Below are 52,009 nucleotides of genomic sequence, written 5' to 3'. Positions count from 1 at the left end.
TGCCGGGCGGTGTTCCATGCGTAAGCTCCCGGTCCCCGCCTTGGCGGATGGCCAGCGCCCGCCCGCCCCCGCCGCGTGGACCCACCCGCCGGCGCGGCTGGCGCGGCTGGAACGATCTGTTGCGCCGCCTCCCGCCGCGAGGGATGGCTCTTGCATACCCAGCAACCCCCGCTCAGGCAGGGATCGCGCAAGCGCCGCCGATGGCCAAGAGACGCCCCCCCGCACCCGATCCGCTCGACCGCTTCCACCCCGCTACCCAGGCGTGGTTTCGCGCGGCTTTCGCCGCGCCCACCCCCGCCCAGGTGCAGGGCTTCCCGCCCATCCTCGACGGCGCCTCCACCCTGCTGCTCGCGCCGACCGGCTCGGGCAAGACGCTCGCGGCCTTCCTTGCGGCCATCGACCGGCTCATGGCGTCGCCCGAGCCCGAGGCCGCCGAGCGCTGCCGCGTCGTCTACGTATCGCCCCTCAAGGCGCTCGCGATCGACGTCGAGCGCAACCTGCGCGCGCCGCTCGCCGGCATCGCCGCCGCCGCCGAGCGCCTCGGCCTGCCCTACCGCGTCCCCCAGGTCGGCGTGCGCTCCGGCGATACCGCGCCCGAGGACCGCGTCCGGCTCGCCAAGAGGCCGCCGGACATCCTCATCACCACCCCGGAGTCGCTCTACCTCCTGCTCACCGCGGCCGCGCGCGATCGGCTGCGCGCCGTCGAGACCGTCATCATCGACGAGATCCACGCGCTCGTCGCGACGAAGCGCGGGGCGCACCTGGCCCTGTCCCTCGAGCGGCTCGAGGCGCTGCGATCCGCGCCGCGACCGATGCAGCGCATCGGCCTTTCCGCCACGCAGCGACCGCTCGACGAGGTCGCGCGGCTGCTCGGCGGCGGCGAGACCGACGGCGCCGGCGGGCGCTTCGCGCCGCGGCCGGTGACCCTCGTCGACGCGAGCGCCCCGAAGGCCCTGGAGCTCCGCATCGAGGTGCCCGTCGAGGACATGACCAAGCTCGGCGAGGCCGCCCGCGCTGGCGAGGGCCCGAGAGGGGCGCCCGCCGAGCCGGCGCAGCGCTCGATCTGGCCGAGCATCCACCCGCGCCTCGTCGAGCTCGTCCGCGCCCACCGCACCACGATGATCTTCGTGAACAGCCGGCGCCTCGCCGAGCGCCTCGCCGCGGCGCTCAACGACACCGCCGGCGCCGAGATCGCGCTCGCGCACCACGGATCGATCGCCCGCGAGCAGCGGCAGCAGATCGAGGAGCGGCTCAAGGCGGGCCTCCTGCCGTGCATCGTCGCGACCTCGTCGCTCGAGCTCGGCCTCGACCTCGGCTCCGTCGACCTCGTGATCCAGCTCGAGGCGCCGCCCTCGGTCGCCGCCGGGCTCCAGCGCGTCGGGCGCGCGGGGCACGAGGTCTCCGGCACGTCGCGCGGCGTCGTCTTCCCGAAGCACCGCGGCGATCTGCTCGCCTGCGCCGCCGCCGCGTCCCGCATGCGCGAAGGCAAGGTCGAGGCGACCCTTTACCCGAGGAACCCGCTCGACGTCCTCGCCCAGCAGATCGTCGCCATCGCCTCGATGGACACCCTCCACGTCGACGCGCTCTTCTCGCTCGTTCGCCGGGCGGCGCCCTTCGCCGAGCTGCCCCGCGCGAGCTTCGAGGGCGTGCTCGACATGCTCTCCGGCCGCTACCCCTCCGACGAGTTCGCCGAGCTCCGGCCCCGCATCGTCTGGGACCGGGTGGGCGGCGCCGTGCGCGCCAGGAAGGGCGCGAAGCGCCTCGCCGTCGTCAACGCCGGCACCATCCCCGACCGCGGCCTCTACGGCGTCTTCCTGGACACCGGCGGCGACGCCGCGCGCCCCGGCCGGCGCGTCGGGGAGCTCGACGAGGAGATGGTCTTCGAGGCCCGCGAGGGCGAGGTCTTCCTCCTCGGCGCCTCCTCGTGGCGCATCACCGACATCACCCATGACCGCGTCCTCGTCGTCCCCGCCCCGGGCGAGCCGGGCAAGATGCCGTTCTGGCGCGGCGACCAGGCCGGGCGCAACGCCGAGCTGGGCGCCTCCATCGGCGCCCTCGCGCGGCGCCTCGCCGCGCTGCCCGACGGCGAGGCTGAGCGCACGCTCGCGGACGAGCATGGCCTCGACGAGCGCGCGGCCTCGAACCTCGTCCGGTACGTGCGCGACCAGGCCGCGGCCACGGGCGACGTCCCGAGCGACCGCACCCTCGTGATCGAGCGGTTCATCGACGAGGTCGGCGACCACCGCATCTGCCTCCTCTCGCCGTTCGGCGGCCGCGTCCACGCGCCGCTCGCGACCTGCATCTCCGAGCGGTGCCGCCTCGAGCTCGGCCTCGCTGTCGACACCGTGTGGACCGACGACGGCATCGTCCTGCGGCTGCCCGAGTCGGAGTCGCCCCCCGACGCGAAGCAGCTCCTGCCGCAGGCCGACCAGGTGGAGGAGCTGCTCGTCCGCGGCCTCGGCGACACCGCCCTCTTCGCCTCGCGCTTCCGCGAGTGCGCGGGCCGGGCGCTGCTCCTGCCGCGCAAGTTCCCCGGCAAGCGCTCGCCGCTCTGGGCCCAGCGCAAGCGCGCCGCCGACCTGCTCGCCGTCGCGTCGCGATACGGCTCGTTCCCCATCCTGCTCGAGACCTACCGCGAGTGCCTGCGCGACGTCTTCGACCTCACGGCGCTCGAGGATCTCCTCAGGCAGATCGCCGCCCGAAAGGTCCGCGTGGTCACGGTCGACGTCCGCGCGCCGTCTCCGTTCGCGGCCACGCTGCTCTTCACCTACGCCGGCAATTTCATCTACGAGGGCGATCTGCCGCTCGCCGAGCGAAGGGCGCAGGTGCTCACGATCGATCACAGCCGCCTGCGCGAGCTGCTCGGCGAGGCCGAGCTGCGCGAGCTGTTCGACGCGGACGCCGTGCTGGCCCTCGAGGCGTCGCTCCAGCGCCTCGACGGCCGCGCGCCGCTCAAGCACGAGGACCAGGCGCACGATCTCCTGCTCTCGCTCGGCGATCTCACGCGCGACGAGATCGCCCGGCGCGCGGCCGCTCACGACGCCCCGCCCGAAGCGGCCCCCGAGCGCGCCGGCGCGTGGATCGACGAGCTCCTCCGGGACCGGCGCGCCATCGAGGTCCAGATCGGCGGCGAGCGCCGCGTCGCCGCCGCCGAGGACGCGGGCCGCCTGCGCGACGCCCTCGGCGTGGTGCCGCCGCTCGGCCTCCCGATCGCGTTCCTCGAGCCCGTCGCGGACCCGCTCGGCGAGCTGGTTGCCCGCTACGCGCGCACGCACGGGCCCTTCCGCGCCGACGACGTGGCCCGGCGCTTCGGCCTCGGCCCTGCGCCGGTGCTGGCCGCGCTCGCGCGCCTCGCCGAGCGAGGCCGCGTGGTCGAGGGCGAGTTCCTCCCCGGCGGCCGCGGCCAGGAGTTCTGCGACGCCGAGGTGCTGCGCTCGCTGAAGCGCCGCTCGCTGGCCCGGCTGCGCGCCGAGGTCGAGCCGGTCCCGCCGGAGGCCTACGCCCGCTTCCTCGCCGACTGGCACGGCCTGCACCGTCGCCGGCGCGGCCTCGACGGCTTGCTCGCGGCGCTCGAGCAGCTCCAGGGCGCGCCCCTCTCGGCCTCCGCCCTGGAGGCCGAGATCCTGCCCGCCCGCGTCGAGGGCTACCGGCCCGGTGATCTCGACGCGCTCTGCGCGGCCGGCGAGGTCCTCTGGCGCGGCGTCGAGCCGGTCGGCGACGGCGATGGCCGCGTCGCGCTCTACCTGGCCGAGGCCTTTCCGTACCTCGCCCCGCCGCCTGGCCGCGCCGAGGGGGCGCTCGCCGAGGGCATCCGCGCCGCGCTCGCGCGCCGCGGCGCGCTCTTCTTCTCCGACCTGTCGCGCGAGACGGGCGCCTTCGGCGCCGACCTGCTCGCCGCGCTCTGGGATCTCGTGTGGGCCGGCGAGGTCACGAACGATACGCTCGCCCCGCTGCGCGCCCTCGGCCGCGCGTCCGGATCGAGCGGCCGGCGGCGCGACCGCGATCGCGCTGCGTCCAGCCGCGGCCTCGTGGCGCTGCGGGCGCGCCGGATCGGCCCGCCGGGGAGCGAAGGGCGCTGGTCGCTGCTGTCGTCTCCCGGCGCGTCCGGCGCTGCCGGCGGCGCGCCCTCCGGCGCGCCTGGCGAGACCGAGCGACGCGCGGCGCTCGCCCGCGCGCTGCTCGAGCGCCACGGGGTGCTCACGCGCGAGGCGGCGGCGGTCGAGGGGCTCGCCGGCGGCTTCTCCGCCGTGTACGACGTGCTCCGCGCCATGGAGGAGGCCGGTCAGGCGCGGCGCGGCTATTTCGTCGCCGGGCTGGGCGCTGCGCAGTTCGCGGTGCCCGGCGCCGACGATCGCCTCCGGGCCTGCCGCGAGCCGTCCGACGATCCCCGGACGCTCGTCCTCGCTGCCACGGATCCGGCGAGCCCCTGGGGCGCCGCCGTCCGCTGGCCCGAGCTCCCCGCGCCTGTCGACGGCGGCACCGAAGGCGCCGTCCGCGGCCCGGTCCGGCCGCAACGGGCCGCGGGCGCCCTGGTGATCCTGCACGACGGCCGGCTGCTCGCCTGGATGGGCCGCACCGAGCGGAGCCTCACCACGTTCCTGCCGGAGGCCGAGCCGGAGCGCGGCGACGCGATCCGGGCCATCGCCTCGGCGCTCGGGGCGCTCGTCGACGAGGGGCGGCGGCGCGCCGTGCTCGTGGCCACGATCGACGGCGAGCCTGCGCACAGCTCCCCCCTCGCGCGCGCGCTTTCGGACGTGGGCTTCACCTCCGGAGCGCACGGCTACCTCAAGCGGGCCATCACGCCCGAGGGGGGCGGGTGGCGGCCGCGGCACGCGCCGCCCGCGAACGCGCCCGACTGGGCTCGCCGCGCGGCGGCGGCGGGCCTCGATGCGCCGGAGGACGAGGTCGACGGCTTCAGGCCGCCGCCCGGGCTCCGCTCGTGGCCATCCGGCCCTCCGACCGGTGGATGGAGGATGTCGCCCGCCAGCGCGACCGCGGGCGGCGCGCAGGCGGCGGACGGCGGCGCGCCGGACGAGAGCGACCTCGACGACGACGACCCGGCGATGTTCGAGGACGGCGCGGGGATCGACGACGGCTCGGAGTAGCCGTCGTCAGGGGCTGGAGTGGCCCTCTCCGAACCAGTGATTCCGGGTACTGGCGTCTGGGTTAAAGCCATCACCCACCGTCGACCGGGGGGCGGGCGCGGCGGAGGGAGCGCTGCGGCGTCGCGCGTCTCGACAGCGCCAAGAAGGACCGCCGAGCAACCGTGAAAGGGGGAATACCTTTCGTGGTTCCTCGGCGGCTCTTCGTGGTCCTCGCGCCCTCGGGCGATCCCGAGCGGCGCGCCGGGACGGTCTAGTTCTGTTGGGGTTGTTCGTCCGCCTTCACCTGTTGCTCATGGCTTCCGCCGCGGCCCTTCCGGCTCCGGCCCTCGCTGTTCGTCGCCAGACTCCGCGCCTCGGCGCCCTTGCGCCCGATCTCGGCCATGTGTTCGCGGTTCTGACTGACAGCCTCGCCCCCCTTGCGGCCCGCTGCGCGCGCCTCCTCGGACGTGAACTCGTGCGCCGTGCCCTTCTCATGAGCTGCCTTGCCGCCCTGACTCGCGATCTGGCGCTGCTGATCCGCGTTCATCGCTGCGAAGCCTCGCTTGCTCTCGCTGGTCTGTCCCATGAATCACTCCTCGGATGGATTGCCTCGTGAACGCCACTCGACGACCGTGGCTACCTGCTGCTGCTTGGCCACATCAGGCCGGCGGTGCCGGCGACGCCGGGGCCATGCTGCAACGCGGGTGCCAGGCCGGGGAGCTCGGACGAATCTGCCGATGCGTCGAGGCCGGACAATTGATGACCATCGGGTCGCCAGGGTGTCGTCTCGAGGGCTCGCTGTGGCAAATTGCCTCACTGTGCGCTCCGCCGTGTCTGGTCGCCCCAGTCTGCGGGCTCCGTCGTGACAGGCTCACTGGAAGCGGCCGGTCGTCCGGATCGTCTTCTGTGGCTATCCTCTGATCGAACGAACCAGCGAGACCACTGCTACCATCGCGCAACACAAGAGCTCACGGTGGCCCTTTCAGGGTTCACCTGCGCGGCCGCCGCTGCTCACGATCGAGCGTCCGGCATCTCCGATGGCTCCTTTGCGCTCTGTCCACTCAGGCGGGCCTGTTGATTCTCGTGTGGTTGTTATTCTGCTGTGACATGGTTGAGTCGGGATGATCCAGGGGCCACCTTGACGGTCTTGTGACGGCAGCCTCCAGGCGGGGCGTCGAAGGGCTGCGGCGCTGGCGCATCGCGTCTTGACAACACGATGCCGCTGCCGCTCTCGTTGCACTGCATCATCACCTTCAGCGCCCGGCCCGACGACGAGGCTTCCGGGCGGCCGGGGTGACGACATTGCAGGAGATTCACATGGCGCTTGCGATCCAGGGGGCTCGTCTCGATGGGGGCCAGCTCTGCTCACCGAACATGACATCATGGCCGCGCCGCGCGCGCGGCCGGGCTCCGGGCTACGCGCGTGGCGCGGGCCTGGTCGCGCTCTCGCTGGCGCTCCTCGCCGGCTGCGGCGGCACCGGCGGCGCGGCGCCCGCGGAGAGCCCTGAGCCGGGCCCCGCGCCCGCGCCCGCGGCGAAGGAGCCTTTCAACATCGAGGAGGCGCTCGCCCGCGAGACAGGCGAGCTGCCCGCCCGGGAGCTCCGCGCCGCGGACTGGTCGGCGCGCGCGTTCGGGGCAGGGGAGGCGAAGATCGAGCCGAAGGAGAAGCTCGTCGCGATCTCCATCCCCCTCGGCACGGACACCCATGTCGAGTGCTTCGTCTACAATACGATGCTCGACTCGGGCGAGGTGATAAGGAACTTCATCGAGCTGCTCGACCCTGCGAAGGTGGAGGTCGCTCGCGTCGTTCCCTGGGAGGTGAGCGTGCACCGGGAGAGCCCCGCGGTGTTCGTGCAGGCCCTCTACCTCGTCCCGACCGCCGGCGGGAAGGCGGCCGGCCTGCTCAAGATCGCGCTGCACGCGGACAGGGCGCGCCCCATCGCCTGCCTGCATGACGAGGTCGGGTATGTCCGCACGTTCGAGCGGCTCGCCAAGGGGCTCTTCGACTCGTTCGAGTCGAAGAGCGCCGCGCCGAAGCCCGAGTACACGGACACCGTCATCCTGCGCCTCGACAAGGTCCCTGTCGGCTTCGAGACGAGCGATCTGCTCAAGGATGAGGGCGGCCAGCGGCGATGGTTCTCCCGCTCGGCCACCTTCCTGCCGCGTGACCCCAAATCTCTGCACATCGAGGATGAGGCGTCGAACGTGCTCATCGATCCTCAGGGGCAGATCAAGGAAGGCGTCTGGATCGAGACGTCGGGAGGCAAGGCGAACCACCGTATCGAGCTGTCCCAGAAGAAGAACTTCGAATACGAGTACTCGGGAGAGGTCGAGGGCAAGAAGGTCCAAGGGACGTTCACGCCGGCGGCCAAGGCGTGGCTCGCCTCGCCCGTCGCCACCGCCTCGGCGCTCGCCCGGCTCCTCAAGAAGAAAGGCTCCTTCGACCTGAAGCAGCAGGAGTACATGCCCAGCGTCGATCCGACGAAGCCTGTCGACGTCCAGTACCTCCGCGACGCCTCGGGCGCCGTCACCGTCTCTCTGAAGACGATGCGCCTCGTGGGCAGCCTCGCTCCGGACGGCCGTCCGGAAGCGTTCGAGATCTCCGCCGGTCCTCCCAAGCTGACGATCCAGCGAGCCTACGTCAGGGGCAAGCTGTAAAACCGCCCGCGGATGCGCTCCCGGGCCTGTCCGGGAGCGCCAAGGCGCTCGCCGACGGCCATGCGCGGCGGGCCTTGCCGGTCGGACACCATCGAGCGCAATCGCCAGCCGGCGCCGTCGGGGGGATTTCTATGGAATTGGAAAATTTCCGTACCGACAAAATGCTGTCGGTTGCGCTGGATGGCTGCAGCGCTTGAGTATCGTCGTCATTTTTATTGATTCATGACGATTTGGTGATCCTGCCTCGCTCGGATCAGGTTATATAACCTCCCGGCCGGCCGAACGACTCTTCGCTGGAACAAAGAATCATTTTTCGAGCGGAAGGAGCTCTCAATGCGCTCTGTGAGATCGCGTAGATCGCGTGTCTGCGGCTCGGCCAGCTTCAAGCTTGGCGTAATGACCGCGGGTGTATTCGCGCTTACGGCCTGCGTGTCGGATCTCGAGGACGAGCCGGTCGAGGACGTCGGCAGTAGCCAGGAAAGCTTCGAGGCGTTCGAGAGGGCCGCGTTCCGCGAGCCTGGCTCTGGTGTCTACATTGTCGATGGGGACACGCCCGTCGCCGACATCAAGCATCTCCAGGAGTTCTGGGAGACGTACGTACGAGATGGCGCTCTCAGCGTGCAACGCAGCGGCGGCAGCGATGTCGTCTGGTCGGCGGTCCAGAAGAAGAGCATCACCTACTGCGTGAGCACGACCTTCGGCGCGCGCCATGCCGCCGTCGTGGCGGCCATGGCTGTCGCCACGGCATCCTGGGAGAGCGCCGCGGATGTCGATTACATCTACCAGAGCGCTCAGGACGCGACCTGCACTGCTGGCAACAGCAACGTCGTCTTCGACGTGAGGCCGACGAACTCCGGCGGCCAGTACATCGCGCGGGCGTTCTTCCCCAACGATACGCGATCGGTGCGGAACGTGCTGATCGACTTCAACGAGCTCCAGGTCTCTGGCGTCGCGCTCGAGGCAGCCCTGCGGCACGAGCTTGGCCACACGCTCGGCTTTCGGCACGAGCACACGCGCCCCGAGGCGGGGGTCTGCTTCGAGGACAACGCGTGGCGCGCGCTGACCACCTATGATTCGGATTCCGTCATGCACTATCCCCAGTGCAACGGCACCGGCGACTGGAACTTTGTGCTGACCGCAAGAGACATCCAGGGGGCCCAGACGCTCTACGGCCCGCCTGGCGGCGCCGGCGGTAGCGGCGGTAGCGGCGGCGCTGGTGGGGGCAGTGGCGGTAGCGGCGGCGCTGGTGGCGGTAGCGGCGGCGCTGGTGGCGGTAGCGGCGGCGCTGGTGGCGGCAGCGGCGGCAGCGGCGGCAGCACGACGGTGACCGAGAACTTCAGCAGCAGCGTCAACGCAGGTGCGTTCGCGGACATCGGACCGAGCGCCGGTTTCGCTGTCACGCCGGGGACTGGCCTCACTGTGGTGATGACCGGCACCGGCGATCCCGACCTCTATGTGAGGTTCGGATCGGCGCCGACGACGGCCTCGTACAGCTGCCGCCCGTACCTCTCCGGGGCATCCGAGACGTGCACGTTGACCGTGCCGACAGGGCAAACCAAGGCGTACGTCAAGGTCAGAGGGTACAGCGCGGCCACCTGCAACGTGGCGGTGACCTATACCCGATCGAGCGGCCCCAGCAGCGGCGGCGGCACGGCCACGTCGGCCACCTTCAACGGCCGCCTCGCGGCGGGCGCCTCGGCGTCGCACGGGCCCCTCTCGGTGGTTCCTGGCACGAACCTCCGGCTTGTGATGACCGGCACCGGAGACCCTGATCTCTACGTGAGGTTCGGCGCCGCGCCGACCCTGACCTCGTACGACTGCCGTCCGTATCTGGATGGCGCCGCGGAGACCTGCAATTTGACGGTCCCGGCGGGGCAGACGCAGGCCTTCCTCTCGGTGAACGGCTTCGCGGCCAGCACATATCAGCTGAGCGCGACCTACACGGCCCCTTAGTCAGGGCGGGGCCCCGCTGACGCGTCGAGCCATTCGAGGGAATGGATTGGCCGAAGGGTCGCCCAACCGGGTGTGTCCGCACCCATCGAGGGCGTCATTTCGGCGTGACGCGACGCGCCTCTGCTGGCGGCGACCTGGACACCACCGCTGACGAGCCATCGATACGGGGAGGTGGGTATCAGGCGCAGGATGAGCAGAGTACGGAGAGCCCATCGTCCAATCTGCGAGCGACATCTCGCACAAAAATCGTCGCCGAAAACTGGGCACCTCAAGGGAACCCTTCCTAGGGTGCTCTCATGGACAAGAAAATTTTAGCCGCAACTCTCCTGCAGGCTCTGGCCATGGCGCAACGCGAAGGACGCTCCGAGACACTCGACTCGCTGGTCGAGAAGCTGCGCGTTCGCCGCCGGGATATCCGCGGCACGCTGACCCTGCTCCACCGCCAGGGCATGCTGGACGTGCTCCACATGCGACTCACGCTCTCCGGGTTCGCCATCGGCTCGGCGCTCATCGGAAAGACGCTGCCGGCGCTCCGGGCAGCTCCGCGGGCTTCCACCGCGGCGGCGTGAGCCAGCGCCGCGCTGCACGCCGCGCGCGGTGACGGCGGCGCGCGAGCTCCCGGCGCTCGCCGGGCGCTCCCGCGCGACGGCGCCGCCTAGGCCTCGACGAGGCCGGCTCGCACGGCGAGGCGGGTCAGGTCGGCCACGCTGTGCGTCGCCACCTTCGCGCAGAGGCGCGCCCGGTGCGTCTCGACCGTCTTCACGCTGATCGAGAGCTGGGCGGCGACCTCCTTGGCCGAGAGACCCATCGCGAGCAGCCGCAGCACCTGCCGCTCCCGGTCGCTCAGCGCGGCCACCATGTCGCCCCTGGCGGCGGCGTCGCGCCGCTGGAGCGCGCGCACCATCGCGGCGCTCACGTCCGGCGATACGGCCGTGCGCCCCCGGACGACGGTGCGCAGCGCCTCCACGAGATCGGCGAGCCGGCTCTGCTTCGAGAGATATCCATCGGCGCCGGCCCGCATCGCCTCGGCTACCCGGAACTCGTCGCGGTGCATCGAGAGCACGATGACGCGGAGCTCTGCGACGCCCTTGAGCTCCCGGATGAGGTCGACGCCGCTGCGGTCAGCGAGGCCGAGCTCGATCACCGCCACCTGACAGCGGTGGATCTCCTGCGCTCGGAGCGCCTCCTGCCCGCTTCCAGCCTGAACGACCTCGCTCACCCCCGGCTGCGACGTCAGCGCGTACGCCAGCGCTTCCCGGACGACGTTCTGGTCATCGACGAGCAGGATATTCATGTCGAAGGCCCCCCTTATCAAAGGGCCTTGTAACAGACTACTTTGAGCTCCATGAACCTGTTTTATCGGTAAGGATTCGCCTGGCGACGGCGATTCGGTTCCTGTGATGCTGGACTGGGCTCCTCGCAGAGCGCCTTGGACGAGCGCAGGAGAGAAATCGGCGTCGGGCCGATGGCCCTGGAACGTCGTTTCATCCGAGCGGGGCGTTGTGCCTCGGTGGGGGCGCATGCGCTCCAGCAGCTCGCAGCCCGCAGCCCGCGCGTCTCGTGACGAGCCCTCGGCAGGCTCGCGAAGGCGGCGCGGGGCCCGCGCCCGATGCCTCTCCCTCGGCCGTTATGTTTGCGGTAGATAGGCTGCCGCATGCCTCGCCCGCGCGGAGCGCTCTTCTCCGGTCTACGCCATGACTCGGCCTTCTGGCGCCGCGCCCTCGCCGCGGGCGTCAGGCGCGGGCCGGAGCCCTTGGTGCGCCATAGCCCTCCGGTCTTCGGCGTGCTCTTCGCGGCCGCGCTCCCCGAGCTGCGCCGGCGCGTCGAGCAGAACCTCCGCCGCGTCCGCGGGCCGCGGTCGCGCCTCGTCGACCTGCTCGACAGCAGCGCGGTGTTCGCCGCCTACGGATGCTGCATCGCCGAGGCGCTGCTGCTCGCGAGCGATCGCGGGTACACGGTGGCGCGGCGCTCCCGGGGCGTCGAGCACTACCACGCGTGCGCTGCAGCGGGCCGGGGGGTCATCATCGTCACCGCGCACACCGGGGGCTGGGACATCGCCGGCCAGATCCTCGGCGCGGTGCATCCGGCGGGCGTCATGCTGGCGATGCAGCGGGAACGGGACGCCGAGGCGCGCGCGATCCAGGATGCGGCCCGGCAGCGCGCTGGTGTCCAGGTGGTGCACATCGGCGATGGACCGCTGGACGCCCTGCCGCTCCTCAAGCACCTGCAGCGAGGCGGCGTGGTCGCGATGCAGATCGATCGCGCGCCGCCCGGGATGCGCAGCCGGGAGGTCACCTTCCTCGGCGGCCGCTGGCGGGCGCCCGAGGGGCCGATCGCGCTCGCCGCGATGAGCGGCGCGCCGATCTTGCCCGTGTTCACGCACCGCCTGGGCTTCCTCGACTACGAGGCGGTCGTGGCGCCGCCGATCCGGCTCGCCCGCCGGGCGACCGAGGAGGAGCGGGACGCGGCCGCGGCCGAGATGATGGGCGCCCTGGAGCGCTTCGTCCGGGCTCACCCGACACAGTGGTTCCACTTCACCGGCGACGGCCCGGTCGCGCCGGCGGAGGACGGGACGGGTTGAGCTGAACAGCGGAGAAGACCGCAAGTTGGCCGATCAGCGCAAAGGCGGAGAGGCGGAGGCGAGCCGAAAGAACGCCAGAGACATCGAGAGAAGAGATTTCTCTCCGTGTCCTCTTGGCGTCTTTGTTTCTTGTCCCAGCGCGCCTTGCGCGGCGCGGCGCCGCTCTACAGCGGCCCTTCGGTCAGCCCGTGGACGAATTGCCTCACGCGCGGGTCGTCGCTCGCCTTCGCTTCTGCGGTGGTGCCGTCGAAGATGAGCCGCCCGCGGTAGAGCATCCCCACCCGGTCGGTGACGGTGAGCAGCCGGTCGAGATCGCTCGAGACCATCACCACGGTCGCGTTCATCGCCCTCTGCTCGGCGCGGAGCAGGTCGAAGATGCGCTGCGACGTGACCGGGTCGAGGCCGGCAGCGGGCTCGTCGTAGAGGACGATCTCGCCGCGCGCGATCGTGGCGCGGGCGACGCCGACGCGCTTCTTCTGGCCGCCGGACAGCCCCGCCGGCGTCCGTCCCTCGAAGCCCGCGAGAGACACCGCGCGGAGCCGCTCCGCGACCCGCTCCTCGATCTCGTCCTCGCTGAGATCGTAGAGCCGGCGCAGAGGGAACGCGATGTTCTCCCCGACGGTCATGTAGTCGAACAGCGCGTTGTTCTGGAACAGCATCCCGAACTTGAGACGGAACGTCTGGAGCTCGAGGTCGCTGAGCGCGTGGACGTCCTTCCCGTCGACGAGCACGCGCCCGCGATCCGGCCGCAGGAGCCCGGTGATCATCTTGAGCAGCACGCTCTTGCCCGAGGCGCCCGGCCCGATGAGCCCGTAGAGGCAGCCGGCAGGCACGTCGAGGTCGACGCCCCGGAGTACCGGCATGCCCCCGAAGCTCTTCGTCAGCTGCTCGATCTGGATCATCGGTCGCGTGGACACGGTCGCCGGGGAGGGGCGCGCCGGCCTCGATGCTCGGCGGGGAGGGGCGCGCCGGCCTCCTTTACTTGAACGTCGTCCGGGCGACGTCGAGCCGCGGGTGGGACGGGAACGACATCCCGCGGATTTGCCCGGAGATGCACGAGGCGACGCTCGGGTTCGACGGGCTCGTCGTGACGGTGACCCCCACGGCGCGGCCGTTCTGCACCGCGGCGCAGACGTTCACCTCCATGCTCGAGGGCACGTTGCACGCATTCAGGTACGTGCCGCGGTTCAGCACGTTGCCGTAGGCGCCCGCCGTGAGGTCGGCCGGGCCGTTGTTGCCCATCTTGTACTCCTCGACATAGCGCGCCTGCGCCGCCTCACAGCTCAGGCCAGTGCCGAGCGTCGGGTAGCTGCCGCCGCCGCTCGGCCGCGCCCCGCCCCCGGCGCGCCCGGTCTTGCCGCTGCCGAGGCCGGCGTCGACCTCGATCGCGACGCGGTCGGTGGCGCCCTGCACCGCGAGCTCCTGCTCCTTGTGGCTGCGTTCGCGGTACCACCAGCCCGCGCCCGCGGCGAGGATGACGCCCATCAGGGCGAGACCGAGCAGCGCCTTGTACTGCGTGCCCTGCTTCTCGGCCGACACGACGGCGTCGAGCGCGCGCTTCTCCTGCACGATGTCCCGGTTCAGCTTCGCCTGCTCGGCGAACGGGGCGAACTCCTCCCAGTCCTGGATCGCGCGCTCCTCCGCGGAGAACGTGTCGCGCAGCACCTGATCGCCTGTGAAGGAGCCGGACGCGATCTGCTGGAGCAGCTCCACGGACGAGAACGGCCCATGGTCCATGCCGTCCTTGATGACGACGTACCGCGGCCGAGGATCGGACTCGAGCGCGGCCTTGAGATCCGCGAGCTTGCGGGTCGGATCGTTGCCGTGCAGGCGCTGCGGCTGGTTGATCGGGATGGCGACCGCGAACGGTCCGTCCCCGGAGACCGCCTGGATCCTCGGCACGGACGGCGCCGACGGGACGCGCGCTTCCTCCTGGTGCCCGGTCGGCGGCATCATCGAGAGGTTGACGTCGACCTCGAACTCGCCGTCGGCATCGAGGTGCGACGTGTCGGCGCTCGGGGGCATCGACGAGGCGCTCGGGACGATCTGGTAGAGCGCCTGCGCGAGGGCGGCGAGATCCGCCGGGCGGTGCTTCGGATCGGCCACGAGCGACTTGCCGAGCACCGTTTCCAGCGCGGGCGGCAGGTCCGGGATCACGTCCGCCGGGCGCCGCATCCCGGGACCGACGCTGCTGTTCGTGAGCATCTCGTAGAGGATGGCCCCCACCGCGAAGACGCTCGCGCGCGCGTCGCCTTCGTTGCCCTTGCGCTCCTCGGGCGCCAGGCAGGCGCGGTCGCGCGGTAGCAGAGGAGGGGTGTGGGCGAGCTCCTCGATCAGCTGGATGGTGCCGTTCGCGCCGTGACCGAGGCACGAGGGGTGCACGAACATGGTCCGCCCCTGCGCGTGCAGCTCGTGCAGCTGGGTGCAGAGCGGCACGGCGAGGCCGATGGCCTCACGGATGTCGAAGCGGCGACCGGTCGCGCGGCGCGACTCCATCTCGGCGCGGAGCGTGCCGGCGGGGATGGACATGCCGGCCGGCAAGGGGGTGAGCAGGGGCTGGACCTGAGCGGACATCGGGGACGAACACTACGACAACACGCCGGGTCCGCTCAACGCCGCACCGCAACGTTGCAGTGTCGACGTGCGGCGAAGCCAGGTGCATACGTGGGACGAGCAGTGCGGGCGTGCGCTTGCGGCGTCAGCGTTCGTCAGCGCTCGTCAGCGCGTGTTTGCGTTGGCTTGCGTCCGCTGGTGTCGATCAGCGTCCGTGCGCGTCGGTCAGCGCGCGTTTGCGTTGGTCTACGTCCGGGTGCGTCGGCCGGCGTCGGTCAGCGCGTGTTGGTGCCGGTCTGCGTCCGGGGGCGCTGAGCGGCCTCGGCCGCGGCGGCGTCCGCGCCGAGCGCAAGGACGTGCCCTGCGAAGAAGCGGAGCAGGTCGGTCTCGCGCGACTTCGGCCAGCGGGCGTGGTTGATGGCGCCCTTCTTGGCGGAGCAGCGGTTCCGGAGCGCGCAGTGGGGCTCGTCCCTGCCGGCCTCGTCGAGGCGCAGGAACGAGGTGTGCGCGGAGAGCGCGTCGCGCGCGCGCAGCCATCGCTCGACCGACTCACATGGGAACGTGTCATCGCACGCGCGGTAGACCGCCATCGCGGGCGGGGGAGGGCCGGGGCACGCCCACTCGGCGGGCGGCGCGTTGCTGCCGAACGTGGCGAACGCCGCGACGCGGTCCGCGCGCATCATGGCGTACGTCGCCGCCATGTGGCCGCCGTAGGAGCCTCCGAGCGCGTAGACGCGCCGCCGGTCGACGAGCTTCTTCTCGAGCAGCTGGTCGACGAAGGCGTCGACGGTCGCGACGTCGACGTTGCCCTCGCCGGTGAACTCGACGTCGAACGGCGCGGTCGGCGTGTACATCTTCGTGCCGCGCTCGCGCTCGGCCTGGCTCGGCGTCTTGAAGGCGCGGCCCTGGGGCGCGAGGACGATGAAGCCCGCGTGGGCCGGGTCGCCGGTCAGGTTCCACGTGGCGCCGAGCTTGCGCAGGCCCGTCTCCTTGTCGACGCTCGTCGGGTTGTCGCCGTCGGCGTGGAAGAAGACGATGAGCGGCAGCGGCGCGCGCGTCTCCACGCCGCTCGGCGCGATCACGCAGGCGTAGCGGGGCGACCCCTCGGCGTCGCGCGTCTCCAGCACCTGGGCGCCGCGGCACGGCGGCCTGCCGAGCGTCTTGCGGAGCTCTCGCCCGGGGCGCCCCTGCTCGGCGACGCAGCTCCCTTCGCTGGGAAGCCTGGCCTCGGGCGGCTTCGTCGGCGGCGCGGCCGCGCTGGCCGGACCGGCCGCGCGGGCGCCTGCGTCCTGCCGGGCCGCCGAGGGCCGCGGCTGCCCGCCGTCGGCCACGGCTGCGCCGGCGTCCTGCTCGAAGACGCCGAGCAGGTCGCCGCCGTCGACCCCCGACGACGGCGTGGAGCACGCCGCCGCGATCCACGCCGCGGCGCCGGCGAGCGCGGCGGCGAGCAGGGCGCGGCCGCGCCGGAGGCCGGGAAGGTCCAGCGTCGAGGTTCGGTGCGGGCGGCGCCGGGGCTGGGGTTGAGGCACGCGCGCACTGTAGTACGTGCAGCTGTCGCGCTGAACCAGCCCGGCATGGCTCGACGGGTCGAACCGGGGCGCGAGCCGAGGTACACCGGACACCTCACGGCGCATCCCGCGGCTCAGCTGGGTTCGGTAGAGCCGCTTCCATCCCGAAGACCGGTGTCGCGGGCATCGAGCGCCTCATCGCGCTGGCCTCGCCACATCACCCGTGAAGCAGACGAGATCGATCGGTATCCCATCCTTCGCGAGATCATCGAGGTTCCTGGCCTGTTGTCTGGATACGGTCAGAAGGAGCAGGCCGCGGGCCGCAGCGGAGGCAGGAAGTGCCACTGAAGGCGATCGGAGCGAGTTGGAATACGGCGCGGTGACCCCGGGCGGCCATCGAAGTAAGATGTCTTACCTGTCGAGCGCTGCCGGGAGGTGATCGGAGCGAGCTGGAGCGGCGAGTCGCCCCAGCCCTCCGGTGCGTCGGCTCCGTGCCCGCCGGGGACGAAAACGCGACGGCGGACGCCGCTGCCTTGCGGGGAGGCCCTTCATGGCTAGGCTGTCCGCGGCCCACCCATGACACTCTTCGATATCCTCGTCGGCGCCGCGCTCGCGGCGGTCCTTGCTTTCCAGGTCTACGTCACCGTGCGCGTCTTCCGGAGCCGCGTCTACGAGCCCAAGCAGAAGGTCTGGCAGGCGCAGCTCGTCTGGCTCCTGCCGATCATCGGCGCCGGGCTCGTGTTCACGATCCTCCAAGAGGAGGACCGGGCCCACCGCGACGCCTCCTCGCACCTCCGGAGCTGAGCCGGCGCCTCCCGGCCGCGCGGCCGCCTTGCGGCCACGTGCGGTCACGCTGAACCGTCGACCTCGCTCCCTTCTCCGTCCTCTACGCCCATCTGGTCACCCCGGCCCCTCCCCAACGCGGGGGGACCGGCAGACCTGGGACGATCGAACAGGAAAATTAGGTTTCACCCTTCGGTCCAGCGGCCCCGTGCGCTATGGCTCAGGGAGCATGGCGGACGACGTCTTCGGCATCGTCGGGACCACGCAGGCGGGTAATTTCCACGTCGAGCAGGTGGTCGCGGAGGGAGGATTCGGCGTGGTGTACCGCGCGCTCCACGCCGGCTTTCGCGCGCCTGTCGCCTTGAAATGCCTGAAGGTGTCCGAGGCGAAGACGCCGCGCGAGCGGCAGCTCTTCCTCGAGAAGTTCCGCGAGGAGGCCCAGCTGCTCTTCCGGCTCTCGGCCTCGATCCCGGAGGTCGTCCGCCCGCTCCACGTCGACGTGCTGCACCTGAAGCGAGGGGAGTTCGTCCCCTTCCTGGCCCTCGAGTGGCTGGAGGGCGAGTCGCTCGACAAGGTCATCGATCGACGGAGGCTCAAGGGAGAGCCGCCCATCCCGCTCCACAGGCTGATGAAGATGATGCGCCCCATCGCGCAGGCGATCGCGCGCGCGCACCGCTTCCCGAGCCCGAACGGCACGGTGTCGATCATCCACCGCGACCTCAAGCCCGAGAACATCTTCATCACGACGCAGGAGGGGACGGAGCGGCTGAAGATCCTCGACTACGGCATCGCGCAGGCGAAGACGCTGGCCGAGCAGGCGGTCGGACGGGTGACGAACGGCGACCCGCTGAACGCGTTCTCCCCGGCGTACGGCGCCCCCGAGCAGTGGGCGCCGAAGCGGTTCGGGCAGGCGGGAACTTGGACCGACGTCTGGGGTCTGGCGCTCACCATGGTCGAGGCGCTCGTAGGGCGGCAGGTGATCGACGGCGAGGCGCAGGCGATGATGGGGACGGCGCTCGACGTGAAGCGCCGGCCCACGCCCCGGGCCGAGGGCGCCAACATCCCGCCCGAGGTCGACGCGGTGTTCGAGCGCGCGCTCGCGGTGAGCCCGCGCGACCGCACGCGCGACATCGAGGCCTTCTGGACGGAGCTGGAGGCGGCGATGGGGCTCCCGGCCACCTTCGGGCGGACCTCCGCGCAGGACGACGCGTACTCCGTTCCGCCGCCTCCGTCGTCGTCGATGCGCGCGGCCCCGCAGGTCAAGCGCGCCGCGCACGTGTGGCTCGACACGCCCAGCGACGCCGGGTCGCTCGAGCTCGACCTCGACGTGGCCCCGGCCTCGATGCGCTCGCCGAGGGGAGGGCGCCGCGAAGGTCCCGCGAGCAGCGTGCGCCCGCCGCCGCCCTCGGATTCGGCCGGGCTCGAGATGGACCTCCCCGAGGCGCCGCAGAGCGCGCGGGGCAGAGGCATGGGCGTGATCGTCCCGGAGAGCATGCCGACGAGCGCGCGAGGCCGCGCCGGCTTCGCGGAGTCGACGCCCGTGGGCGCGCTCCCGCGCGGCGGCGGCATGGAGAGCGCCCCGCCGAGCATGCTCGCGCGCGGGGGCGGGATGATCGAGAGCACGCCGCCGCTCGAGATGGCGCTCAGCGTCGCGCCGCGCACGACGTCGGTCGCGCCGGCCGCGGTGCGCGCGCTGTCGGACATGCCGTCGAGCAGGTACCGGCCGACCGCGCGTCCGCCGGCGGACGTGCGGCCGCGCCCGCCGGACCCGAAGCCGCTCGGCGGGCCGACGCTCCTCCAGCAGCTCGGGCTGCCCGTGGCCTGCATCGTGTTCGCGTGCGTGGTCACGGTGGCCGACCTCATCATGAAGCAATCGGGCGAGGCGCTGAGCTTCGGCCCGGTGCGCTCGTTCTGGGTCGCCGGCGTGCTGCTCCTGTTCGGCGTCGGGCTGTTCTTCTGGCGCATGCTCGGAGATGCTGGAGATGCCTGATCTGACGCACGGGAGCGCCGCCGCGGGCGAGCGCGCCGATCAGAGCGTGTCGGCCCGCTTCACGCGGCTGATGAACGCGTCGACCTCGCGGTGGGGCGTGCTCACCGATCCCCCGCTCGTGGCGCTCGCCTCCGGCGTGTTCCTGCTCGTCTTCCTCGGGGCGCTCGGCCGCGACGCGGGCCCCGCGGTCGCGCGCGCGCTCGGGGTCCTCGTGTTCGCGCCGATCTCGGTCGCGCTCGCCGTCAGCGTGGCGCTGCGCGGCGCGCGTCGCGCCGTCGTCGCGTGGCTCGCGCGCCAGCCGTTCCCGGTGGAGAACCTGAACGCCGTGCTGAACGGCCTGGGCGAGGCGCTGGAGGTCACCTTCGTCGGCGCGGCGCCGGAGGCGGCGGAGCTCAACGTCGAGCTCGACAAGGTGCACCCGGACGCGTTCGTGACGGGGGGCGTCGAGGACGCGCGCACGCTGGACATCCGCATCGGCGTCGTCGACTCGAAGCGCAATCCGGCCGCGACGAACCACGAGCGCTACGCGCGCGTCCGCGAGCTCGTCGAGCGCGTGCTCGTGCCGCTCGCGGAGCGCTATCCGATCCAGGTCGTCCGGGTGAAGTGAGCGCGCGCCGGACGCGCGCATCCAGATGGCGGGGCGCCCTGCGGTCGTCGCGCGCCTCGCGCGGGCGCTTGCCATGTCGCCCCGTTCCCCTGCTATCGTCGCGGCCCATGACCGCCTCGACCTCCGAGAAGCTCCTCTCCGATCTGGAAGCGCGGGGCATCACCCGCGCCAAGATCGGCGGCTTTGACATCGACGGCATCCTGCGCGGGAAGTACGTCTCCATCGAGAAGCTGAAGAGCGCGCTCAAGAGCGGCTTCGGCTTCTGCGACGTCATCTTCGGCTGGGACATCGCCGACGTCCTCTACGACAACGCCAAGGTGACCGGCTGGCACACCGGCTACCCGGACGCGCACGCCGTCCTGGATCCGAGCACGCTGCGCGACATCCCGTGGGAGCCGGGGACCGTCGCGATGCTCGCCGACTTCCGCGACGAGCGCGGCGGCCCGCACCCCGCGTGCCCGCGCTCGCTCCTCCGGAGCGTCATCGCGAAGGGCGAGCGGATGGGGTTCTCGGCGAAGTTCTCGTGCGAGTTCGAGTTCTTCCTCTTCGAGGAGACGCCGCGCTCGCTGCACGAGAAGCGGTTCGCCGGCCTGACGCCGCTCAGCCCCGGCATGTTCGGCTACTCGTGGGTCCGCGAGGGGCAGAACAAGAAGCTCATGGCCGCCATCCTCGATCAGATGCAGGCCTTCGACGTCGAGATCGAGGGCCTGCACACCGAGACCGGCCCGGGCGTGTACGAGGCGGCGATCCGCTACGACGACGTGCTCCGCGCCGCGGACAAGGCCGCGCTCTTCAAGGTCGCCATGAAGCAGATCGCCCACGAGCACGGCCTGTCGGTCACGTTCATGGCGAAGTGGAACGCCGATCTCCCCGGATCGAGCGGCCACCTGCACCAGAGCCTCTGGAAGGACGGCCGCAACGTCTTCGAGGACGCGTCGTCGCCCGATCGGATCCCGGCGGCGCTGCGCCACTACGTCGGCGGCCAGATCGCCATGATGCCCGAGCTCACGGCGATCTACTCGCCGACGATCAACGCCTACAAGCGGTACGTGCCCGGCGTCTGGGCACCGCTCACCGCCAGCTGGGGCGTCGAGAACCGCACGGCCGCGATCCGCCTCATCGGCCTTGGCACGCCCGGCGCGCGCGTCGAGTACCGGCAGACGGCCGCGGACATCAACCCGTACACCGCCATGGCCGCGTGCCTCGGCGCGGGGCTCCACGGCATCGAGAACGGCGTCGAGCCGCCGGCGCAGGCCGCCGGGGACGCGTCGTCCGCCGAGTCCTCGCGCCTGTCGCTGCCCCGTACGCTCGCCGACGCGACCCGGATGCTCGCGGGCAGCAAGATGGCCCGCGAGATCCTCGGGGAGAGGTTCGTCGAACACTATGTCCTGACGCGCGACTGGGAGGTGCGGCAGTACGAGCGCGCGGTCACGGATTGGGAGCTGAAGCGTTACTTCGAGGCGGTGTGATCATGAGCCAGTTCACGGTTTGGAGCTTTCCCACACGCATCCTCTTCGGCGCCGGCGTCGTCGAGCAGACAGGCGCCGAGGCGCGCCGGCTCGGCGCGGCGAGGGCGCTCGTCGTCACGGACAAGGGCGTCGTCCGCTCGGGGCTGCTCGAGCCCGTCGCCGCGTCGCTGCGGAAGGAGGGCCTCGAGGTGGCCGTCTTCGACGACGTGCTCGGCAACCCCATCGAGAAGAACGTGCACGACGGCGTCGCCGCGTTCCGCGCGGCCCGCGCCGATCTCGTCGTCGCCCTCGGGGGCGGCTCGCCGCTCGACGTCGGCAAGCTCGTGCGGCTCGGCGTGAACCATGATCGGCCGCTCGTTGACTACGACGACGCCACGGGCGGCGACCGCTTCATCACGCCCAACGTCCCGCCGATGCTCGCGATCCCCACGACGGCCGGGACCGGCAGCGAGGTCGGCCGCTCGGGCGTCGTGACGCTCGACGTGAACCACCGGAAGACGGTGATCTTCTCGCCGCACCTGCTCGCGAACGCCGCGCTGCTCGATCCGGTGATGACGCGGTCGATGCCGGCCTTCCTCACGGCGGCGACGGGCTTCGACGCGCTCACCCACTGTATCGAGGCGTACGTCGCGAAGGGCGATCACCCGATGGCCGACGGCATCGCGCTCGAGGGGATCCGCCTCGCCGCCGCGCACCTCGCGCGGGCGGTCACGCACGGCGACGATCTCGAGGCGCGGGGCGGCATGATGAAGGCGGCGATGATGGGCGCGGTCGCGTTCCAGAAGGGGCTCGGCGCGTGCCACTCGCTCGCGCACCCGCTCTCGAGCGAGTGCGGCCTGCACCACGGCCTCGCGAACGCCCTCTGCCTCCCGCCGGTCGTCGAGTTCAACGTCGCCGCGGCCGCGCCGCGCCTCGCGCGCGTCGCGGCCCTGCTCGGCGCGCCCGAGGACGCCGCCGCTTGCGCCGACGCGATCCGCGCCCTGCGCGCCCGGATCGGGCTCGCGGCCGGCCTCGAGAAGGCAGGCGTTCCGCGCGACAAGCTCGACGCGCTGGCCGACCTCGCCGCCCAGGACGCGTGCCACACGAGCAACCCGCGCCCCTGCTCGCGCGACGATCTCCGCCATCTCTACGAGGCGTCCTTCGCGAGCTGATCGCGCGCCTGCCTCGGGCCGGGCGCGGCTCGCGGCGGACGCCGGGTTGACGCGCACGCGTCGCCGCCGCGGAAAGATCGCGCCGGCGAGCGCCTGCCGTGACGGGATCATGGTCATTTCCCGGTGTCCAGCGGGCCGTTGGGCGCCGGCCTACCGCTGGCCGACAATGGATAAATGCGGTACCAGGGGTGCACGATGACCGTCACCTCCACCGAGCGCACCGCGCGTCCAGCGACATGCCAAATGTTCGAGACGCCGCTCATCGAGCGGTTTTCGCGGATCCATCCGATCACACCGTTCGTCTTCTGGCTGCCGGTCTACGGCTATCTGGGCGTGCGCGCCGCCCGGCATGGTGTCGGCCTCCTGACCGGGCTCGGGCTCGTGCTGGTCGGCCTGTTTCTATGGACGTTCGCCGAGTATGTCCTGCACCGATACGTGTTTCACTACGTCGGGCCGCGCCTATGGCAGCGCCGGATGCATTTCGTTCTCCACGGGGTGCACCATGATTTCCCGCAAGATGCGGACCGGCTGGTGATGCCGCTCGGCGCGAGCATCCCCCTCGGCATCGTGTTCTACACGCTGTTTCGCGTCGTCTGTGGCCCTGTTCCGGCGGATCCGCTGTTCATCGGCTTCGGCCTCGGATACCTGGCATACGACGGTACGCACTATGCCATTCATCACTTCCGGATGAGCTCGCGCTGGGGGAAGTGGATCAAGCGTCATCACATGGTCCATCACCACACGGGAGAAAATGCCCGGTGGGGCGTGTCGTCGCCGCTCTGGGACTGGGTCTTCGGCACAATGGGCACGTCGCAGGCGGGAAAAGGCAGCTGAGCGGGACAGCGGCGCGCTCCGGAGCGCGCCGGCGCTGATCGTCGACAGGGTGGGAATGGGCCCGGAGCGCGGCGGGTTGAGGGGCCATGAAGCGGTCGCGCCCGGACGCTGGTGCTTGCGCGGGAGATGCTGCGCAGCAGCGCCGCGCGGGGCCGCGCGGCCGCGATCGCACGGCGCCTGCCCAGGCTCAGGCGCGCGGCGGATGGATCTGCTCGACGCGCGGACCGAGGAGGTCGCGGCGCGTCGCGGGCCTCACGGCGAGGAGGCGGTGCCGGGAGGAACGAGCCCTGCCGCAGGCGAGGCGCTCGCCGCAGGCAGCCGCCTCATGGCGCCCGCATCGAAGGTGCGGAGCGTGTTGCGCCCGCAGTAGGGGCACAACCACGCCACGTCGAACCGGTCGAGGTGAGCGTTGATGCTGTGCGCCGGCGCGAGCTCCTTGTCGGCTTCACCGGCGGCCGACCGGCCGCGGGGACTCCGGGTGGCCCACCCGGCGGTGACGTGCCGGTGCTCGTCCAGGGTGGCTGACAGGCTTGCCTGGCACTCGCAAGGAGTGGAGATGAGAAACCGACTCATGCGTGACCGTCCTTCGTAGATGTTTCCGTAGACCTTGCTGGCATGCCGCATCGCGGCGTGCTTGCGGGCGCCGCGGCTGCGAACCGCGAACGAGACGCGGCGAACGAGAACCGAGACGAACGAGAACCGAGACGAACGAGAACCGAGACGAACGAGAACCGAGAACCGGCGACGAGGAAAGAAGCGCGCCCTCATATAAAGGTTGATCAGTTTGAGCTCAAGGGGTGTTAGTCTGGGGCACGGTTGCCCTGATGTAGCTGAGGAAGGGGAGTCCATGACCGTTCGACGTGCACCTCGTGAGCGCGAGACGCCGCCCTCGGGCAGGTTGCAGGTCGTCGAGGCCCGCCGGCCTGGGCCGCGCTCGGTGCGCGGCTTCAGGATCCTGCTTGCGCACGACGCCCGCGCCGCGACCTGCGACGCGCTCGCCCGCGCGATCGAGGGTGCGCTGACGAACGTCGAGATCGTGGACGCTTCGTCGATCGACGACGCCCTGCTCGCGTCGGCGACCGAACGGTTCGACGCATGCCTCGTCTGCCTGGATCTTCCGCCGGCCCCGCTCGGCGGCGCGCGCCTCGCGAGCGAGCTCGTGGACAGCAACCACCCGGTCGTGCTCGTCACGCGGAGCCTGCGCTGGCTGCCGCCGGACAGGCCCGTCCTGCACCAGCTGCCCTGGATCCCGCCGGACGCGGGCACGATCGAGATCTCCAGCGCGATCGCGGCGGCGACCAGCGACTGCGACAGCGCCATCCGCGTGCGCTCGCCGCTGCCGGGCGAGACGCTCGGCGCGCCGGCGCTCCGCGCGCGCGCGCGCCGGTAGCTGCGCGGCTGGGCCGGGCGCGGCGTGGAGAGGGCGCCGAGCCCCGCCTCCGGTCGAACCGGGCGAAGACGTTGAAAACGCGAAGACGTGAAGACGTCGGGATCGAAAACGAAATGAAGGGGTTGCGAAGCGGCCCCGGATTCGGTAGAAGCTTCCTCCACCTCGCGCGGGACTAGCTCAGTTGGTAGAGCATCAGCTTCCCAAGCTGAGGGTCGCGGGTTCGAATCCCGTGTCCCGCTCCGAGGATCGCCGACCCCCTTTTGCGCTGGCGATCCTCCTGCACCTCGGGTGCTTCGAGGTTGAAGGACGTCTCGCGTTGGAGCGCCGTTTCAAACGGCACTTCGTGAGCGAACGGCCTATCGGACGGCGCTTCGTGCCGAGCTCGGGCGACGGCGCTCGCTGAGCGAGCGCCTACGCTCGCGCCGCCGGGCAGCGCTCGCTGCGCGAGACGGACGCGCTCTGGGGGCGCACGACGCTCGAATCGGGGCCGGTCCCGCTGCGCGGACAGCGGCGCCCGACAGCATGGGGACACCGGGAGGTGTTCATGAAGGATGGCCGGCGCATCGCGCTGAACGCGGCGCTGATGCTCCTGAAGCAGGCGATCATGGCCGTCCTTGGCGTCGTGTTCGTCGGCTATCTCGCGCGGAAGGTGGGGGTCGCCGCCTGGGGGGAGTTCCAGGCGTCGCTCGCGATCGCGGGGATCGTGACGATCGCCGCCGGCGTCGGGGTGAGGGGATACCTGGCCCGGGAGGTCGCCGTGAAGCCCGAGCTCGGGCCGCGTCACCTCGGCGCAGCGCTCGCCATCCGGGGCGTGACCGGGACGGTGGTGCTCGGCGCGACCGTGGCCGTCGTGCTGGCGACGCGCTCGGGGCTCGGCGCGCAGCTCATCGTGCTCGCCGCGGCTTCCCAGCTGGCGACGCTGCTCTACTCGACCATGTGGCTCTCGTTCGAGGCCCACGAGCGGTTCCAGTACATCCTGTACGCGGAGCTCGGCGCGCGGCTGTTCGTCATCGCGCTCTCGGCGGCCTTGCTCGCGCTCGGCTTCGGCGTCGTCGCAGCGGCCGTGGCGTTCCTGCTCGGCAACGTGCTGGAGCTCGCCATCACCTCGCATTATCTCCGCGCCCGCCTCTACCGGCCCGAGCTCACGACGCCGCCCGCCGAGCTCTGGCAGATCGCGAAGCGCAGCCTGCCGATCGGCGCGCTCGGGGCGCTCTCGAGCGCGCTGCTCCAGATCGACCGCGTCATGCTCCGCGCCCTCTGCGACGAGCAAGCCGTCGGGGTCTACAGCGCCGCCTTGGTGCTGAGCGAGAACTTCAGGATGCTCCCCGACGTCCTGCTCGGCGCCGCCTTCGCGGCGGGCATGCGCCTCTACGCCCAGGATCGCGACGCGTTCGGGCGCCTCTACGGCGGTTGCATGCTCGTCGCCGCGCTCTTCGGGCTGCCCGTCGCCGCCGGCATCTTCCTGCTCGCGCCAGACGTCATCCAGCTCGTCTACGGAGGGGCGGGCGACTACGCCCCGGCGGCCGACGTCCTCCGGATCCTCGCGTGCGGCGTCCCCGTGACGTTCGCGTTCCAGGTCGTGACGCTGCCGCTGCTCGCGGCGAAGCGCGAGGTCGCGATGGTGAAGCTGCTCGCGCTGGCGCTCGTCGCCGACGTCGCGCTGAACCTGCTCCTCCTGCCGCGCTACCGCGCCATGGGCGCCGCGTGCGCGACGCTGGCCGTGAGCGCCGGCGCGCTGATCGCGTCGTGGGGGATCTCCGCGCGCTGGGCCCACGTCGTGGAGCTCGGCCGCATCCTCGCGGTCCTCGCCGCGACGGCGGTCATGGTCACCGCGGCCTACGTCGCGCGCGTCCTCGCCGGCATGTGGGCGTCGATCGCGGTGGGCGTCGCTGTCTACGCCGTCCTCCTCCTCGCGTTGCGCGTCGTCTCCTTCCGCGAGCTGCGCGCGCTGCTCGCGCGCCGCGTCCGCGCCTCACCCGCCACCGCGGCTTGACCTGCGTTCCATCGCGGGCGGGCCCGACGCTGCGCGCTCTTCTGCGCCGCTGTGTGGAACGCGGGGCCATCGAGTTTTCCGCATTTTCCGCCGGGAGCAGCGCTCGCCGTGGCTCTCCAAGGCTGCCGACATGCGCTCTCATCCGGCGGGATCGACGCAGAACCGCGCGATGCCCATGGCTCGGAGGTGACGCTGCCGCGGCACTTTCCGTGGCATGCAGCGTGAATAGCGAAGGCGCGATGTGGCGGCGCGGGCAAGTCCGGGGGCTGGCCGGGGTGGGGCGACTCCGGCAGTGGATGGCGCGGCGGCCGTCCTCGCTTCGTGCGTTCGGGATGCCGGCGCGAAGCGAGGGGGGCGCGGCAGGGCTGCCGTGGAGATATCGAGAGATGGACCTGCCCATGGGCGACGGCGGCTATGCGTTGCTCGCGCGCCTGTCGGCAGGCGGCATGGCGGAGCTGTTCCTCGCGTGCCGGCGCGGGTCGGCAGGTATCGCCCACCCCGTCGTCGTGAAGCGTCTTCGCCCCGAGGCGAGGCGAGATCCGTCGATCGTGCGGATGTTCCTCTGGGAGGCCTGGATCAGCGCCCGGCTCCAGCACCCCAACGTGATCCGGTTCCACGACTTCGTCGTTCACGAAGGACGCCATCACCTCGTGATCGAGTACGTCCCGGGCTGCGATCTGGCCGCCGCCGCGCGCTCTCTCTTCGCGGAGGGGCGGCCGTTCCCGCTCGAGGCGGCCATCGAGATCGGCCTGGGCGTGCTGCGGGCGCTCGGGCACGCGCACGGGCTCCGCGACGACGGCGGGAAGCTCGTCGGCCTCGTGCACCGCGACGTGAGCCCGCAGAACGTGCTCCTCTCGCTCGAGGGTGAGATCAAGCTCATCGACTTCGGCGTCGCGCAGATGACGGCGATGAGCGGCATGGAGGAGGCCGGCCCATTCGGCTCCCCGTGCTCGTCCGACGACGCGGCCCCGTCGAGCGGCGGCGGCACGGTGAAGGGAAAGCTCGGCTATGTGGCGCCCGAGCAGCTGCGCGGGCAGAGGGTCGACGCGCGGGCCGATCTCTTCGCGGTCGGCGTGATCCTCTTCGAGCTGCTGACGGCGCGTCGCCTCTTCCACCGCAAGGACGACGGCGCGACGATGGGCGCGGTGCTCTCCGGCGAGGTGCCGGCGATCGCGCCGCTGCGCCCCGCGTGCCCGGCGCTGCTCGAGGAGGCGATCCGGCGCGCGCTCGCGCGCGATCCCGAGGGCCGCTTCGAGACCGCGGCGCAGATGGAAGAGGCGCTCGCCGAGGTGCTCGCCTCGCTGCGCCGAGCGCCGAGCGGCGGCGACGAGCCGAGCTCGAGCGAGCGCGGGCTGCTCGCGGGTCAGGAGATCGCCGCGCTCGTGCGCGAGGTCGCGAGCGGGCGCGATCGGCACCGGTCGCTGCTCGTGCGGGGCTGCCGGAGGTCCGTCGGGTCTCGCGGGCGCACGGGCGCGCGGCGGATCGCCGCGGGCCGCTCAGGGGACGATCGCGGCGAGGTGACGCCAACGCTGCGCGGGACAGACGCACACCCCTCTGCGCCGGAAGGAGGGAGCGAGCGCAGCGAGGCCAGGAGCGCCGTCACGCCCCACTGGAGGGACGCGCGCCCGCTGCGGCGCGTTCGGCTCCTGCCCTGGCTCGTGATCGCGGCGGTGACCTTCGCCGCAGGGGCGCTCGCGGGCAGGACGATCGGCGCCTTCGACGGCGGCGCTGCGCCGGCGAGCCGCGGCGCGCCCCGCGACGGATGAGCGCTCCGACGCCGGCGCCGCGGAGCGCCGCGAGACCTGGGAGATCTCCATTCGGCGCCGCGGTCGTGAGGCGTCGAACGCGAACGGCCGTTGGTGTTGGCGCGGATAGCGACGGGCTCGCTAGCCTTGTCCGGCCTGATGCCCGTCCGGAATCTCCTGAGTCGTTCCCTCGCGATCGCTGCGCTGGCTGTCCCGCTCCTCGCGAGCTTCACGAGCAGAAGCGCGGTGCCGTGCCCGGTCGCCGGTGCGCCGGCGGAGCCGACGGAGCTCGGCGCGGCCATCGAGCGGCAGCCGATCTGTGTCGGATCGACGGTCGCGAGCGCGGGCGAGCTCGGCGACGTCCTGTACTACCGCAGCTCGGTCGGAGAGCACGGCGAGGTCTCCGTCGGGTATTACGCGTTCTTCTCGGAGGAACGGCCGTGGGGCAACAACTGGCTGACCTGGACCGTGCTGCCCGCGCTCGCGGTGGACCTCGTCTACACGCACGCGCTGCTCTTCGCTCCGGGAGTCCAGCGCGCCGTCTACGGCAAGGGCGATGTCGAGGGGTTCAGGATCGTCTACAGCGTCGGCGAGGGGGGGCAGCTCACCGCCAAGCACGGCGCAGCGGACCGCGGTGATCACGGCGAGGTGCAGCTCGAGCGCTCGGATCTGCTCTCGATCGATCCCGAACGCCCTACCGTCTACTCGCGGTGGTGGAGCCACCAGCTCGGCGGGCGGGGCGCGGGGCCGGGCGATCTCGTCTATCACCGCTGCTTTGGCGCGGGCGCCATCCGGCGGCTGCCGCCGGAGGTCGCGCTCGATTTCCGTCTGGATCGCCGCGCCGGGCCGGCCCGCGTGGTGCCTGCCGCCGCGCTGCTCGGGCAGCTCTCTGCCTCGCGGCGGGGCGAGCCCGTCGAGGGCGGGAGCGATCAGGGCCTCGTCGCTCGCCGGCCGATCGTCGCGTTGTAGATGGCGAGGATGACGACGGCGCCCAGGATCGACGTGAAGAAGCCGCCGCTCGACTGATACGACGGATAGAGCCCCAGCGCCCGGCCGACGAAGCCGCCGAGCAAGGAGCCGGCCACGCCCAGCAGCGCTGTGACCACGAAGCCAGCCGGGTCGCGGCCAGGGGTCAGCAGCTTGGCGATGACGCCGACGATGAGGCCAAACAGGATCCACAACAGCACGGACATGGTTCGCTCCTCTCGACACCGCGTGACGCCGAGGCCCGTCCTCCCGCGTCGACGTGGAGGCCAGCGTCCAGCGTTTCGTCCGGCTCAGCGTCTGCAGACGACGTGCCGCGCGCGGTGAGCTCCGTTCGCACCGCCATGAAGCGGAGACCCGGTGGTCAGCGTGAACTGCGTCGCCATCGGGCGCGCTGCGCTGGGCATCGGCTGTACATCGGCGCGCAGCGGCGCGCGCGAGATCGAGGATCGCGGCGCGCTCGGCGCGCTCGGGGCGCGGGGTGAGCGCTTCGTTCGCACCGCGCGCGCCTCAGCCCTCGCCGTCGGTCTGCTTGTTGTCGTTCCTCGATCGCTCCGAGCTCGATCCGGGCGTCGCGTGGGCAGGCGCTGGCGCGTCGCCCGGGCCCGTTGGCCCGCCGTGTCCCGGTGCGTACCCGCTCCCGCAACGCGCGCACACGAGCAGCGCCGCGGACCCGGCGTGCGGCCCGGCTGGGGCGTTCACCGTGGCGGTCCCGCAGGGCAGGTGGGGTCCGGCTCCGGGGCGCGCCCCGGCGATGCGCGCCCCTCGGCGGTCGGGGGCGCCTCGCCGCCGCGCTCTGGCGATGGCGAGGTGAGCGTGGCGAGCGCGGCGCTTGCAGCGTTGAAGAGCAGGCACAGCGATCCGCCGAGCACCGTGGCAGCGACGGTGCCGATCACGACCGGAGCGAGACGCCCGCGCCGACGTCGGCGCAGCGCGACCAGGCTCCGCGATCCGCTGGATCGGTGCGCTCGAAGCAAGAAGAGCGGCTCGAGCGTCGGAGTGCGCTGGGCGCTGGCCGGAGCGCGCGCGGGAGGCGACGCCTCGGCGGGCGGGGGTGCCGCGTGCACCGGCGGCGCGCCGTCCGGCGCCGGGGGCGAGGCCGCCTCGACGAGCGCGGCCGGGGGGCAAGGCGTGGAGCGATGGCCGACCCACGTTGGAGCGGGCGAGTCGTCTCGCCGCGTCGTCGGCGGAGAGCAGGGCCGATCGAGGTGCGCGCTCTCTGGCAGAGACGGCGAGCGATGGCCCACCCATGTCGAGGCTCCCGCGGAGCGCGCCGTGGCGGCGTCCTCCGCGGAGGACCTCGAGCGCGACGAGGACGCCGTCGCTTGGCGCGCGCCCTCCGACGGGCGCGGAGAGCGGCTGAGCGCGGCGTGCTCGTCGGCGGCGGAGCGCGCCCGGCGAAGCGCGATGTACCCGAGCGCCTCGCGCAGCGCGCGCGCGCTCTGCGGGCGATCGTCTGGATTTTTGCGCAGGCACTGGAGGATCAGCGCCTCGAGATCCGGATCGAACGCCGGATGGAGCGCGCTCGGTCGGGGCGGCGGGGACTCGACGTGCGCGGCGGCGAGCGCGACGGGCGTCGGGCGCTCGAAGGGGAGCCGCCCTGTCGCCATCTCGAAGAGCAGCACGCCGCACGCGTAGACGTCGCTCCGCGCATCGACACGCTGCCCCGCGGCTTGCTCCGGGCTCATGTAGGCGGGGGTCCCGATGACGAGCCTGCCGCCGTCCTCGTCGGGTGCGGGGAGCAGGGGCGAGCCGCCGAACGCGCCGGACCGGTCGTCGTGGATCAGCTTTGCCGTCCCGAAGTCGAGGAGCTTCACCTGCTCGAACGGCGCCCCGTCGTCGTCGATGCGGGGCACAAGGCGGATGTTCTCGGGCTTGACGTCGCGGTGGATGACGCCCGCGTCGTGCGCGTGCTGCAGCGCGGAGCACAGCTGGCGCATGATCGAGACGATGCGCTCCGGGGGCAGGATCGGCGTGGCGTTCAGGAGGTCGATGAGGTCCTCGCCGTCGAGGTGCTCGGTGACCAGGTACCAGAGGCTGGGCGGGGCCGCCTCGTGGCCGCCAGAGGTCGCGCCGGGCGCGCCGTGTAGAGTCACCGGCTCGCAGCCGAAATCGAGGACGCGCACGATGTTCGGGTGATCGAGCCGGCTCGCCGCCAGCGCCTCGACGTGGAACCTCAGCACCGCGTCTCCGGCGCGGACGCCGCCGGAGCGCGACCTCTCGTCGGAGCGCGACCTCTCGCTCACGCCGCTCGATCCTCGGTGGCCGGCGCCCTCTCCGCGCGGCGACGCCGCGACGCGCGTCGTGCAGACGCGGTGGCTCGCTCTGCCGCCGGCGCGCGGCGCGGCGACGCGCTCGTGGATGACCTTCACCGCGCACGCGCGCCCGAGCCCGAGGTGCCGCGCGCGGTAGACGCGCCCCATCGCGCCGGCGCCGATCATCTGCTCGACGAGGTACCGCCCCCCGAGAAGGCGTCCCCTGAGGAATCGCTCCGAGGACGGGAGTCCCGCGTCGAGGGGCGCGGAGGCGCGGAGGCAATCCATGGCGCGTTCCACGCAGCAGAATGGGTGCCATCGCGCTGTGCGGACGGTTCACAGCGGCCGCGACACGGAGCGTCGGGCGCGGCCGCGCCGCGGGCGCCCTGCGTCGGCGCTCGCGGCGCGGCTCCGAGCGGACCGCGCGCCGCGCGCATTTCGCCCGGGAAAACCCCGCCTCCGCCCGGGCAGCGGCGCCGCGAGGGCTGATTTGTTCCGTTGTCGACGGCGTGTGATAGCGTGGCGCGCGAGGAGGCCTGAGTGCTCTTGAGACGATGCGTTCCGTTCGCTGCGGCGCTGTTCCTGCTGCTCCCGACAGGCGAGGCACTTGCGCAGTCGGACCAGGACAGAGCAGCGGCCCGGTCGCTGGCCACGCAGGGCGCCGAAGCGTTCACGTCCGGCCGCTTCGAGGAGGCGATCGATCTGTTGGGTCGCGCCGAGGCGCTCGTGCACGCTCCGACGCACCTCCTGCTGACGGCGCGCGCACAGGTGCGCCTCGGTCGGCTCGTCGCTGCGAAGGAGACCTACCTGAGGATCGTCCGCGAGGAGCTCCCGCCCACCGCGCCGTCTCCCTTCAAGAGGGCGCAGCAGGACGCGAGGGAGGAGCTCGCCGCGATCGATCCCAGGATCGCGTCGCTGCGCATCGCGCTGGAGGGCGCCGCCGGCCGGAAGATCGGCGTGAAGCTGGACGGCCAGCCGGTCGCGGACGCGCTGCTCGGCGTGCATCGCCCGATCGATCCGGGGAATCACGTGGTCACCGTGGTTCCGCCGGGCCTCGCGCCGATCGAGCAGGGGGTCACCATCGGCGACGGGGAGCGGAAGGAGCTGAAGATCCCGGTCCCGGAAGGCCCGGCCGTGGTCCCCCCGCCGGGAGGTTCGGTCGAAGGGCAGGGCACCTGGGGCGGTGGGCAGACCGAGGTCCCCCCTGTCGCCCCGCCTGGCACTTCGGAGCGAAAGACGAACGCGGCGATGCTGGGCGGAGGCATCGCGGCCACGGCGCTCGGGCTCGGCGGTGTCGTGGTGGGCTCGGTGTTCCTGGCCAAGAGCAGCGGGACGCAGAAAGAAGCGAACGACCTCAGCGCCGAGCATGGGTGCGAATCGCAGAGCATTGCCGGCGGGGAGTGCAGCCCGGCGATCCAGGCCCAGATCAAGTCGCTCGACGCCAATGCTGCGTCACAGCAGACGATCGGTGCGGTCGGCCTCATCGGGGGCGGCGTGCTGCTCGCCGGCGGCGTGACGCTGCTCGTACTGGAGCTGACGTCCAAGCCGGAGCCCTCGAGCTCGGCCTGGATCGCCCCCTACGTAACGCCGACCGGGCTCGGGGTGCGCGGCGCGTTCTGATCCGATCGCTCTGCGTGGCGCCGGCGTCAGTAGCCGAAGTCGCCCGGTACCCCCGGCTTTTGCGGCTTCGAGGTGCTCGGCTTCGTCGACGGCGTCGTCTGCGGCGGCTTCGTGACGGGCAACGGCTTCGTCTGAGGAGGCTGTGGGCGCGGCGGGAGCGGCTTCACCTGGGCCGAGGAGGCCGTCGGCGCCGCGACGGGCTCGGCGGTGACGGGCGGAGCGGGCCCTGTGGCCGTGGCGCTCGCGGTGACGATCGGCTCGGTCGGCGGGGCGGTCGGCGGCGTGGGCGGCGGGGGCGTGGGCGCCGGGATGGCCGTCGCGCCGACCGCGCTCGGATCCGCGGTCGCCGCGCCCGTCGTCCCGCTGTGTCCGAAGGCGAGCCAGACGGCGACGCCCGCGCCCAGCAAGCTGACCGCCCCGGCGAGCGCGGCGAGGAGCGGCATCCTGGACGGCGGGCGCGTCGAGCGGCCCGTGACCCCTGACGAGGCGCCCCACGAATTCGCGGTCAGCTGCGGCGTCTGGCCCATGCCGGGCATGGCCGGCGCATTCTGGCCACCCCACGGCGTCTCGGTGCGGGTGGGCGGAGGGGTGGCCGTCTCGGGCTGGGACGGGAGCGACAGCCGGGGGAAGGACGTCCGCCCCGTGGTCAGCAAGGCCAGGCTGGGCCGCGCTGCGGCCCAGGCGAGGAGCGCGTTCTTGAACTCCGCGCAGCTCTGGAAGCGGCTCCCCGGCTCGCGCGCCATCGCCTTCTGGATGATCCCGGAGAACTCGGCGTCGAGGTCGGGCACGAGCTGCTGGGGCAGGGGGGCCGGCTCGAGCACGATCTTGAAGAGCAGCTCGTTGAAGGTCGCCGCATCGAACGGCACCTGCCCGGTCGTCGCCTGAAAGAGCAGAACGCCCATGGCGTAGATGTCGGTCCGCTGATCCACGGGGCTGGAGCCGCGCGCCTGCTCCGGCGACATGTAGTACGGCGTCCCGACCACCGCGCCCGTGCGCGTCATGCTCATCTCCGAGCCGGCGAGCTGCGAGAACTTCGAGACGCCGAAATCGAGCACCTTCACGAAGTTGCTGAGGCCGGCCTTCGACGGTATGACGAAGATGTTGTCGGGCTTGAGATCGCGGTGGATGATCCCCGCGGCGTGCGCGGCGCCGAGCGCCTCGAGCACCTGCACCATGAGCGGCACGGTGAGCTCCGGCCCGAGCCGTCCCATCCGCTCGATCTTGGCCCCGAGGGTCTCTCCCTCAAGGTACTCCATGACCATGTACCGCGTGCCGTCCGGCAGCACGCCGAGGTCGAGCACCTCGCAGATGTGATCGGAGCCGATGCGCGCCGCGGCCTGGGCCTCGCGCTCGAAGCGCGCGACGGACTCGGCCTGGCTCGAGATGTTCGCGTGCAGCAGCTTGATGGCGACGCGGCGCCGGATGCGCAGGTTCTCGCCTTCGAAGACCGCGCCCATGCCCCCCTGGCCGAGCAGCCGGACGATCCGGTACTTGCCGTCGATGATCTCGCCGACCAACGGATTCATGACAGCGTTCCCGGTCCGGAGAAGCAAATCACGCCGCCAGGCTAGCACGGTCGCCCGAGGCCGGCCTACGCCCTCGCAGGGCGACGACGGGCGTCGCCTTCACCCGCCGCCGTGCGGCGTGGACGCCCCCACACGAGGAACGAGGATCGATGGCGTCGGCGCGCGGCCGCCTGAGCGCCTGAGCGCCTGAGCGCCTGAGCGCCTGAGCGCCTGACAACGAACGCCCCGCTGCCGCGATCCCCGGGCCGGCGCAGGGGATCTTCGTGATAACGTCGCCCACGTATGCCGGTTTACGAGCTGTCCGTCGATGGTGCGCTGGTCCGCGAGGCAGAGAAGATCGTCTCCCTCGAGGGCCGCGCGTTCCCGACGCTCGTCATGCGCTGGGAATCGCGCCTCTTCGACCAACCTTGGCTCACGACGCTGGTGCTCGATTACGTGATCGCGTTACCGCCGCTCATCGTCGGGCAGGCGACGTTCAACGAGGTCAGGATTGCCGCCTTCACCGGGGGCGCCGGCACGAAGTTCATGTACTTCGGCACCGAGATGAGCGCGAGCGTGCCTCGCATCGCGCCCGAGATGGAGAACACGATCGCCCCGACCGCGCTCTACCAGGAGTTCCGCCTGGACGAGCAGACTTGCCCGATCCCCTATCTGAAGCTGATCCAGGTCAGTCCGCGCATCTACGGTGAAGGGCTCCAGAACTACTACTCGCCGCCGATCAAGGTCGAGCGCTACGACGGCGTGGCCTCGCCGGAGCAGATCGCGGACTTCTTCCCGAAGGTCGTCGCGAACCTCGATCCGGTGAAGGGGACGACGCTGGTCGATCCCGCGCAGGGCTTCTGGACCGGCGCGCGCTTCCTCGGCGCGACGTCCATCGCCATCCTCCGACAGGGCCGCGTGGTCGGGCTGCACCGCCGCACCGGAAAGACCGACAAGGATCCGATCCCGCCCGAGGTGAAGCGGCGCGATCCGCGGCTCGACGTGCGCGCCGACTGGGTCGCCGTGGACGTCGGCGCGGCGTCGACGGTCGTCGCCGTCCGGGGCGAGCGCGGGGGCGCCGAGTTCGTCCGGATCGGCGCCGACGCGCCGATCCGGGTGTCTGCCGACAACGAGAACCCGAGCGAGGTGGCGTTCGAGGCGCTGGCCCGGACGACGAAGGCCTGGCGCGATCGGGTGATCCTGCCCATGACGCGCTGGGGCGACGTGCTCGTGGGGCACGCAGCGCGCGACATGCGCGTCCGGCCGGGCGCCGACGTCCACGAGCGCGCCGCGGCCTCCCTGCCGGCCCTCCCGCTCCTGCGCGAGCGGACCGAGCGCGGCGAGCCGTTCCGCCTCCGGGGCAGGAGCGACCCCGACACGACCGAGGCGCTGAAGAAGCCGGCGCCGCCCATCATCGACGAGGAAGGGATCGGCGCGCACGACCCGTTCGATCCGCTGGAGCTCTACGCGTACTACGTCGGCCTGCACCTGAACCAGCGCTCGCGGGGGCTCTCCACGCGCTACGTGATCACGATGCCGACGGGCTGGTCGCCCGAGCGCCGCGAGAGCGTTCTCGTCGCCTTCCGCCGCGGCATGTTCCGGAGCCTGCCCGCGGGCCTCTGCGAGTACCACGACCTCGACGGCCTGCAGGTCGTCGACGGGGGGCCGTCCGCGATCGCCTATGCGGTCCAGGCGTTCCGGATGTTCGGGATCCAGCTGCGGGACGGCGGCGTCCCGTTCTGCGTCATCGACGCCGGGGCCAGCGAGGCGGGGCTCGCCTTCGGCATCCTGCGGAGCGCGAAGGCGCACGAGGCCGCCCAGGGGCTTGAGCGGATGGTCGAGTACCTCGAGCCCACGGCGATCCCCTGGCTTGGGGGCGAGCGGCTCCTCCACCGGATCGCCTACAGGGTGTACTCGTCCAGCCAGGCCGCGATGCGCGATCGCCGGATCCCCTTCGAGCGCCCGCCCGAGGAGGAGCCGATCGACGGCGCGGAATGCCTGCTCGCTCCGTCCCCCGATGGGCGCGCCAATGCGTGGGCGCTCAAGGAGCTGCTGCGGCCTCTCCTCGAGGGGGGGCCGAGCGCGACGGTCGCGGAGCGGCTCTCGCTGGTCGGGCTCGACGGGGAGCCGGTCGTCGTGCCGCTCTCGATCGACCGCGGCGCGCTGAGCGGCGCGCTCGACGCGTGGTTCCGGGACGGGGTCGAGGTGGTCCGCCGGCACCTCGAGGGCGCGGTGGCGAAGATCGGGCGGGAGCCGGATCCTTACCAGGGGCTCAGGATCCTGCTCGGCGGGCGCCTCGGGATGAACCAGCGCTTCGCGGAGCTGCTCGCAGGCGTGCTGCCGGCGGGGGTGCAGGTGCACCGCTTCAAGGAGCCGGACAAGGCCAACCTGGGCGCCCCCACCGTGAAGATGGCGGCCGCGCTCGGCGCGCTGTCGCTCCGGTTCGATCGGATCGGAGCCACGCTCCGCGCGGAGAAGCGCGACGCGTTCCGCTACCGCGTCGGGCGCGCCCGCCACGGGCAGCTCGCGGACGTCCTGGATCCGTCCGTCGACTACGACGTCTGGCGGGAGGTCGGCGCTTGCTTGAAGCCCGAGGTCGAGCTCCTGTTCATGGCCGCCGACGACGAGGGGGAGGTCGCGGCGGACGATCCACGCGTGCGCCGCGCGGTCTGCGCGCTCGGGCGCGGCGCCGTCGGACAGCGGCTCTATGTCCGGGCCGTCGGGCCGGCCCGCGCGGAGATCAGCGTGGGGCCGCCCGGCGGTGAGCCGGCCTCCGGCGCCGTCTGCTGGACGGTCCACCTCGATAGCGGCGCCGCAGAGAAGACCGGCGGCTGAGCGCATGGGGGCTCCGCGGCTTCACGTGCCACACGACGATCTCGATCCCGAGGGACAGGTCCACGCCGGTGCAGCGCCAGGCGGCCTGGCCGAGGTCCATCAGGCCGAGGCCCGGCTGGCCGCGCACCTCGCGACGACGAGCGCGCTGTGCGAGGCGGCCTCGCTGGCGGAGGCTGCTCCGCGTGTGCTCGCCGCGCTGCTCGACCACCTCGGCTGGGACGTCGCCGCGCTCTGGCTCGCGGAGCCGGAGCCGAGCGCCGCGGGCGACGCGCCGCGGTCCGCGGCGAGAGCGAGCGCGCTCCGCTGCGTCGCGGCCCGGTCGGCGGCGCACGGCGATCGCGAGGCGCTCGCGGAGGTGCTCCGCGATGGGTCGAGCCTCGCCGCCGAGTCCGATCTCGTCGGCGACGCCTTCCGGCGCGGCGCGCCGGTGTTCCGCGCCAGCGTGGGCGACGTCGTCGAGCATGCCGCGCGCGCGCCGGGCTGGGAGCGCGCGGCGTGCGCCGTCCCGATCCCGTGCGGCCCCCGCGTCGCCGGGGTGATCGAGCTGAGGAGCCGCGCCCCGCACCGCGGCGACGAGCAGCTGCTCCGCGTCCTTGCGTCCGTGGGCAGCCAGATCGGGCAGAGCATCGAGCGGTGGCGCGCCGAGCGGGAGGGCGCGCGCGCCGCGGGCGAGCTCCGCGCGCTATTTCAGGCCATCCCCGATCTCTGCTTCCGCCTCGACGCCGAGCTGCAGATCGTCGACTACAACCAGCCGCGGCTCTCCGAGCTCCACGTCGCGGCGGAGGCGCTGTCGGGCAAGCGCATGACCGAGGTGCTCCCCCTGGAGCTCGGGGAGCGGCTCGAGCGCGCGAGCCAGGAGGCTCACGAGGCGGGCGCCGTGGTCGCGCTCGAGCACGCCGTCGCGAGCGCCGGCGGAGAGCGGCACGTCGAGGCGCGGGTGATGCCGTTCCTCGAGGGGCACGTCCTCGTCCTCGTCCGCGACATCACCGAGCGGCGGCGCACCGAGGAGGCGCTCCGGCAGCGCGAGGAGCGCTCGCGCGAGTCGCAGAAGATGGAGGCGCTCGGCCGGCTGGCCGGCGGCATCGCCCACGACTTCAACAACATGCTCATGGTGATGCTCGGCTACGGCGAGCTCCTCATTCGCCGCCTCGGGCCCGACAGCGCGCTGCGGCGCGACGCCCTCCAGGTCACGAAGGCCGGGGAGCGCGCCGCGGCGCTCACGCGGCAGCTCCTCGCGATGAGCCGCCGCAAGGCGCTGCAGCGCGAGGTGCTCGACGTCAACGCGGTCGTGCTCGACATGCAGACGATGCTGCAGCGCCTCATCGGCGAGGACATCGATCTGCAGACGAACGTCGGCCGGGATCTCGGCTCGATCAAGGTCGACAAGAGCCAGCTGGAGCAGGTCGTCCTGAACCTCGTCGTGAACGCGCGCGACGCGATGCCGAGGGGCGGCAAGCTCGTCGTCGAGACCTCCCTGGGCGAGCCTGGCGAGAGCCCAGCGGCGAGGTCCTTCGCGCCAGCGGAGCGCGACGACGACGACGCGCCCGCCGCTGGAGGCCCCCCCTACGTCGTGCTCTCGGTGACCGACAGCGGCAACGGGATGGATCACGACACGCTCTCGCACCTGTTCGAGCCGTTCTTCACGACGAAGGCGCGAGGCAAGGGCACGGGGCTGGGCCTCGCCACGGTGTACGGGATCGTGAGCCAGAGCGGCGGGCTCATCGAGGTCGAGAGCGAGCTCGGGCGCGGCACGACGTTCCGCGTCTACCTCCCGCGCGTCGAGGAGCGCGCCGAGGTGGCGCCCGCTCGGGCGCGGCCGTCGCCCGCGGGCGGCGACGAGACGGTGCTCGTCGTCGAGGACGACGACGCCGTCCGCAAGCTCATCGTCGATGTGCTCGAGCGGCGTGGCTACGGCGTGCTCTCGGCCGCGAGCGGCGAGGAAGCGCTGGCGATGCTCGCGCGGGAGGGGGAAGACGCGGTGGACCTCCTGCTCACCGATCTCGTGATGCCGGGCATGAACGGCCGCGAGCTCGCCGAGCGCGCCGTCGCGATCCACCCGCGCGCGCGTGTGCTGTACATCTCCGGCTACGCCGAGGACGTCCTCGCGGGCGCCGAGCCCGATCGCGAGTTCGCGCTGCTGCAGAAGCCGTTCACCCCCGAGACCCTCGCGCACCGCCTGCGCGAGGTGCTCGATCGCCGTTAGCGACGCGCGCTCTCCCGGGCGCGGCGAGGGCCGGTGGTCACCGCCCGCCGCGCTCGAGGGCGTCGCTTTCGGGCGCCGGATCGGCGATCCCGAGCGGCGCCGAAGGCCGACGGCGTCGCAGGTAGAAGAAGTCGCGCTGCGCCGGCTCCGCGACGTACTCCTCGGGCTTGAACTGCACGTCCGGGATCAGCGCCGAGCTGGCGCGTGGACCCGCTCCGTCCGCGCCGCGACCGTACAGGAGGAAGCGCGGGTAGGCGTGGTTGACGTCGAGCTCCGCCACGTCGTGCGCGCCCGCGGCCTTCATCCCGCGGGCGAGGCTGCGGGCCGTGACGGCCTCGCCGAGCCCGTAGAAGAGCAGCTTGCCCGTCGCGTCGACGCCGAGCGCCGAGCGCCGGATCACCGTCTCGCCGCTCACCGTCGCGCCCCAGTCCCGGTTCGAGTCGTACAGCGCGTGGTGGAGCTCGCCCTGCTCGACCAGGCAAGGCGGCGTCTGCCGGTACGCGGCCATGCGGGCCTCGCCGTCGCGCAGCTCGGGCCAGGTTCGGATCCGCACCGCGCCGCTGCGGTAGAGCGCGATCGTGCACGCCCTGTCGCGCGGCGGCAGGAACGTGTCGCCGTCGAGCATCATCCCGTAGTGGCCGTGCATCGCCTTGAAGCCCCCGTTGAAGGCGGCGACGAGCTCCGCGGCGTGGCCTCCTGGCACGAGGCCAGGGCGTCGCTCTGCCGGGATGTCCGGCGAGAACGGCTCCTTCGTGCCCGCGACCAGCCGGAGGTCGACGCGCCCGAGATCGATCGCCACCACCGCGATGGCCGCGAACACGCGCTTCGGGTCGGGGTGCACGACGCTCTTCCAGAGCACCTGCGCCTCGCCGGGCCGGGCGGCGCTGTCGGCGATCGGCGTCCAGACGCCGTCACCGGTGGCCGCGACCTCGGGGAAGGGCGGCTGGAACGAGGCGGGCGACGTGACCGTCTCGGCCTCCGGGCCCTCGGCGCCCTGCACGGCCTCCGCGGCGGCGGGCGGGGGCTCCCAGAAGGTCTTCGGGGCCGCGTCGCGGTAGACGGCCCGGTTCAGCCGATCGGCGACGCCGTAGGCCACGTCCTCGGCCCACGCGACAGGCGCAGGGCCGACCACGGCGCGCACGCCGTCGGCGAGGGCCGGGCCGAAGCCGCGGACCTCGTGGATACCGTACCAGAGCGCCTCGACGGCGATCGCGCAGATCGCCACGCAACGCAGCGCGCGCTCGGGCCAGCGAGCGCGGGATCGCCGCCTGCGGAGGGACCCGCTCGCAGAAGGGGGCGAAGGGTTGTCCAAGGCGATACCGAGGTTACCCGATCGCGCGGGCAGCCCCAAATTTCGGGCTTCGAGCGAGCGCCGCGGCGCTCGTTACGGCTGCCCGTGCGCCATCGTCCGAGGGCCGTCCTTGAACAGGATCTCGATCTTGCCCCGATCGATGACCTTCGCGACCACGCCGTCGCCGAACTTGCTGTGGTGGATCAGCTCGCCCTCGCCGAAGGTCAGCGTGATGCGGTACGGCTTGAACGCCCCGGACGGCTGTCCCGCGATGGCGCGCTCCCACGCGAGCGTCTGATCGCGCTCGGCGCGCTGTGCGGCCGTGAGGCGCTCCGCGCCGCCGCCGCGCGGCGAGCTCGACGCCGCCCGCGGCTCGTTGCTGCTCCGAGCGGCGGCGCGCGCCGCCGCGCGGTTCTCCCGCTCGCTCTTCGGCTGGCGGTAGAGGTGGTGCGACATGCACGTCTTGCACTCGACCTTCTTCACCACGTCGCCGACCATCGCGATGATGCGATGGGTGAGATCGAGGCGGCACTTGGTGCACCAGGCGTCGACTTCGCCGCCCGTCCTAAGCTTTTTCGTCGTCACTTCTCCTCACGGCGCCGGTCTCGCCCGGTCTCTTTGCTTCGGTCTTTGACGTTCACCTGAGCGGTGACCTCCGGCTTCGGCAACCCGGTCCTCGGCTCGTCCTGGCTGTCGTCTCTCTTGGCCGCTTCGTTGGGAATGAAGCGGATCTCGGTCTTGATCTCGAAGGAGAGCTTCGTCAGCACCTTCGTGATCTCGTCCGCAAACTGGGTGTGCTCGAGCACGTCCCGGATCTCCTTCGCGACGACCCGGTAGAGACCGTTCTTGGTCTCATCGATCTGGGTGTAGAGGTAGTGGAGGACCTCTTTGGGCAGCTTGAGGTCGCCCACGAAGTGTCGGAGGTTCTCGGGCCCCTCGCTGAGCTTGTCGATGCCGCTCTCGACGGCGCGCTCGACCACGCGCTTGAAGAGCTCCGGGATAGCGCGCTCGAAGAGGCGTTTCTTCTCGCCTTCGCCTTCCACCTTGTCCCCTTCGTCCTCGCGGAGCGGCTCGGTGTCGTCGGCCATGGCTCGGGCTCCCCTAGCGGGACGGGGCGGCCACGTCAATGCAGGGGTGCGTGCAGGGTGCCGGCGTCGCGCCATGGTCCATGGATCTGCCGGATTTTGATGACGATGGGGAGCCTTTCGCGCGCGTCCGGCAGACGAGAAAGCTCTGCCTTTGATCGCTCGGCAGCGGACACTGCAGTGACCCGGACGGAAACCGTGCGTCCGCGATGTGCGTGGATCGGGCGATGGTCGAAGCGGCGCCAGCTCAGAGCTCCTCGTAGGCGTCCGTCTCGCTGTTCATTTCGTACGTCTCGTCCTCTCCCGCTTCCGTGCCGGCATCGCCTTGGCGCGCTCGTTTGTAGGATTTCAGCATCCAGACCTCCGCTGCGAACCGGCCGCTGCCGCGGCGGGCGCTGATCTCCACGGTGGCGTTGTCGTCCTCGAGCGGGCAGAAGGGCCGATCCGGCTGGACGATCGGCCATGCGTCCTCGGTGCCGTCGCTCGCGATCATCGCCCCGCGGCTGCTCCGCACGGCGACGTCCAGGTTGAGGACCCCCGGTCCGCCGACGGCGAACACCCGGTAACACGCGCCCCGGACCGCCTGCAGCTTCTCCGTGACGATCGCGCCGCCTTCGGCCACCTGCCCTTCGATCGGCTTCGGCGAGATCCGGCGCATGCCGTTCTCCGGGCCGCAGAGCAGCGACAGGCGCGTCACGTCCTTCAGCGGATCGCCGCTGATCCTGAAGTTCCCATAGCAGCGTACCCAGGGACCTCCGACGCGCACCGGGAGGACCGGCAGATCGAGATCCGTGCGCGCGCCGGCGTCGCTCTCGCCCTGTCCCGCGTCGGCGTCCGCGAGCCCGCCGGTCCCGATCGTCGCGGCTGGGTGCGGCGGCGCTGCCGAGAGCACGACCGCGGGGCCTGGCTTGCCCTCCCAGGGGCGCGGCTCGTCGCGGCACCCAGGCGCGACGAGCCAGAGGAACAGCGCGGCGCAGAGGCGCGCTGCCCGAGGGAGCAGCTGGGGTGGGCAGGGGCGCCGGGACGACACCGCGGTCGGCTCTTGCGCTAGAGTCCCGCGCGATGGAAGCGTTTTCTGAGCACCGCGAGCGGCAGCCGCGCAACCTCAGCGATCCGTGCGACCTCGGCGATCCGCGTCGACAGCGCAGAGGCAGGGCCTTTCGCGCGTGAGCACGACGTCCCGGCCGCCCGCGCGCAAGCGCGCGGGCGCAGACCAGCAACAACCCGCGCGCAAGCGCGCGGGCGCAGACCAGCAACAACCCGCGCGCAAGCGCGCGGGCGCAGACCAGCAACAACCCGCGCGCAAGCGCGCGGGCGCAGACCAGCAACAACCCGCGCGCAAGCGCGCGAGCCCAGACCAGCGACCCGCGCGCAGCCGTGCGAGCGTGGGCGAGGATGATCAGGCGCGGCAGCGCTCCCCGCGCCGCCGCGCCTCGTCCGGTGAGCAGGGCGCGGCCGCCCCGCCGCCCGCCGCGCCGGACCCGGGCGAGCGCGACCGGGAGATCGCGGCCGCCCTCGGGGCCTGGTTCAGCCGCGTCGCGCGCGACCTGCCGTGGCGGAGGACGCGCGACCCCTACGCGATCTGGCTGAGCGAGGTGATGCTCCAGCAGACCCGCGTCGAGACGGTGATCCCGTACTACGAGCGCTTCCTCGCCCGCTACCCCACGGTCTTCGCCCTGGCCTCCGCCGAGATCGACGACGTGCTCTCGCTCTGGAGCGGCCTCGGTTACTACCGCCGCGCCCGCGTGCTCCACCTCGCCGCGCGCGAGGTCACCGCGCGCCACGACGGCGCGCTCCCTCGCGACGTCTCCGCGCTGCTCGCCCTGCCCGGCGTCGGCGCATACACCGCGGGCGCGATCGCGAGCATCGCGTACGATCAGCCGGTGCCGCTCGTCGACGGCAACGTCGCCCGGGTGCTCTCCCGCATCGAGGGCATCGACGACGACATCCGCAGCGCCTCGGGCACGCGCAAGCTCTGGTCCACGGCCGAACGCCTCGTGCGGGGCTCGGCGGACCACGTCCATCCCGGACGCTTCAACCAGGCCTTGATGGAGCTCGGCGCCACCGTGTGCACGCCCCGGAATCCCCGCTGCGATGCCTGCCCCGTCGACGGCGCGTGCGTCGCGCGCGCCACGGGGCGGCAGGCGGAGCTGCCGGTGATCGCCCCGAAACGCGACGTCCCGGCGGTCGCGATGGTCGCCGCGGTGGTGCGGTCAGGCGATCGCGTGCTCTTCGTCCGGCGCGCCGAGGGAGGTCTCTTCGGCGGGCTCTGGGAGCCGCCCATGGTCGAGGCGCGCTCGCTCGCGGACGCCCGCGCGCTCCTGGAGCTGGTGGGCGTCACACGTGACGCGGCGCTCCGCGAGGTCGGCCGCGTGCGCCACATCCTCACGCACCGGCGCCTCGACGTGACGGTGGCGCGCGCCGAGGTGGCGGCCCCCTGGCGCTTCCGGGCAAAGCTTGCCTCCCCCTACGAGAAGGCGGCGTGGCTCGATCCGGGCGCGCTGGATATCGGCGTTTCCAAGCTCGCGCGAAAGGTCCTGTCCGTGGCATCGGCGCCGGACGCCGGAACGGCGCGAAGACCGCGATGACCGCGCGCGGGCGGGCTGAACGCCTGCGCGCCTCGCCCGTCGGCGAGGCCGGAGACGGCTCGAAATCGCGGTGTTGCGGCGCTCCGGGCGCGCCGCGCTCCGCTGCGGGCGGGGAGCGGCGCCGCTTGCGGCCGAGCCGCAGCGACGCAGCGGCGCGGGCCAGGGCGAAAGCCATATGTCGCCGTGGAACGCCGCGGACCCGGGCGCTGCTGCGCCAACGTTGTGGCATGGAAGGCGCTTGGTGAGATGACGGGCAGGCCCTCTAGCCTCGCGGCGCCGGCGGTGGCCGGAGCTCGATTCAAGCCTGGGAGCTCAAGCGACATGGATGCGCGACGACGGACCACAGAGACGCTGCCCACGGCGAGCGCACCTGTGCGATCCATGACGGTGATGGCGGACGACGGAGCGCTGTACGTGCTGCCGCTGTGCGAGCGGATCGTGCTCGATGTGCTGGCCTACGAGGACGAAGGCCTGCTGGCCTTCATCCGCATCGACGGAGAGGTGGTGGCGGAGCTGCCCGTGCTCGGTCAGGCGTGACCGGGCCGGACCTCGTCGCGCGCCGCGCGTGACGGCGCGCCGCGACCTCGCGCGGTCACGCACGGCGCGCGCTGCCTGTCAGCCCGCGTGCCGCCGCATCCGCTGGGTCACCGGTTGCTCGTCCTCTGCTTCGGCGTCCGGTTCCACGGACTCGACGTCCTCGTCTTCCAGGAGATAGGGCAGATCGCCGTCGTCGTCGTCGTGCGACATCACGACGTCGCTGATGTCCTGGCCCCTCGTCGCGCCTTCCAGGAACTCAGCCCCGAGGTCGCTCGCCAGATCCGCGGCGGCGTCGGCGGCGTCGGGGTTCACCTCGAACTCGGTGCTGCCGGCGTCGTTGGGGTGGTGGTGGTAGCCGCGGACCTCGTCGTCGAGCGTCGGGATCACGTCGCTGATCTCGCTGCGCGGGTTCACCTTGCCCCGCAGCGGCGGCGCCGCCGCCGCGTCGAGCATGTCGACGAACGGATCGTCCAGCTCGCTCGCGCCGGCCCACGTCGCGGCTTCATGGGCCGGCTTGCGCGGCCTTCCCGGTTCGCTTCGATCTTCTCGTTCTCGACGCCGCGTCGTGCTGGCGCGCGGCGCGCGCAACGCCGACGGCTGTGCGGCGGTGCCTTGCCTGCCTCGGGTGCTTGAATTGCTCACGGTGGTCTCACCATGCAGGGTCCGGTCCGCAGGTGAAGCGGGCGGATACGCAGCGGTGGCGAGCGCCGTGCCGGGGGCGCGCGGCGCCGTCGCCGGGCGGCGATGCCGTGGAGAGGCTCGCGCGGCGCGCGGCCGGGACGCAATTGAGCGTGCCAGCGGGCGCTGCCTCGGGGTAGAAGGCTCGTGGCCATGCTGGAACTCCGGACCGGGCTCGCGCTGGTGGCGGTTCTGCTCGGGGCATCCTCGGGGCGCGCCGCCGCGGCCCAGCCCGCCGCAGACCGCGGCGCCGAGGGGGCTGCGGCGCCGCTGCCCGGCGAGGATCGCGGCGGCGCCGAGCTCGACGCGTACCGCGCGCTCGCGCGGCCACCGGGGACGGCGGGCCGGGTCGTGTCGACCGTCGCGATGGGGAAGGGGATCCGGTTCAACAACCCCTACCGCCTGCAGACGCAGCTCGGCGAGACGGCGGAGTCGCTCTCGCTCACCGCGGGGTACCTCGATCTGGGGGTCGCGCTCGCGCTGGGGCCGGCCGACGGCGTTCAGCACGGCGGGGCGCTGCGCTTCTCGGTCGCCGTCGGCGGCGTCCCGCAGGAGTCGCTCACGCCGAGCTACTTCGTCGCTTACCGCGGCCTCTCGCGCGTGCTCGGGTACGGGCGGCTCGGCGCGGCGATCCTGATCGAGCCCGACGTGAACGTCGGCGGCGAGCTCGCCCTGGGGCTCGGGTATTCCCTGCTCGCGGGCGTCGCGCTTTCGGGCGAGATCGTCGTGGATCTCTTCTATGGCGCCGCGACGTACGACGCGGCGTACACCGTCTATCCCGTCGTCTCGGCGCAGCTCGGGCTCATGATCGATCACGAGCTCTTGCCATGAGCTTGCCGGAGCGCGAGCGTCGAGGCGGGCGCCCCCGGGCGAAGGAGATCGCCGGCGTGGCGGCGCTGCTGCTCTTCGTGGGCATCGCGCCGGTGGTCGGCGACATCGGCAGCTGCGGGCAGGCGCCGGAGGAGCTCGACCCGTACAAGTTCTTCGCCCTGAAGGCGCAGATCGACTGCGCCCGGTGCGACGAGTGCGGCCTGCTCACGCGCGCCTGCGACGCCGCCTGCGCCTTCGAGGCTGCGCCGGAGCTCCCGGCCGGCTGCTATCCGCTGGTCCACGACGGCGAGGTGTGCCTGCACAAGCTCAAGTTCGCGAGCTGCGACGAGTACCGCGGCCACATGGCCGACGAAGGCGCGTCGACCCCGACCGAGTGCAATTTTTGCCCACTGGAAGAGGCGCCATGAGCGGGCGTGGCGCAGTCGCTTCTGTCCGGCGCCTTGCGACTTCCGCTCGGAGCTTCTCGTTCGCGGCGCTCGTCGCGGTCCTGTCCGGGTGCGCCTCGAAGCCGGCGCTCCTGGCGAGCTACGACGACTACGCGGCGTACCGGGCGACGCGCGTCTCGAGGACGCTCGAGGGGCGGCTCTCGGCGGCGTCGGCCTACCTGGAGCGCCATCCGCGCGGGGCCTTCGCCGGCGAGGTGCGCGCGTACCTCACGCGGGCCGAGCCGATCTACTACGCAGCGAAGCGCAGGACGGCCGCGGGCCTCACCGCGTACCTCGCGACGCTGCCCAGGGGCGCGTTCCGCGATGAGGCGACCCACCGGCTGCGCGAGCTCGTCCGCGAGCGCAGCGCAGGCGACGTCCTCTCGCGCGCCGCTCAGGAGACGGAGGCGCAGCTCGCGACGCAGCGCGCGGATCGCGCGCGGGTCGGCGAGGAGGTCACCGCGTGGCTGCGCCGGTTCCTGGACAGGGGGGCCTGGGGGCGGCCCCTCGCAGAGGCGCCGGCGGAGGTGATCGTCCCGTTCAGCCTGGCGCTTCCGCCTCCCCGCTGCGCGCCCGCCGACGAGCGCGCAGGCCCGGGCGCAGCGGTCTGCGCGAAGCGGATCCCGCTCTGGTTCGTCGTGACGGCCGAGGGCGAGAGCGCGCCGCGGCAGGCGGAGATCGAGGTCGCCGTCCTCGAGGACGCGGCGGGCCGCCCGATCGAGGTCGCGATCCGCGGGCCTGCGCTCTTCACGCGCCTCGAGGAGGCGCGCTCGGCGCGCGAGGTCGCCCCGGACGACGCGATGGGCCGCATCGGAGGCATCGCCCTTGCGGTCGAGCTCGCGCGCAGCGCCTTCGCGGCGCGCGTCTCGAGCGATCCGTCGTGCGGCCGCCAGGCGGTGGCGCCCGTCGTGCTCCACCTCGAGTGCGAAGGCGCCCGCCTCGTGGCGCGCGCCGGGATCGAGGAGGGGGAGGACGACGTCGTGACGCTCACCGTCGCCCCGCCGGCGCGCTAGCGCTGCTCCTCAGCGGTGGCAGCGCGCGGCGCGGCGCTCCGCGCTAGCACCGCTTGTTGCTCTTCTTCCCCTTGAGCTTCGCCGTGTTCTTCGGGCACACGTCCTTGATGGCCGCGGAGCGCTCCTTGTAGAGCGCCTTCATCTCCTCGAAGACCGGCGCCTGCGTTCGCTTGAGATCCTTCGTCTCCCCCGGATCCGCGACGACGTCGAAGAGGTCGAACGCGTCGTCGTCGCCGTACGCGATGAGCTTGTACTGCCCGTGGATGAGCGCCCTGCGCCGGTCGTTGTCGCTCGTCCGCGGAAGGTCGACGATGACGTCGCGCGGCTCCGGCGTCGCGCCGTGGAGCTCGGGCACCAGGCTCTTGCCGGGGAAGGACGGCTCTGCCGGCGCGCCGGTCAGCTCCAGGATCGTCGGCGCCAGGTCGATCGAGCTGCGAGGCACGTCGATCCGGCGCGGGGTGATCCCGGGCGCCTGGATCATCAGCGGCACGTGGGTGAGCACGTCCCACACCTCGAAGCCGTGGCGGAACATCTTGTGCTCGCCGAACGCCTCGCCGTGGTCCGCGGTCACGATGATCGCCGTGTCCTTGCCCCACGGCTGCTGCGCGACGAAGTCGAGCAGCTTGCCGACGTGCATGTCGGTGAACCTGACCTCCCCGTCGTACTTGTCGCGGGCGCGCTTGCCGAACGTCGGGATCCCCTCGTGCGTCATGTACACGTCGTGCGGATCGAGGAAATGGAAGTACGCGAAGAAGGTGCCCGAGGTGTTCGCCTTGTCGGAGAGCATCTTCATCGCGAGCTCGAGGTGCCCCGGGCTCGTGACGTTCCGGTCGGTCGTGTTGTCGGCCGAGAGCCCCGGCACGATCTCGTACACGTCGAAGCCCTGACGGAAGCCCGCCTTCTGGTCGAAATAGAAGTGCGCGTGCGCGCTCATCGTCCGCACCCCGGCCTTCTGCAGGAGCTCCGGGAACATGAGGACGCTGTCGGGGTAGTTGCCGAAGAAGTAGCCGCTGCGATCGACCTCGCTCGGGTACCGCCCGGCGAGGAAGCCGCCGACGCTCATCGAGGTGTACGACGAGATCGCGTAGTGGCGGGTGTAGCTGACCGACTTCTTCTCGAACGCGGTGAGCACGGGCGCGATGTCGCGCTCGTAACCGTTCCACGGCATGTCCGCGCGCAGGCTGTCGATCGAGACCACGAGGACGTTCAACCTCTCGCGCTGCCCTGCCGGCGCCCCCGCGGCGCCGTCCTTCCTGTCCGTCGCGGCGGTCGTCCCGGCGGTCTCTGCGGTGGCGGCCGGCGCCGCCGCCGCGGGCTCCTGCCGTGCCGCGGGCTCCGGCGTGCGCGCGGGCGGCGGCTGTCCGTCGCCGTCGCGAGAGCAGCCCGCTCCGGCGCTGGCGAGCGCGAGCGCGAGCGCCGCCGCGAGGCGCGCCGCCGCGAGGCGCCGGTGATCCAGGCGCGGGGGCGCCATGGACGAGAGGGCCGGCGAGGAGGGCGCCCGAGGGCCTTCCGGTCCCGAGGCGCACATGGGTGAAGCGAGCGTGTGCATGGCCGCGTGCATGGCCGCCGTCTTACTCCGACTCGCGCCGCTCCGCCAAAAGCGCACACCACGGGCGAGTTCCGCTATGCTGTCGGGTCATGGCCCCGGTCCCTCGGAACCCTCCGCCGCTGCCGCCCTCGGGCCGATCGCAACCGGGGGGGAGGCCGGCGTACGAGCCGCCGAGGCCGCTCCCGCCCGACGCGCCGCGGCGCGTCGGCGAGCACGTCAGCCAGGCGCTGAAGGACCACATCACCGAGATGGCGCTCGGCCTGCTCGAGGAGCAGATGCAGGCGCGCATCGTCCACTACCGCGCCGATCTCGAGACCAACCCCGAGCTCGACGCGGTCACCGCGCAGGTCGTCGCCCAGCTGAAGGTGATCCAGGCGTCGGCGGGCGCCGCGGATCGCGGGGCGAAGAACCGCGATGCGATCCGCGACGCGCACGAGAAGACCCTCTGCGCCCTGCTCGAGCGGGTCATCCGCGAGGACGGCATCTCGCTGCTCGTCGAGCGGCGGCTCAAGAAGATCCACAGGAACCTCGCCCGCCTGTTCTTCCAGTCCGAGCTCCACGAGAAGACGCGCGGCCGCGACGGCGCGCCGAAGGTGATCCACCACGGCGAGCAGGCGCTCTTCTACGTGCTGACCCGCTACAAGAACCGGATCGAGGTCGAGCTCGACGGCTTCGAGTTCGCGTCCGAGGACGCGCGGGAGCAGTCGTTCGAGCTGCTCGCGAAGCTGACGAAGGACATGCAGGACGCCTTCCTCGCGCGCCGATCCAGCGAGCTCAGGCGCATCGTCTCGGTGGTCCACGCCGTGCTCGTCGACTTCTTCAGCGTGCAGCTCGCCCAGAGCCTCGGCGAGATCTCCGCGCGGGTCGTGCAGGACGCGCGGACGTTCGAGGGCAGGGCGTACTCGTACAAGCTGACGAGCGAGGCGTTCCCCCGCTTCCGCGCCGCGTTCGAGCGCCACCTCATGGTGATGCTCGTCGGCTTCGCCGAGGACGAGCTGGTCGCCCAGCTCGCCGACACCGCGGGCGCCGAGCGCGACGAGACGATCCTCTTCATCACCGATCCCCACCTCTTCAGCATGATCTGCGGCGAGGTCTGCGAGGGGCTCTACGAGTTCCTCTGCAACGAGGGCTTTCTCGACCTGCCGCCCGACTGGCGCCGCGCCTCGGCGGCGCCCTCCGACAGCTGACGCAAGCAAAACCCAGGGACATTCATGAGACGGTACGACGTCGCGCGGGCGGGCTCCGGCCTGCTCCTCGCTCTCACGCTGCTCGCCGGCTGCGCGCGCGGCCCCGATGTGGACGCCTCGGGGCTCGCGCTGCGGCGCGTGGTCATCTACAGGAACGGCGTCGCGTATTTCGAGCGCCGAGGGCTCATCGACGCCGATCAGGTGACCTTCCGGGTCCGCAAGGAGAAGGTCGGCGACTTCCTCGCGACGCTCGCGGTCATCGAGGCCGGCGGCAGCAGCGTCCGGAGCGCGTCGTTCCCTGTCGAGGTCGACGACGGATCCGGCGAGGACGAGGCGCCGGAGGAGCTCGAGCCCGAGGTGACGCCGACGCCGGCGCCGAAGGACAAGGGCGCGGCGGCGGCGAAGAAGCGCGACGACGAGCACGAGAAGGTGAAGCTCACCCTCGACGGGCGAGAGCACGATCTCGTGGTCGGCTACGTGGCGGAGACGCCGGTGTGGAGGCCGTCGTACCGGCTCGTGATGGGGGCCGGTGGGGCGCAGGGCGCAGCGCCCCGCGCGGACTCGAAGCAGGCGCACCTCCAGGCGTGGGGCATCGTGCAGAACCTCTCGGGCGAGGACTGGAAGGGGGTGAAGCTGTCGCTCGTGGCGGGCGCGCCGCTCGCGTTCCAGGCGACGCTCGACCAGGCGGCGATCCCGCCGCGCCCTGTCGTCAGCGACCAGGGCGAGGTGATCGCGTCCGTGCCGACGAGCGAGACGACGCTGGCCACCGAGGCCGCGCCGCCGCCACCGCCGCCCGTCGCGCCTGCGCCCGCGGCGCCGGGCGACGACGGCGAGGGGTACGCGTTCGCCGACGAGGTCCAGGCCGAAATGGAGAAGGGCGGCGGCAGGCTGCGGTCCACGAGGCCGAGCGCGGCTGCCACGGCGCCCGCCGCGAAGCCGATGCCGAAGCTGAGCGACCGCGACGAGGCGCGCGCCGCCGGGCAGCACGCGGGGCCGCAGTTGAAGCGGTCAGCGGCGGCGCAGGCGCCGCCGCCCATGGTGATGAACCCCTCTCCGCCGCGCAACATGAGCGCGCTCGCCGCGGTCGCGATGGAGGCGGGCACGACCCGTTACGACATCCCGTT

40 protein-coding genes and 1 tRNA gene (1 of these 41 cut by a window edge) are annotated in these 52,009 nt (G+C 72.3%); 26 read left to right on the top strand and 15 right to left on the bottom strand.

Annotation, left to right across the window (positions count from 1 at the left end; all coding sequences use genetic code 11):
• The first annotated feature begins 200 nt into the window (after positions 1–200).
• Positions 201–5,105, top strand: coding sequence for an Lhr family helicase (locus tag WME95_RS22320; protein WP_437910474.1), 4,905 nt, complete (start codon positions 201–203; stop codon positions 5,103–5,105).
• Between the two features lie 250 nt (positions 5,106–5,355).
• On the opposite strand, the gene WME95_RS22315 is transcribed toward WME95_RS22320, so the two are convergent.
• On the bottom strand, positions 5,356–5,670 hold the full coding sequence (locus tag WME95_RS22315) for a KGG domain-containing protein (RefSeq protein ID WP_437910473.1): 315 nt from the start codon (positions 5,668–5,670) through the stop codon (positions 5,356–5,358).
• Between the two features lie 731 nt (positions 5,671–6,401).
• On the opposite strand from WME95_RS22315, the gene WME95_RS22310 reads away from it, so the two are divergent.
• The 3 genes from WME95_RS22310 (at position 6,402) to WME95_RS22300 (ending at position 10,264) form a co-directional block, all read left to right on the top strand.
• Positions 6,402–7,742, top strand: coding sequence for a hypothetical protein (locus tag WME95_RS22310; RefSeq protein ID WP_437910472.1), 1,341 nt, complete (start codon positions 6,402–6,404; stop codon positions 7,740–7,742).
• 396 nt (positions 7,743–8,138) lie between these two features.
• Positions 8,139–9,695: a pre-peptidase C-terminal domain-containing protein gene (locus tag WME95_RS22305; protein ID WP_437910471.1), complete on the top strand. Its 1,557-nt coding sequence runs from the start codon at positions 8,139–8,141 to the stop codon at positions 9,693–9,695.
• Between the two features lie 296 nt (positions 9,696–9,991).
• Positions 9,992–10,264, top strand: a complete 273-nt coding sequence (locus WME95_RS22300) for a hypothetical protein (RefSeq protein WP_012236596.1) — start codon at positions 9,992–9,994, stop codon at positions 10,262–10,264.
• Between the two features lie 86 nt (positions 10,265–10,350).
• Here the strand turns inward: WME95_RS22300 and WME95_RS22295 are convergent, their stop codons facing one another.
• Entirely contained in the window at positions 10,351–10,989 is a 639-nt protein-coding gene (locus WME95_RS22295; RefSeq protein ID WP_437554539.1) for a response regulator, read from the bottom strand.
• 360 nt (positions 10,990–11,349) lie between these two features.
• Between WME95_RS22295 and WME95_RS22290 the strand changes: the two genes are divergently transcribed.
• On the top strand, positions 11,350–12,276 hold the full coding sequence (locus tag WME95_RS22290) for a lysophospholipid acyltransferase family protein (RefSeq protein ID WP_437910470.1): 927 nt from the start codon (positions 11,350–11,352) through the stop codon (positions 12,274–12,276).
• Positions 12,277–12,440: 164 nt separating this feature from the next.
• Here the strand turns inward: WME95_RS22290 and WME95_RS22285 are convergent, their stop codons facing one another.
• From WME95_RS22285 to WME95_RS22275, 3 genes are all read right to left on the bottom strand, one after another.
• A complete protein-coding gene (locus tag WME95_RS22285; RefSeq protein WP_437910469.1) occupies positions 12,441–13,193 on the bottom strand; it encodes an ABC transporter ATP-binding protein in 753 nt (250 codons plus the stop codon).
• Positions 13,194–13,254: 61 nt separating this feature from the next.
• Entirely contained in the window at positions 13,255–14,850 is a 1,596-nt protein-coding gene (locus WME95_RS22280; RefSeq protein WP_437554533.1) for a hypothetical protein, read from the bottom strand.
• Positions 14,851–15,104: 254 nt separating this feature from the next.
• The gene (locus WME95_RS22275; RefSeq protein ID WP_437910468.1) at positions 15,105–16,451 is read right to left on the bottom strand and encodes an alpha/beta hydrolase family esterase; all 1,347 of its coding nucleotides are present in this window, start codon (positions 16,449–16,451) and stop codon (positions 15,105–15,107) included.
• 462 nt (positions 16,452–16,913) lie between these two features.
• Here WME95_RS22275 and WME95_RS22270 point away from each other — a divergent pair, with 462 nt between their 5' ends.
• The 6 genes from WME95_RS22270 to WME95_RS22245 all read left to right on the top strand — a co-directional run bounded on the left by WME95_RS22270 (position 16,914) and on the right by WME95_RS22245 (position 23,171).
• Entirely contained in the window at positions 16,914–17,141 is a 228-nt protein-coding gene (locus WME95_RS22270; RefSeq protein ID WP_437554529.1) for a hypothetical protein, read from the top strand.
• Between the two features lie 208 nt (positions 17,142–17,349).
• Positions 17,350–19,110, top strand: a complete 1,761-nt coding sequence (locus WME95_RS22265; RefSeq protein ID WP_437910467.1) for a serine/threonine protein kinase — start codon at positions 17,350–17,352, stop codon at positions 19,108–19,110.
• A complete protein-coding gene (locus tag WME95_RS22260) occupies positions 19,103–19,717 on the top strand; it encodes a hypothetical protein (protein ID WP_437910466.1) in 615 nt (204 codons plus the stop codon). Before WME95_RS22265 ends, WME95_RS22260 begins: the two co-directional genes overlap by 8 nt.
• Positions 19,718–19,824: 107 nt before the next feature.
• Positions 19,825–21,186: a glutamine synthetase family protein gene (locus WME95_RS22255; protein ID WP_437910465.1), complete on the top strand. Its 1,362-nt coding sequence runs from the start codon at positions 19,825–19,827 to the stop codon at positions 21,184–21,186.
• Entirely contained in the window at positions 21,183–22,337 is a 1,155-nt protein-coding gene (locus WME95_RS22250) for an iron-containing alcohol dehydrogenase (RefSeq protein WP_437330632.1), read from the top strand. The genes WME95_RS22255 and WME95_RS22250 overlap by 4 nt, the downstream gene beginning before the upstream one ends.
• Before the next feature lie 195 nt (positions 22,338–22,532).
• A complete protein-coding gene (locus WME95_RS22245; protein WP_437910464.1) occupies positions 22,533–23,171 on the top strand; it encodes a sterol desaturase family protein in 639 nt (212 codons plus the stop codon).
• Between the two features lie 252 nt (positions 23,172–23,423).
• Here WME95_RS22245 and WME95_RS22240 read toward each other — a convergent pair whose 3' ends face one another.
• A complete protein-coding gene (locus WME95_RS22240; RefSeq protein WP_437910463.1) occupies positions 23,424–23,744 on the bottom strand; it encodes a hypothetical protein in 321 nt (106 codons plus the stop codon).
• Positions 23,745–24,018: 274 nt separating this feature from the next.
• Between WME95_RS22240 and WME95_RS22235 the strand changes: the two genes are divergently transcribed.
• From WME95_RS22235 to WME95_RS22215, 5 genes are all read left to right on the top strand, one after another.
• Complete coding sequence (locus tag WME95_RS22235) at positions 24,019–24,561, top strand: hypothetical protein (RefSeq protein ID WP_437554517.1); 543 nt, start codon at positions 24,019–24,021, stop codon at positions 24,559–24,561.
• A 166-nt stretch (positions 24,562–24,727) separates the two neighbouring features.
• Positions 24,728–24,800 (top strand) — tRNA-Gly (locus tag WME95_RS22230).
• Positions 24,801–25,105: 305 nt separating this feature from the next.
• Entirely contained in the window at positions 25,106–26,554 is a 1,449-nt protein-coding gene (locus WME95_RS22225) for a flippase (protein WP_437910462.1), read from the top strand.
• A 386-nt stretch (positions 26,555–26,940) separates the two neighbouring features.
• On the top strand, positions 26,941–28,320 hold the full coding sequence (locus WME95_RS22220) for a serine/threonine-protein kinase (protein WP_437910461.1): 1,380 nt from the start codon (positions 26,941–26,943) through the stop codon (positions 28,318–28,320).
• 225 nt (positions 28,321–28,545) lie between these two features.
• A complete protein-coding gene (locus tag WME95_RS22215; RefSeq protein WP_437910460.1) occupies positions 28,546–29,268 on the top strand; it encodes a hypothetical protein in 723 nt (240 codons plus the stop codon).
• Here WME95_RS22215 and WME95_RS22210 read toward each other — a convergent pair.
• Together WME95_RS22210 and WME95_RS22205 are read right to left on the bottom strand one after the other, a co-directional pair.
• On the bottom strand, positions 29,229–29,492 hold the full coding sequence (locus tag WME95_RS22210) for a GlsB/YeaQ/YmgE family stress response membrane protein (protein ID WP_437910459.1): 264 nt from the start codon (positions 29,490–29,492) through the stop codon (positions 29,229–29,231). The two genes, WME95_RS22215 and WME95_RS22210, sit on opposite strands and share 40 nt — an antisense overlap.
• 489 nt (positions 29,493–29,981) lie before the next feature.
• Entirely contained in the window at positions 29,982–31,826 is a 1,845-nt protein-coding gene (locus WME95_RS22205; protein ID WP_437910458.1) for a serine/threonine-protein kinase, read from the bottom strand.
• A gap of 252 nt (positions 31,827–32,078) precedes the next feature.
• Here WME95_RS22205 and WME95_RS22200 point away from each other — a divergent pair, with 252 nt between their 5' ends.
• Entirely contained in the window at positions 32,079–33,158 is a 1,080-nt protein-coding gene (locus WME95_RS22200) for a hypothetical protein (RefSeq protein ID WP_437910457.1), read from the top strand.
• A 26-nt stretch (positions 33,159–33,184) separates the two neighbouring features.
• Here the strand turns inward: WME95_RS22200 and WME95_RS22195 are convergent, their stop codons facing one another.
• The gene (locus WME95_RS22195; protein WP_437910456.1) at positions 33,185–34,684 is read right to left on the bottom strand and encodes a protein kinase domain-containing protein; all 1,500 of its coding nucleotides are present in this window, start codon (positions 34,682–34,684) and stop codon (positions 33,185–33,187) included.
• A 282-nt stretch (positions 34,685–34,966) separates the two neighbouring features.
• Here WME95_RS22195 and WME95_RS22190 point away from each other — a divergent pair, with 282 nt between their 5' ends.
• Positions 34,967–37,498, top strand: a complete 2,532-nt coding sequence (locus tag WME95_RS22190) for a hypothetical protein (RefSeq protein ID WP_437910455.1) — start codon at positions 34,967–34,969, stop codon at positions 37,496–37,498.
• Positions 37,499–37,523: 25 nt separating this feature from the next.
• Entirely contained in the window at positions 37,524–39,701 is a 2,178-nt protein-coding gene (locus WME95_RS22185; RefSeq protein WP_437910454.1) for an ATP-binding protein, read from the top strand.
• Positions 39,702–39,738: 37 nt separating this feature from the next.
• Here WME95_RS22185 and WME95_RS22180 read toward each other — a convergent pair whose 3' ends face one another.
• From WME95_RS22180 to WME95_RS22165, 4 genes are all read right to left on the bottom strand, one after another.
• Entirely contained in the window at positions 39,739–40,926 is a 1,188-nt protein-coding gene (locus WME95_RS22180; protein WP_437910453.1) for a phosphodiester glycosidase family protein, read from the bottom strand.
• A 159-nt stretch (positions 40,927–41,085) separates the two neighbouring features.
• The gene (locus WME95_RS22175; RefSeq protein WP_437910452.1) at positions 41,086–41,577 is read right to left on the bottom strand and encodes a hypothetical protein; all 492 of its coding nucleotides are present in this window, start codon (positions 41,575–41,577) and stop codon (positions 41,086–41,088) included.
• Positions 41,574–42,080 carry a hypothetical protein gene (locus WME95_RS22170; RefSeq protein ID WP_437910451.1) on the bottom strand — a complete coding sequence of 169 codons (507 nt, stop codon included), beginning with the start codon at positions 42,078–42,080 and terminating at the stop codon, positions 41,574–41,576. Before WME95_RS22170 ends, WME95_RS22175 begins: the two co-directional genes overlap by 4 nt.
• A 244-nt stretch (positions 42,081–42,324) precedes the next feature.
• On the bottom strand, positions 42,325–43,107 hold the full coding sequence (locus WME95_RS22165; RefSeq protein ID WP_437910450.1) for a hypothetical protein: 783 nt from the start codon (positions 43,105–43,107) through the stop codon (positions 42,325–42,327).
• Between the two features lie 355 nt (positions 43,108–43,462).
• Between WME95_RS22165 and mutY the strand changes: the two genes are divergently transcribed.
• Positions 43,463–44,665: an A/G-specific adenine glycosylase gene (mutY, locus tag WME95_RS22160; RefSeq protein ID WP_437910449.1), complete on the top strand. Its 1,203-nt coding sequence runs from the start codon at positions 43,463–43,465 to the stop codon at positions 44,663–44,665.
• 381 nt (positions 44,666–45,046) lie between these two features.
• Positions 45,047–45,202 (top strand): hypothetical protein, encoded by a 156-nt coding sequence (locus WME95_RS22155; protein ID WP_020736650.1) that lies wholly within the window; start codon positions 45,047–45,049, stop codon positions 45,200–45,202.
• A 78-nt stretch (positions 45,203–45,280) separates the two neighbouring features.
• Here the strand turns inward: WME95_RS22155 and WME95_RS22150 are convergent, their stop codons facing one another.
• Complete coding sequence (locus WME95_RS22150) at positions 45,281–45,655, bottom strand: hypothetical protein (protein ID WP_437910448.1); 375 nt, start codon at positions 45,653–45,655, stop codon at positions 45,281–45,283.
• A gap of 378 nt (positions 45,656–46,033) precedes the next feature.
• Between WME95_RS22150 and WME95_RS22145 the strand changes: the two genes are divergently transcribed.
• Genes WME95_RS22145 through WME95_RS22135 form a run of 3 tightly spaced genes read left to right on the top strand, consistent with a single transcriptional unit; the run spans position 46,034 to position 48,149 of the window.
• A complete protein-coding gene (locus WME95_RS22145) occupies positions 46,034–46,711 on the top strand; it encodes a hypothetical protein (RefSeq protein ID WP_437910447.1) in 678 nt (225 codons plus the stop codon).
• Positions 46,708–47,118, top strand: a complete 411-nt coding sequence (locus WME95_RS22140) for a hypothetical protein (protein ID WP_437910446.1) — start codon at positions 46,708–46,710, stop codon at positions 47,116–47,118. Before WME95_RS22145 ends, WME95_RS22140 begins: the two co-directional genes overlap by 4 nt.
• Entirely contained in the window at positions 47,115–48,149 is a 1,035-nt protein-coding gene (locus tag WME95_RS22135; protein WP_437910445.1) for a hypothetical protein, read from the top strand. The genes WME95_RS22140 and WME95_RS22135 overlap by 4 nt, the downstream gene beginning before the upstream one ends.
• A gap of 43 nt (positions 48,150–48,192) precedes the next feature.
• Here WME95_RS22135 and WME95_RS22130 read toward each other — a convergent pair whose 3' ends face one another.
• Positions 48,193–49,710, bottom strand: a complete 1,518-nt coding sequence (locus tag WME95_RS22130) for a sulfatase (RefSeq protein ID WP_437910444.1) — start codon at positions 49,708–49,710, stop codon at positions 48,193–48,195.
• Between the two features lie 77 nt (positions 49,711–49,787).
• Between WME95_RS22130 and WME95_RS22125 the strand changes: the two genes are divergently transcribed.
• The gene (locus WME95_RS22125) at positions 49,788–50,885 is read left to right on the top strand and encodes a hypothetical protein (protein ID WP_437910443.1); all 1,098 of its coding nucleotides are present in this window, start codon (positions 49,788–49,790) and stop codon (positions 50,883–50,885) included.
• A 24-nt stretch (positions 50,886–50,909) separates the two neighbouring features.
• Positions 50,910–52,009 carry the 5' portion of a hypothetical protein gene (locus WME95_RS22120; RefSeq protein ID WP_437910442.1) on the top strand. Its footprint extends 985 nt past the window's final position, so the window shows 1,100 of its 2,085 coding nt (coding positions 1–1,100); it begins with the start codon at positions 50,910–50,912; its stop codon lies off the right edge, out of view.

The sequence above is a fragment of the Sorangium sp. So ce327 genome (genome assembly GCF_051530205.1).
GTDB lineage: Bacteria > Myxococcota_A > Polyangia > Polyangiales > Polyangiaceae > Sorangium > Sorangium cellulosum_B.
This window is presented reverse-complemented; position numbering and strand designations above follow the sequence as displayed.

Excerpts from the sequence above, each read along its gene's own strand:
- WME95_RS22220 (WP_437910461.1), top strand. The coding sequence starts at position 26,941 with ATGGACCTGCCCATGGGCGACGGCGGCTATGCGTTGCTCGCGCGCCTG.
- WME95_RS22145 (WP_437910447.1), top strand. The coding sequence starts at position 46,034 with ATGCTGGAACTCCGGACCGGGCTCGCGCTGGTGGCGGTTCTGCTCGGG.
- WME95_RS22210 (WP_437910459.1), bottom strand. The coding sequence starts at position 29,492 with ATGTCCGTGCTGTTGTGGATCCTGTTTGGCCTCATCGTCGGCGTCATC.
- WME95_RS22255 (WP_437910465.1), top strand. The coding sequence starts at position 19,825 with ATGACCGCCTCGACCTCCGAGAAGCTCCTCTCCGATCTGGAAGCGCGG.
- WME95_RS22170 (WP_437910451.1), bottom strand. The coding sequence starts at position 42,080 with ATGGCCGACGACACCGAGCCGCTCCGCGAGGACGAAGGGGACAAGGTG.
- WME95_RS22265 (WP_437910467.1), top strand. The coding sequence starts at position 17,350 with ATGGCGGACGACGTCTTCGGCATCGTCGGGACCACGCAGGCGGGTAAT.
- WME95_RS22305 (WP_437910471.1), top strand. The coding sequence starts at position 8,139 with ATGACCGCGGGTGTATTCGCGCTTACGGCCTGCGTGTCGGATCTCGAG.
- WME95_RS22280 (WP_437554533.1), bottom strand. The coding sequence starts at position 14,850 with ATGTCCGCTCAGGTCCAGCCCCTGCTCACCCCCTTGCCGGCCGGCATG.
- WME95_RS22260 (WP_437910466.1), top strand. The coding sequence starts at position 19,103 with ATGCCTGATCTGACGCACGGGAGCGCCGCCGCGGGCGAGCGCGCCGAT.
- WME95_RS22310 (WP_437910472.1), top strand. The coding sequence starts at position 6,402 with ATGGCGCTTGCGATCCAGGGGGCTCGTCTCGATGGGGGCCAGCTCTGC.
- WME95_RS22155 (WP_020736650.1), top strand. The coding sequence starts at position 45,047 with ATGACGGTGATGGCGGACGACGGAGCGCTGTACGTGCTGCCGCTGTGC.
- WME95_RS22135 (WP_437910445.1), top strand. The coding sequence starts at position 47,115 with ATGAGCGGGCGTGGCGCAGTCGCTTCTGTCCGGCGCCTTGCGACTTCC.
- WME95_RS22315 (WP_437910473.1), bottom strand. The coding sequence starts at position 5,670 with ATGGGACAGACCAGCGAGAGCAAGCGAGGCTTCGCAGCGATGAACGCG.
- WME95_RS22245 (WP_437910464.1), top strand. The coding sequence starts at position 22,533 with ATGACCGTCACCTCCACCGAGCGCACCGCGCGTCCAGCGACATGCCAA.
- WME95_RS22150 (WP_437910448.1), bottom strand. The coding sequence starts at position 45,655 with ATGCTCGACGCGGCGGCGGCGCCGCCGCTGCGGGGCAAGGTGAACCCG.
- WME95_RS22270 (WP_437554529.1), top strand. The coding sequence starts at position 16,914 with ATGACACTCTTCGATATCCTCGTCGGCGCCGCGCTCGCGGCGGTCCTT.
- WME95_RS22140 (WP_437910446.1), top strand. The coding sequence starts at position 46,708 with ATGAGCTTGCCGGAGCGCGAGCGTCGAGGCGGGCGCCCCCGGGCGAAG.
- WME95_RS22295 (WP_437554539.1), bottom strand. The coding sequence starts at position 10,989 with ATGAATATCCTGCTCGTCGATGACCAGAACGTCGTCCGGGAAGCGCTG.
- WME95_RS22235 (WP_437554517.1), top strand. The coding sequence starts at position 24,019 with ATGACCGTTCGACGTGCACCTCGTGAGCGCGAGACGCCGCCCTCGGGC.
- WME95_RS22225 (WP_437910462.1), top strand. The coding sequence starts at position 25,106 with ATGAAGGATGGCCGGCGCATCGCGCTGAACGCGGCGCTGATGCTCCTG.
- WME95_RS22300 (WP_012236596.1), top strand. The coding sequence starts at position 9,992 with ATGGACAAGAAAATTTTAGCCGCAACTCTCCTGCAGGCTCTGGCCATG.
- WME95_RS22190 (WP_437910455.1), top strand. The coding sequence starts at position 34,967 with ATGCCGGTTTACGAGCTGTCCGTCGATGGTGCGCTGGTCCGCGAGGCA.
- WME95_RS22290 (WP_437910470.1), top strand. The coding sequence starts at position 11,350 with ATGCCTCGCCCGCGCGGAGCGCTCTTCTCCGGTCTACGCCATGACTCG.
- WME95_RS22240 (WP_437910463.1), bottom strand. The coding sequence starts at position 23,744 with ATGAGTCGGTTTCTCATCTCCACTCCTTGCGAGTGCCAGGCAAGCCTG.
- WME95_RS22320 (WP_437910474.1), top strand. The coding sequence starts at position 201 with ATGGCCAAGAGACGCCCCCCCGCACCCGATCCGCTCGACCGCTTCCAC.
- WME95_RS22205 (WP_437910458.1), bottom strand. The coding sequence starts at position 31,826 with ATGGATTGCCTCCGCGCCTCCGCGCCCCTCGACGCGGGACTCCCGTCC.
- WME95_RS22125 (WP_437910443.1), top strand. The coding sequence starts at position 49,788 with ATGGCCCCGGTCCCTCGGAACCCTCCGCCGCTGCCGCCCTCGGGCCGA.
- WME95_RS22130 (WP_437910444.1), bottom strand. The coding sequence starts at position 49,710 with ATGCACGCGGCCATGCACACGCTCGCTTCACCCATGTGCGCCTCGGGA.
- WME95_RS22195 (WP_437910456.1), bottom strand. The coding sequence starts at position 34,684 with ATGAATCCGTTGGTCGGCGAGATCATCGACGGCAAGTACCGGATCGTC.